Source organism: Bacillus multifaciens (assembly GCF_030756675.1).
Taxonomy (GTDB): domain Bacteria; phylum Bacillota; class Bacilli; order Bacillales; family Bacillaceae_G; genus Bacillus_A; species Bacillus_A multifaciens.
This window is the reverse complement of sequence record NZ_JAVBXD010000002.1, coordinates 1-57,671: the sequence shown is the minus strand read 5'-3', so window position 1 is coordinate 57,671 and position 57,671 is coordinate 1. Positions and strand designations below refer to the sequence as shown.

60 protein-coding genes, 1 pseudogene and 2 other annotated features (1 of these 63 running past the window's edge) are annotated in these 57,671 nt (G+C 37.4%); of the genes and pseudogenes, 17 read left to right on the top strand and 44 right to left on the bottom strand.

Annotated elements, in window-relative coordinates; genetic code table 11:
- The 6 genes from Q9306_RS02000 to ytxC all read right to left on the bottom strand — a co-directional run.
- A protein-coding gene (locus tag Q9306_RS02000) for a dUTP diphosphatase (RefSeq protein ID WP_306194758.1) crosses the window boundary here: on the bottom strand, positions 1–130 show its 5' portion. 362 nt of this gene lie to the left of the window's left edge; the window shows 130 of its 492 coding nt (coding positions 1–130); its start codon is at positions 128–130; its stop codon lies off the left edge, out of view.
- Between the two features lie 569 nt (positions 131–699).
- A complete protein-coding gene (gene rplT, locus Q9306_RS01995; protein WP_306194756.1) occupies positions 700–1,059 on the bottom strand; it encodes a 50S ribosomal protein L20 in 360 nt (119 codons plus the stop codon).
- A gap of 40 nt (positions 1,060–1,099) precedes the next feature.
- Entirely contained in the window at positions 1,100–1,297 is a 198-nt protein-coding gene (gene rpmI, locus Q9306_RS01990; RefSeq protein ID WP_020060080.1) for a 50S ribosomal protein L35, read from the bottom strand.
- Between the two features lie 21 nt (positions 1,298–1,318).
- Positions 1,319–1,822, bottom strand: a complete 504-nt coding sequence (infC, locus tag Q9306_RS01985) for a translation initiation factor IF-3 (RefSeq protein WP_020060081.1) — start codon at positions 1,820–1,822, stop codon at positions 1,319–1,321.
- A gap of 62 nt (positions 1,823–1,884) precedes the next feature.
- Positions 1,885–2,003: a sequence feature (ribosomal protein L20 leader region), on the bottom strand.
- A 200-nt stretch (positions 2,004–2,203) separates the two neighbouring features.
- Positions 2,204–4,135 carry a threonine--tRNA ligase gene (gene thrS / locus Q9306_RS01980; protein WP_306194751.1) on the bottom strand — a complete coding sequence of 644 codons (1,932 nt, stop codon included), beginning with the start codon at positions 4,133–4,135 and terminating at the stop codon, positions 2,204–2,206.
- A 50-nt stretch (positions 4,136–4,185) separates the two neighbouring features.
- Positions 4,186–4,412: a binding site (T-box leader), on the bottom strand.
- A gap of 32 nt (positions 4,413–4,444) precedes the next feature.
- Positions 4,445–5,326, bottom strand: a complete 882-nt coding sequence (gene ytxC / locus Q9306_RS01975; protein ID WP_306194749.1) for a putative sporulation protein YtxC — start codon at positions 5,324–5,326, stop codon at positions 4,445–4,447.
- A gap of 149 nt (positions 5,327–5,475) precedes the next feature.
- Here ytxC and Q9306_RS01970 point away from each other — a divergent pair, with 149 nt between their 5' ends.
- Positions 5,476–5,673 carry a DUF4177 domain-containing protein gene (locus tag Q9306_RS01970; RefSeq protein WP_251225917.1) on the top strand — a complete coding sequence of 66 codons (198 nt, stop codon included), beginning with the start codon at positions 5,476–5,478 and terminating at the stop codon, positions 5,671–5,673.
- A 27-nt stretch (positions 5,674–5,700) separates the two neighbouring features.
- Here Q9306_RS01970 and dnaI read toward each other — a convergent pair whose 3' ends face one another.
- From dnaI to Q9306_RS01915, 11 genes are all read right to left on the bottom strand, one after another.
- Positions 5,701–6,639, bottom strand: coding sequence for a primosomal protein DnaI (gene dnaI / locus Q9306_RS01965; protein WP_306194745.1), 939 nt, complete (start codon positions 6,637–6,639; stop codon positions 5,701–5,703).
- 29 nt (positions 6,640–6,668) lie between these two features.
- A complete protein-coding gene (locus Q9306_RS01960) occupies positions 6,669–8,057 on the bottom strand; it encodes a replication initiation and membrane attachment family protein (protein WP_306194743.1) in 1,389 nt (462 codons plus the stop codon).
- Positions 8,058–8,316: 259 nt separating this feature from the next.
- Positions 8,317–8,778, bottom strand: a complete 462-nt coding sequence (gene nrdR / locus Q9306_RS01955; RefSeq protein WP_020062436.1) for a transcriptional regulator NrdR — start codon at positions 8,776–8,778, stop codon at positions 8,317–8,319.
- A gap of 197 nt (positions 8,779–8,975) precedes the next feature.
- Positions 8,976–9,359 (bottom strand): adenosylmethionine decarboxylase, encoded by a 384-nt coding sequence (gene speD, locus Q9306_RS01950; protein WP_170857660.1) that lies wholly within the window; start codon positions 9,357–9,359, stop codon positions 8,976–8,978.
- A gap of 378 nt (positions 9,360–9,737) precedes the next feature.
- Positions 9,738–10,766 carry a glyceraldehyde-3-phosphate dehydrogenase gene (locus Q9306_RS01945; protein ID WP_306194740.1) on the bottom strand — a complete coding sequence of 343 codons (1,029 nt, stop codon included), beginning with the start codon at positions 10,764–10,766 and terminating at the stop codon, positions 9,738–9,740.
- 109 nt (positions 10,767–10,875) lie between these two features.
- The gene (gene coaE, locus Q9306_RS01940; RefSeq protein WP_306194738.1) at positions 10,876–11,478 is read right to left on the bottom strand and encodes a dephospho-CoA kinase; all 603 of its coding nucleotides are present in this window, start codon (positions 11,476–11,478) and stop codon (positions 10,876–10,878) included.
- A 48-nt stretch (positions 11,479–11,526) separates the two neighbouring features.
- On the bottom strand, positions 11,527–12,159 hold the full coding sequence (gene ytaF / locus Q9306_RS01935) for a sporulation membrane protein YtaF (protein ID WP_306194736.1): 633 nt from the start codon (positions 12,157–12,159) through the stop codon (positions 11,527–11,529).
- A 255-nt stretch (positions 12,160–12,414) separates the two neighbouring features.
- Entirely contained in the window at positions 12,415–13,245 is an 831-nt protein-coding gene (gene mutM / locus Q9306_RS01930) for a DNA-formamidopyrimidine glycosylase (protein ID WP_306194734.1), read from the bottom strand.
- A 12-nt stretch (positions 13,246–13,257) separates the two neighbouring features.
- On the bottom strand, positions 13,258–15,891 hold the full coding sequence (gene polA, locus Q9306_RS01925; protein WP_306194733.1) for a DNA polymerase I: 2,634 nt from the start codon (positions 15,889–15,891) through the stop codon (positions 13,258–13,260).
- Positions 15,892–16,186: 295 nt separating this feature from the next.
- Positions 16,187–17,947: a two-component system histidine kinase PnpS gene (pnpS, locus tag Q9306_RS01920; RefSeq protein WP_306194731.1), complete on the bottom strand. Its 1,761-nt coding sequence runs from the start codon at positions 17,945–17,947 to the stop codon at positions 16,187–16,189.
- A complete protein-coding gene (locus Q9306_RS01915) occupies positions 17,940–18,656 on the bottom strand; it encodes a response regulator transcription factor (protein ID WP_306194729.1) in 717 nt (238 codons plus the stop codon). Before Q9306_RS01915 ends, pnpS begins: the two co-directional genes overlap by 8 nt.
- Positions 18,657–19,097: 441 nt before the next feature.
- Here Q9306_RS01915 and Q9306_RS01910 point away from each other — a divergent pair, with 441 nt between their 5' ends.
- Entirely contained in the window at positions 19,098–19,421 is a 324-nt protein-coding gene (locus Q9306_RS01910) for a YnfA family protein (protein ID WP_306194727.1), read from the top strand.
- 49 nt (positions 19,422–19,470) lie between these two features.
- On the opposite strand, the gene Q9306_RS01905 is transcribed toward Q9306_RS01910, so the two are convergent.
- From Q9306_RS01905 to Q9306_RS01885, 5 genes are all read right to left on the bottom strand, one after another.
- Positions 19,471–19,944 carry a MaoC family dehydratase gene (locus Q9306_RS01905; protein WP_306194726.1) on the bottom strand — a complete coding sequence of 158 codons (474 nt, stop codon included), beginning with the start codon at positions 19,942–19,944 and terminating at the stop codon, positions 19,471–19,473.
- Between the two features lie 208 nt (positions 19,945–20,152).
- Positions 20,153–21,091, bottom strand: a complete 939-nt coding sequence (gene mdh, locus Q9306_RS01900) for a malate dehydrogenase (RefSeq protein WP_306194723.1) — start codon at positions 21,089–21,091, stop codon at positions 20,153–20,155.
- Between the two features lie 20 nt (positions 21,092–21,111).
- The gene (gene icd, locus Q9306_RS01895) at positions 21,112–22,404 is read right to left on the bottom strand and encodes an NADP-dependent isocitrate dehydrogenase (protein ID WP_306194721.1); all 1,293 of its coding nucleotides are present in this window, start codon (positions 22,402–22,404) and stop codon (positions 21,112–21,114) included.
- 132 nt (positions 22,405–22,536) lie between these two features.
- On the bottom strand, positions 22,537–23,655 hold the full coding sequence (citZ, locus tag Q9306_RS01890; protein WP_306194719.1) for a citrate synthase: 1,119 nt from the start codon (positions 23,653–23,655) through the stop codon (positions 22,537–22,539).
- Positions 23,656–24,100: 445 nt separating this feature from the next.
- Positions 24,101–24,562 carry a DUF441 domain-containing protein gene (locus tag Q9306_RS01885; protein WP_306194717.1) on the bottom strand — a complete coding sequence of 154 codons (462 nt, stop codon included), beginning with the start codon at positions 24,560–24,562 and terminating at the stop codon, positions 24,101–24,103.
- A gap of 293 nt (positions 24,563–24,855) precedes the next feature.
- On the opposite strand from Q9306_RS01885, the gene ytvI reads away from it, so the two are divergent.
- Positions 24,856–25,962, top strand: coding sequence for a sporulation integral membrane protein YtvI (gene ytvI / locus Q9306_RS01880; protein ID WP_306194715.1), 1,107 nt, complete (start codon positions 24,856–24,858; stop codon positions 25,960–25,962).
- A 160-nt stretch (positions 25,963–26,122) separates the two neighbouring features.
- Here ytvI and Q9306_RS01875 read toward each other — a convergent pair whose 3' ends face one another.
- From Q9306_RS01875 to dnaE, 8 genes are all read right to left on the bottom strand, one after another.
- Positions 26,123–26,512 carry an FxsA family protein gene (locus Q9306_RS01875; RefSeq protein WP_306194713.1) on the bottom strand — a complete coding sequence of 130 codons (390 nt, stop codon included), beginning with the start codon at positions 26,510–26,512 and terminating at the stop codon, positions 26,123–26,125.
- A gap of 87 nt (positions 26,513–26,599) precedes the next feature.
- On the bottom strand, positions 26,600–28,357 hold the full coding sequence (gene pyk, locus Q9306_RS01870; protein ID WP_306194712.1) for a pyruvate kinase: 1,758 nt from the start codon (positions 28,355–28,357) through the stop codon (positions 26,600–26,602).
- A 54-nt stretch (positions 28,358–28,411) separates the two neighbouring features.
- On the bottom strand, positions 28,412–29,371 hold the full coding sequence (gene pfkA, locus Q9306_RS01865; RefSeq protein ID WP_306194710.1) for a 6-phosphofructokinase: 960 nt from the start codon (positions 29,369–29,371) through the stop codon (positions 28,412–28,414).
- A 130-nt stretch (positions 29,372–29,501) separates the two neighbouring features.
- Complete coding sequence (gene accA / locus Q9306_RS01860) at positions 29,502–30,476, bottom strand: acetyl-CoA carboxylase carboxyl transferase subunit alpha (RefSeq protein WP_306194707.1); 975 nt, start codon at positions 30,474–30,476, stop codon at positions 29,502–29,504.
- On the bottom strand, positions 30,464–31,333 hold the full coding sequence (accD, locus tag Q9306_RS01855; protein ID WP_306194705.1) for an acetyl-CoA carboxylase, carboxyltransferase subunit beta: 870 nt from the start codon (positions 31,331–31,333) through the stop codon (positions 30,464–30,466). Before accD ends, accA begins: the two co-directional genes overlap by 13 nt.
- Before the next feature lie 242 nt (positions 31,334–31,575).
- A complete protein-coding gene (locus Q9306_RS01850; RefSeq protein ID WP_306194703.1) occupies positions 31,576–32,211 on the bottom strand; it encodes a FadR/GntR family transcriptional regulator in 636 nt (211 codons plus the stop codon).
- 14 nt (positions 32,212–32,225) lie between these two features.
- Positions 32,226–33,482, bottom strand: a complete 1,257-nt coding sequence (gene ystJ / locus Q9306_RS01845) for an NADP-dependent malic enzyme (protein ID WP_306195154.1) — start codon at positions 33,480–33,482, stop codon at positions 32,226–32,228.
- Positions 33,483–33,573: 91 nt separating this feature from the next.
- On the bottom strand, positions 33,574–36,903 hold the full coding sequence (dnaE, locus tag Q9306_RS01840; RefSeq protein WP_306194701.1) for a DNA polymerase III subunit alpha: 3,330 nt from the start codon (positions 36,901–36,903) through the stop codon (positions 33,574–33,576).
- 463 nt (positions 36,904–37,366) lie between these two features.
- Here dnaE and ytrH point away from each other — a divergent pair, with 463 nt between their 5' ends.
- Positions 37,367–37,708 carry a sporulation membrane protein YtrH gene (gene ytrH / locus Q9306_RS01835; RefSeq protein WP_306194699.1) on the top strand — a complete coding sequence of 114 codons (342 nt, stop codon included), beginning with the start codon at positions 37,367–37,369 and terminating at the stop codon, positions 37,706–37,708.
- On the top strand, positions 37,705–38,205 hold the full coding sequence (gene ytrI / locus Q9306_RS01830) for a sporulation membrane protein YtrI (RefSeq protein ID WP_306194697.1): 501 nt from the start codon (positions 37,705–37,707) through the stop codon (positions 38,203–38,205). Before ytrH ends, ytrI begins: the two co-directional genes overlap by 4 nt.
- A gap of 20 nt (positions 38,206–38,225) precedes the next feature.
- Here the strand turns inward: ytrI and Q9306_RS01825 are convergent, their stop codons facing one another.
- Positions 38,226–39,158, bottom strand: coding sequence for a DHH family phosphoesterase (locus Q9306_RS01825; RefSeq protein WP_306194695.1), 933 nt, complete (start codon positions 39,156–39,158; stop codon positions 38,226–38,228).
- A gap of 116 nt (positions 39,159–39,274) precedes the next feature.
- Here Q9306_RS01825 and Q9306_RS01820 point away from each other — a divergent pair, with 116 nt between their 5' ends.
- Positions 39,275–39,577, top strand: coding sequence for a YtpI family protein (locus tag Q9306_RS01820; RefSeq protein WP_306194693.1), 303 nt, complete (start codon positions 39,275–39,277; stop codon positions 39,575–39,577).
- Positions 39,578–39,591: 14 nt separating this feature from the next.
- Positions 39,592–39,741: a hypothetical protein gene (locus tag Q9306_RS01815; protein WP_306194691.1), complete on the top strand. Its 150-nt coding sequence runs from the start codon at positions 39,592–39,594 to the stop codon at positions 39,739–39,741.
- A 316-nt stretch (positions 39,742–40,057) separates the two neighbouring features.
- Here Q9306_RS01815 and Q9306_RS01810 read toward each other — a convergent pair whose 3' ends face one another.
- Together Q9306_RS01810 and Q9306_RS01805 are read right to left on the bottom strand one after the other, a co-directional pair.
- Positions 40,058–40,294, bottom strand: coding sequence for a DUF3949 domain-containing protein (locus Q9306_RS01810; RefSeq protein ID WP_306194689.1), 237 nt, complete (start codon positions 40,292–40,294; stop codon positions 40,058–40,060).
- A 91-nt stretch (positions 40,295–40,385) separates the two neighbouring features.
- A complete protein-coding gene (locus tag Q9306_RS01805; protein ID WP_306194688.1) occupies positions 40,386–41,699 on the bottom strand; it encodes a DRTGG domain-containing protein in 1,314 nt (437 codons plus the stop codon).
- Positions 41,700–41,931: 232 nt separating this feature from the next.
- Here Q9306_RS01805 and Q9306_RS01800 point away from each other — a divergent pair, with 232 nt between their 5' ends.
- Positions 41,932–42,096 (top strand): hypothetical protein, encoded by a 165-nt coding sequence (locus Q9306_RS01800; RefSeq protein ID WP_306194686.1) that lies wholly within the window; start codon positions 41,932–41,934, stop codon positions 42,094–42,096.
- A gap of 39 nt (positions 42,097–42,135) precedes the next feature.
- Here the strand turns inward: Q9306_RS01800 and Q9306_RS01795 are convergent, their stop codons facing one another.
- Positions 42,136–42,819: a metal-dependent hydrolase gene (locus Q9306_RS01795; protein WP_306194684.1), complete on the bottom strand. Its 684-nt coding sequence runs from the start codon at positions 42,817–42,819 to the stop codon at positions 42,136–42,138.
- 147 nt (positions 42,820–42,966) lie between these two features.
- Between Q9306_RS01795 and pepQ the strand changes: the two genes are divergently transcribed.
- A complete protein-coding gene (gene pepQ, locus Q9306_RS01790; RefSeq protein WP_306194682.1) occupies positions 42,967–44,064 on the top strand; it encodes a Xaa-Pro dipeptidase in 1,098 nt (365 codons plus the stop codon).
- A gap of 24 nt (positions 44,065–44,088) precedes the next feature.
- Here pepQ and Q9306_RS01785 read toward each other — a convergent pair whose 3' ends face one another.
- The 4 genes and pseudogenes from Q9306_RS01785 to Q9306_RS01770 all read right to left on the bottom strand — a co-directional run bounded on the left by Q9306_RS01785 (position 44,089) and on the right by Q9306_RS01770 (position 45,682).
- The gene (locus tag Q9306_RS01785; RefSeq protein WP_306194680.1) at positions 44,089–44,289 is read right to left on the bottom strand and encodes a hypothetical protein; all 201 of its coding nucleotides are present in this window, start codon (positions 44,287–44,289) and stop codon (positions 44,089–44,091) included.
- A gap of 34 nt (positions 44,290–44,323) precedes the next feature.
- Positions 44,324–44,533, bottom strand: a pseudogene (locus Q9306_RS01780) (DUF6176 family protein).
- Positions 44,534–44,561: 28 nt separating this feature from the next.
- Positions 44,562–44,945 carry a hypothetical protein gene (locus Q9306_RS01775; RefSeq protein WP_306194678.1) on the bottom strand — a complete coding sequence of 128 codons (384 nt, stop codon included), beginning with the start codon at positions 44,943–44,945 and terminating at the stop codon, positions 44,562–44,564.
- 380 nt (positions 44,946–45,325) lie between these two features.
- Entirely contained in the window at positions 45,326–45,682 is a 357-nt protein-coding gene (locus Q9306_RS01770) for a cupin domain-containing protein (RefSeq protein ID WP_306194676.1), read from the bottom strand.
- Between the two features lie 176 nt (positions 45,683–45,858).
- Here Q9306_RS01770 and Q9306_RS01765 point away from each other — a divergent pair, with 176 nt between their 5' ends.
- Both Q9306_RS01765 and Q9306_RS01760 read left to right on the top strand, forming a co-directional pair.
- Positions 45,859–46,494 (top strand): TetR/AcrR family transcriptional regulator, encoded by a 636-nt coding sequence (locus Q9306_RS01765; RefSeq protein ID WP_306194674.1) that lies wholly within the window; start codon positions 45,859–45,861, stop codon positions 46,492–46,494.
- 14 nt (positions 46,495–46,508) lie between these two features.
- Complete coding sequence (locus tag Q9306_RS01760) at positions 46,509–46,976, top strand: DUF4188 domain-containing protein (RefSeq protein ID WP_306194672.1); 468 nt, start codon at positions 46,509–46,511, stop codon at positions 46,974–46,976.
- Between the two features lie 43 nt (positions 46,977–47,019).
- Here Q9306_RS01760 and ald read toward each other — a convergent pair whose 3' ends face one another.
- Complete coding sequence (gene ald, locus Q9306_RS01755; protein WP_306194670.1) at positions 47,020–48,153, bottom strand: alanine dehydrogenase; 1,134 nt, start codon at positions 48,151–48,153, stop codon at positions 47,020–47,022.
- 303 nt (positions 48,154–48,456) lie between these two features.
- Positions 48,457–49,221, bottom strand: a complete 765-nt coding sequence (locus tag Q9306_RS01750; RefSeq protein ID WP_371932291.1) for an SDR family oxidoreductase — start codon at positions 49,219–49,221, stop codon at positions 48,457–48,459.
- A gap of 186 nt (positions 49,222–49,407) precedes the next feature.
- On the opposite strand from Q9306_RS01750, the gene Q9306_RS01745 reads away from it, so the two are divergent.
- From Q9306_RS01745 to Q9306_RS01735, 3 genes are all read left to right on the top strand, one after another.
- Positions 49,408–49,866 (top strand): universal stress protein, encoded by a 459-nt coding sequence (locus Q9306_RS01745; RefSeq protein WP_020060158.1) that lies wholly within the window; start codon positions 49,408–49,410, stop codon positions 49,864–49,866.
- A gap of 116 nt (positions 49,867–49,982) precedes the next feature.
- Positions 49,983–50,162 (top strand): ProA domain protein, encoded by a 180-nt coding sequence (locus tag Q9306_RS01740; protein WP_098914351.1) that lies wholly within the window; start codon positions 49,983–49,985, stop codon positions 50,160–50,162.
- Between the two features lie 94 nt (positions 50,163–50,256).
- The gene (locus tag Q9306_RS01735) at positions 50,257–50,874 is read left to right on the top strand and encodes a M48 family metalloprotease (protein WP_306194665.1); all 618 of its coding nucleotides are present in this window, start codon (positions 50,257–50,259) and stop codon (positions 50,872–50,874) included.
- Positions 50,875–50,899: 25 nt separating this feature from the next.
- Here Q9306_RS01735 and argH read toward each other — a convergent pair whose 3' ends face one another.
- Positions 50,900–52,288 carry an argininosuccinate lyase gene (argH, locus tag Q9306_RS01730; RefSeq protein WP_306194662.1) on the bottom strand — a complete coding sequence of 463 codons (1,389 nt, stop codon included), beginning with the start codon at positions 52,286–52,288 and terminating at the stop codon, positions 50,900–50,902.
- A complete protein-coding gene (locus Q9306_RS01725) occupies positions 52,285–53,490 on the bottom strand; it encodes an argininosuccinate synthase (RefSeq protein WP_306194660.1) in 1,206 nt (401 codons plus the stop codon). The genes argH and Q9306_RS01725 overlap by 4 nt, the downstream gene beginning before the upstream one ends.
- Positions 53,491–53,659: 169 nt before the next feature.
- Here Q9306_RS01725 and Q9306_RS01720 point away from each other — a divergent pair, with 169 nt between their 5' ends.
- Complete coding sequence (locus Q9306_RS01720) at positions 53,660–53,977, top strand: radical SAM protein (protein ID WP_306194658.1); 318 nt, start codon at positions 53,660–53,662, stop codon at positions 53,975–53,977.
- Positions 53,978–54,363: 386 nt separating this feature from the next.
- Here Q9306_RS01720 and Q9306_RS01715 read toward each other — a convergent pair whose 3' ends face one another.
- Positions 54,364–54,579 carry an aspartyl-phosphate phosphatase Spo0E family protein gene (locus Q9306_RS01715; protein ID WP_306194657.1) on the bottom strand — a complete coding sequence of 72 codons (216 nt, stop codon included), beginning with the start codon at positions 54,577–54,579 and terminating at the stop codon, positions 54,364–54,366.
- A 906-nt stretch (positions 54,580–55,485) separates the two neighbouring features.
- Between Q9306_RS01715 and Q9306_RS01710 the strand changes: the two genes are divergently transcribed.
- Complete coding sequence (locus tag Q9306_RS01710; protein ID WP_306194654.1) at positions 55,486–56,136, top strand: YitT family protein; 651 nt, start codon at positions 55,486–55,488, stop codon at positions 56,134–56,136.
- A gap of 27 nt (positions 56,137–56,163) precedes the next feature.
- On the opposite strand, the gene Q9306_RS01705 is transcribed toward Q9306_RS01710, so the two are convergent.
- A complete protein-coding gene (locus Q9306_RS01705) occupies positions 56,164–56,991 on the bottom strand; it encodes an EcsC family protein (RefSeq protein WP_306194652.1) in 828 nt (275 codons plus the stop codon).
- 124 nt (positions 56,992–57,115) lie between these two features.
- On the opposite strand from Q9306_RS01705, the gene Q9306_RS01700 reads away from it, so the two are divergent.
- A complete protein-coding gene (locus Q9306_RS01700) occupies positions 57,116–57,547 on the top strand; it encodes an NUDIX hydrolase (RefSeq protein WP_306194650.1) in 432 nt (143 codons plus the stop codon).
- The last annotated feature ends 124 nt before the right edge of the window (positions 57,548–57,671 follow it).

Here is a 57,671-nt window from a genome sequence, read left to right as displayed (position 1 = left end):
CAAGTTCACCAATTTCTACAAGAAGCGCTAGCATTTTTTCTTTTAATAATTTTTTCGGTTCTAAATTATGTTCTTTCGCAATGCGATCATCTAATTCTTTTTGTAATTTAAATAGTTGTAGTAAATCCAAAGCGTAATCCTCCTTCAACATCGAATAAACTTACTCGACATTGCTCCATTCTAATGGTAAATATGAACAAATAACCAAGTTATATTCTTACATTATAACAGCGTCAGTTTCTTGTGGAAAGACAAGAATGTCTAAAGTCAAGGTCTCTTTTCACAACACATTTCATCCATATCCATTTTAATTTTTCTACATAATAAATCGCTGCTATGCAGAATACAGCATGACCACTACTTGCTTTCTCCTATTGTTTTAAACCTTGCACGTGGTAGGAAAAGGACTTGACCGCTTCTAGGCATGGCCAGTTGCTCTCGTTCCCCCTAAAAAAGAGGTTTTTTCTTACTTTTAACTTGTATATATAAATAAACATAAAAAGCCAGAGAACCTCTCCGACTTTTTATGTTTATTCTTCTATATTATAGTATCTTTTATTCTCACTTTGTCATATCTAACACAACACGTCCATTAATCTTTCCTTCTTCCATTTCAGCAAAAACATCATTAATTTCATGAAGGTGACGCGTTTCAATAAAAAAATCCTTAGGAACAATGTCCTAAGGATTTTTGATCAATTACTTGTTTAAAGCAGTTTTAGCAGCTGTTGCTAATTCAGCGAAAGCTTTTTCGTCATGAACAGCTAAGTCAGCAAGCATTTTGCGGTTTACTTCGATACCAGCAAGCTTAAGACCGTTCATTAAACGGCTGTAAGAAAGACCGTTCATACGTGCAGCTGCGTTAATACGAGTAATCCATAATTTACGGAAGTCACGTTTCTTTTGACGACGGTCACGGAATGCATACATTAAAGATTTCATTACTTGTTGGTTAGCAACTTTGTATAATGTATGTTTAGAACCGTAGTAACCTTTTGCTAATTTAATAATTTTTTTACGACGTTGACGAGTAACCGTACCACCTTTTACTCTTGGCATATTATTTCCCTCCTAGATATCTATCTGAACAAAATATGAATTACATGTTGTCAAGCATTTGACGAATACGTTTGAAGTCACCAGCGCTTACTACACCAGCTTTACGTAATTTACGTTTAGCTTTTGTAGATTTGTTAGCGAATAAGTGGCTTGTGTAAGCGTGAGAACGCTTTAGTTTACCAGATCCTGTTTTTTTGAAACGCTTTGCAGCGCCGCGGTGAGTTTTCTGTTTAGGCATAGTGATTTCCTCCTCTATTTATTACTTATCATTTTTCGGTGCTAAAACTAAGAACATACTGCGTCCTTCCATTTTTGGCTTAGATTCAATTGTACTAACTTCAGCACAAGCTTCAGAGAAGCGATCTAAAACACGTTGACCGATTTCTTTATGAGTAATAGCACGACCTTTAAAGCGAATAGACGCTTTAACTTTGTCGCCTTTCTCCAAGAATTTAATAGCATTGCGAAGTTTTGTGTTAAAGTCATGTTCATCAATTGTTGGACTTAAACGAACTTCTTTCATACTAATGATTTTTTGATTTTTACGCTGCTCTTTTTCTTTCTTTTGTTGCTCAAAGCGGAATTTTCCGTAGTCCATAATACGGCATACTGGTGGTTTCGCATTTGGAGCAACTAATACTAGATCAAGATTTACGTTTGCAGCCATATCTAATGCTTCTTGACGAGACTTAATTCCAAGTTGATCACCATTTGCACCAACTAAACGTACTTCACGTGCACGAATTTGCTCGTTAATCATCATGTCCTTGCTAATAGTAAGCCACCTCCAAGGTTTTATGGGAATACGTTTTGGGAAAGAAGAACCCAAACAAAAAAGTGCGGGCATATGACACCCACACTTATAATATCTCTAGTAAGAAATACTTACCTGCCAACTGCTTTCGCGTCAATCAGGTGAGAAGCGGGTGCTTCTACTTGTTCCACAAATCCGTATTCTATTATCCTTGATGATTTTATCATAGGACATGATGCGTGTCAAGAAGCCAAACTTCTTAAGTAGCAACAAAAAATATTGTAACAAACAAAATGAATACATGCAACAGTTTTTTATATAAAGCAAACTTTAGTTCTTATTACCAATTCAAAGTGCACAAAAAAGTCGCGGACAAGCCGCGACTTTTTCTTATCGTTTTCCTTCAACTTTAATTAGGTCAACGAAAGCATCTAATGAGATTGTTTCTGATTTTTGTTCACCGTATTTACGGACGTTTACACCAGTTTCAGCAACTTCATTGTCACCCACTACAAGCATATACGGAATCTTTTGCATTTGTGCCTCGCGGATTTTGTAACCAATTTTCTCGTCACGAGTATCCACTTCAACACGAATGCCAGCACGTTGTAATTCTTCTTGTACTTTCTTCGCGTAGTCTAAATGTACTTGCGGAGAAACTGGAATTACTTGTACTTGAACCGGCGCTAACCATGTTGGGAATGCACCTTTGTACTCTTCAATTAAGAAGGCAACAAAGCGTTCCATAGTTGATACAACACCGCGGTGAATAACAACTGGGCGATGATGCTTACCATCTTCACCGATGTAAGTTAACTCAAAGCGTTCTGGAAGTAAGAAGTCTAGTTGTATAGTTGAAAGTGTTTCGTCTTTTCCAAGCGCAGTACGAACTTGCACGTCAAGTTTCGGACCGTAGAATGCCGCTTCACCTTCTGCTTCATAGTACTCAAGACCCATTTCATCCATAGCTTCTTTTAACATTGATTGTGCTTTTCCCCACATTTCATCGTCATCATAGTACTTTTCAGTATCTGCTGGATCACGATAAGATAAACGGAATGAATAATCTTCTAAATCGAAGTCTTTGTATACCTCTAAAGTTAAATTTACAACTCGTTTGAATTCTTCTTTAATTTGGTCTGGGCGTACGAAAATGTGCGCATCATTTAAAGTCATCCCGCGGACACGCTGCAGGCCAGATAGAGCACCAGACATTTCATAACGGTGCATTGTTCCAAGCTCCGCAATACGGATTGGTAACTCACGGTAGCTGTGGATATCATTTCTATACACCATCATATGGTGAGGGCAGTTCATCGGACGAAGTACTAATTCTTCATTATCCATTTCCATTGATGGGAACATGCCATCTCGGTAGTGATTCCAGTGACCAGAAGTTTCATAAAGCTCTCGGCTTCCTAATACTGGAGTATATACATGGTCATATCCTAAGCTTACTTCTTTATCAACAATGTAACGCTCGATAATACGGCGAATTGTTGCACCTTTTGGTAACCAAAGCGGTAAGCCTTGTCCCACTTTTTGGCTATTTGTAAATAGTTTTAACTCTTTACCTAATTTACGATGGTCACGCTCTTTCGCTTCTTCAAGCATACGTAAGTGCTCATCTAATTCTGCTTTTTTCACGAATGCAGTACCGTAAATACGTTGTAACATTTTGTTGTTGCTATCGCCGCGCCAGTAAGCACCTGCCACGCTTAACAATTTAAATACTTTAATTTTCCCTGTAGAAGGAAGGTGAATACCGCGGCAAAGGTCGAAGAATTCGCCTTGTTCATAAATAGAAATAACCGCATCTTCTGGAAGATCGTTAATTAGTTCTAATTTTAGTTCATCGCCAATTTCTTCATAACGACGAAGTGCTTCTGCACGCGGTACTTCATGACGAACGATTTCTAAGTTCTCGTTCACAATCTTTTGCATTTCTTTTTCGATTTTTGGGAAATCTTCAACTGTAATTGCTTCTTCCATATCGATATCATAGTAGAAGCCGTTTTCAATTACAGGCCCAATTCCAAGCTTCACATCTTTATATAAACGCTTTAATGCTTGCGCTAATAAGTGAGCTGTTGAGTGGCGTAAAATGTATAGCCCATCTTCAGAATCTAATGTAATGATAGAAATTGCACCATCTTGCTCAATCGGTGTAAGTAAGTCTACCATTTCCTCATTTAATTTCCCTGCAATCGCTTTTTTCTTTAAGCCAGGGCTAATAGAAGCAGCAATGTCTTCAGTTGTTGTTCCTTTTGGAAATTCCTTCACAGCTCCGTCTGGAAATGTAATTTTTACTACATCTGCCATCTTTCGTCACTCCTTTTTCATAGTCAAAATAAAAAACACCCATCCCTATAAAAAGGGACGAGTGTTGAATTCGCGGTTCCACCCTTGTTCCAGCTAACACATTGTTAACTGCTCAAGTTCAAGATAACGGCACTTGCCGTCAGCAATTACTAGACATTCGTTCACTGCTGAAGTTCAGAGGTGGTAAGTAATAATCTCGTATTAAGAAGCTCACAGCCTAAGGCTTCTCTCTCTGAGAATCGTAGATAACTACTCATGTCCTCATCGTAACATTTTGATGTATTTTCGTGTATGTACGTAATTATATGCTCAAAAATTTAGAAAATCAAGAGCGTTCCCTCTATTTTTAAATTTTGTCACATTCTTTTCAAATTCATGAAGCGCGTATAACTGCACCCTCTCTTGAAATACATTTTGAATCGTTACAATCATATTATGATCTTGTTCTTTCGCATACAGATGAATTTTTTTAGGCGCGATTGACAGAAGCGGTGCCATAACATTCGGATCAATGTATAAATCTTTTTGAGAGAGTAATTCTTCTTCTATATATTGAACAAGTTTTTCTTGTTTTAAACGTCGCCCCTTTTCATCATAAAAGATACAACTATCATTAAACACGAGATGCAAGCAAGATAAACGTGATTTTCGAATACTTACTTGTTGGCGAAGTGTTTCGACGAACATTTGATACTCTTGTTCTAACTTATATTCATCGATCGCCATCTCCGCCGTTCGATATAAAAATTCATTGTACTTTCTCAAACGAAAACGAATATATGCTCCAAACGAAAAAGACATTGTATCATGCATCCAGCCTTGCAAAGAAGAAAGCACCAATTCTTTCCCTCTTTCCTTCGAAGGTGCATCTATTAATCCTTTTCGTTTCCCTTTTAAAATAGAATGAGCCATATGTAAAATTTGGTTTCGTTCTTCTCGCTCTTCATAATAAAATTTATCTTTTAAAATCGCGCTTATCCATTCATCTTGTTTTGCATTGATAATATATTGCATAAATACAGGAATAACCACTTTATCAATATATCGCGACTCTTGTATCGGTATATGAATAATTACCATTTGTTCGTACAAGTAAATACTTATTTCTTCATATATATGATCTGTCCTTTTTTTAAGCTCTTTATATATAACAATAGCATCATTTTTTTCTTCGAAGCAGATTTCAATCAATTGTATCCCCCCTTTTATAATTCTTGCTATTTCCATATATATTAGGGGGATGTATAAAAAATGATACAAGCCAATATGAATTTTTTATATTCATAAGCTATTTTTATTGTATAATTTTACTATAAAGATTTAAAAAGGAGCAATACAATATGTACGAGTATAAATTTGTAAAAATCGAATTAAAATCCGGTCTAATGGCATCTAAACCAAAAGAAGATTATCAAACAATCATTACAGAACACGCTAAAGAAGGTTGGCGTTTCGTACAAATTTTCGCTCCTAGTACGGTAGGGTATGGATCATCTGCGTATTTTGAACTTATTTTTGAACGAAAACAAACGATATAAAAAAAGAGCAAGCTCACTGCTTGCTCTTTACGTATGACGGCGGTTTTTTCCCCCAATCGGAATCGGTTTTGCTAAATATTTAATACGCTCCATAATGCGAGCTGCTTTCATTTCTTCTTCTTCTCCGCGCTGTGTATACGTTAAATGATGCTCCAATTGTTTAAAATCAAAGTTAGATGTGAAAAACGTCGGTAAGTTCTCCAACATACGGAATTGTAAAATCGCTCCAAGTACATCATCGCGCACAAAGCTCGACATCGCTTCCGCTCCAATATCATCTAACATAAGTACTGGAACACGCTTTACCGCATCAATTTTTTCGCTAATTGTATTATTTTGCAATGAACTTTTAATTTCACGCAAAAATTCTGGCAAGTAAACAATCATAGAACTAATTTTGCGCAGTGCTAGTTCATTGGCAATTGCCCCTAAAAGATATGTTTTCCCTACCCCAAACGATCCATAGAAATAGAGCGCCTGCACTTTTTTCCCTACCTCATATTCACTTAAAAATTCATTTGCAGCACGAATCGCGTGAATGCGCGGTTCTAAATCGGATAGATCTAAACTTTCCATTGAAGCTTGCAAAATATCGCTTGGCATATATACACTTTGAACAAGTTTTTCATGCTTTTTCCGTTCATCATAAGCTACTTTTCTTACGCAGCGATCATATTGAATGTCAATCATCTTCCCTTGAATGATCAGCTTCGGTTCGTATCCTTGAATCATATTTTTACATGATTCTAAGTTCGAACAATCTTCACATCCAACGCTTTGTCCAATATACTCATATAGCTTTACAAGGCTGCGTTCAACCATCGACATTGTTACTTCACCTTGATGTTCTTCTATAAATGATTTCACACGCGGATGCGCCATTACTTCTTCTTTTAATACTTCATATCTATTCTTAAAATTTTCATTTTGCATTAATTTCGCAAATGTATTTTGAATTGGTTCCATTTCTTCACCTCAAAAGGAGCTCGCCTTTGTTAGTTTCGCTTATATTTTTTCAGCTCTTCCTCTAACTTTTTACGCTCTTCTTCTAATTTTCCCTGCTCTTCACTACGATGTGATGGCTCAATATCTTCTGTTTGTTCCTTTAACCAGTCTGGTACAAGTTCTTTACGAACCGTTTTCTTCGTTGTCTTTCCTTTTTTCTTTGTTTCTGCCCATTCTTGATATTGACGATTTTCCTCTTTTGCAAGACCCATCGCTTCCGTTACGGTTGTAATTTTTTTACGGGCCCAGTGTCCAGCAATTTTCTCTACATACGATTTCGCTAACTTCATATCCGAACGAAGCATGACATAATAAATAAGCACATTGACAACACCTGGCGTTAACTTTTGATTCAACATCACATCTTCAATAATTTGCAAATCAGCCTTCGTCGGCTCAGCTCCGCCCGAAATTTCTTTTAATAATTCTCTTGGTGAAATTTCCTCTAACTGTTTAATAAGCATTTCTTCTTGTGTTGTCGGTTCTTTCTCCTTCATCGTCCGCGCATGCAATGGCTGCGTCCGCTCACTAAACGTAGGAAGTGCTTGTCCATTCTCAAATTGGTACCAGTCACGCGCACCTTTTCGCAATCGTTCCATATCAATTGTATTATGCTCCGTAACGGCACCAAGAACAATATTCTGCATAGATAACGAATCAATGCCGTATACGTAAGCTAAAATGATCACACATTCACGCAGTTGATCTGTGATTGCTTTGCGCGGCACAAGCGCTGATAACCCTTCTACAAACAATGAAAAGTCAAAGAAATCATTCCAAACCTGAGGTACATTCCCCTCTGCTCTGCTTGGCATTATCGCTGCGCTTGGCATAAGTAATTCTTCCTTGGCATGCTCAACTTGTCCTGGATTAAAAGAACCAAACATATCATTAAAGGATCGTGTTACATTTTCATAAGAAGCAAAGTCAAATTCTTCTTCTAAGAAATATTGCTTCACTTGATTATATTTCGCCTTGCTTAAGCGGTTATATAAAAAAATACTTAATACAATATCATCAAAAAATTGCTTTGGCATAAGCGGTGGCTGTAACTCATAAATAAACATGCGAATATCTTTTTCCTTTTTCACATACACATTTAAAAGTCCTATCGCCTCTAGTTTTAGACGTTCTTCATAAATATCCGGGAGCTGCATTTGCATTGTTACCATAATAGAATGGTGTGTATTTTCTTTTCCAAATAAACGGTCCTGCTCTAACTCACCCCACAATGTCATATATAAGCTAAAAGCTTTACTGCCGATTAGCGGTTGATATAACATTGTCAGCACTTTACGATCATAGTTGCTAAGCAGCCCTCTTGCACTTACTTTATAACGGTCAATTGGCAACAGTTCCATCCACGACTGTCTTTCCATCCTTGCAAATCCTTTCTGTCATCCATTCTCATGGTTAGTTCCACTTATCTTCCTCGTTTCTCTTTGGATCTCAAGGTGGAGATCTAACTGCCCGCGAATAGCGGGATAAATCCATTTTAATTTTTCAACATATAAGTCGCTTCTATGCACGACCAGATGCTCTCGTCCTCCTCTAAAAGACAGAGGTTTTATGCCGTTTTTTCAATTTGTATTTATATATTAGTGAAAAAAGAGCTAATAGCTTACGCTTCTAGCTCTTTTATTTTCGTTCTTTTTGAAGAATATCTTTCAACTCTTCAATAAATACGTTCAAATCTTTAAATTGTCGGTAAACAGATGCAAAACGCACATATGCAACATCATCAATATCACGAAGCGCTTCCATGACCATTTCACCAATCATATCGCTTTTCACTTCTGACATTCCTAAGTTACGCAATTCCCGTTCTACATGTTGCGTGATTTCTTCTAATTGTTTTAACGTTACAGGGCGCTTTTCACACGCTTTAATTAAACCACGCAAAATTTTCTCTTTGTTAAATTCTTCTCGCGTCCCTTCTTTCTTTACAACAATAAGCGGCGGCTCTTCGACGCGTTCAAATGTTGTAAAGCGATTGAAACAGCTTTCGCACTCTCTTCTTCTGCGAATTGATCGTCCTTCGTCAACCGGACGCGAATCCAATACTCTCGTACCATTGTGAAAACAGGATGGACAACGCAATCCATTCACTCCTTTACAATTTAATTTTATCTTAACAAAACTAAAACATTATAAACAAGAATTTTCTCTTCTATATTATAAACCCTTAATCAAATATACTTATGTATCAACAAATTTCTTCTTATATATAGATATGAAAAAACTAAAAAGAGGTGTATTATACACCTCTTTACATTTTAAATCAATTATCTTCTTTTTTAAAGAGCTTTTGTCTCTCTTTGCTTAATTTCGAAGCTACCTGTACCACGAGGAAGTTCAATGCTCTCTCTCGTTTTTGCTCCTAAACCTTCAGCGATGTACTCTGCAGCAACATTTGGATCAATGCGGTCACCACAAGTATATACATCAATACTTGCATAACCATGCTCCGGAAAGCTGTGAATCGTTAAGTGAGATTCAGAAATAATTACAACTCCACTTACACCTTGTGGTGCAAATTTATGGAAAGCAACCTCACGTACTTCAGCGCCTGCTCGAAGTGCTGCATCCACAAATAATTTTTCGATATAAGGCATATCATTAAGCTTGTCGAAATCGCAATCCCAAAGTTCCGCGATTACGTGACGACCCATAGTATCCATAGTATCCATAGTATCCATTCTACAGTTCCCCCTTGTTAATTTAATTTAACTGTTCGAATTGAAAACTAATTTGCAATTTGGCTTGCTCCACTACCACGGGGGAAAGTTAGTCCAGAGAGGTCCTAACCCTTTAAGTAGTGACTACCACCTCAGCTCTTAAGTTTACGAATGTTAGTATACTTTGTTTATTTTCATTTTGCAACAACAGTTTTTTATTTTTTTGATGACACTTTTCCTTTTATTTTTCTAAAAAAAGAGAAAGGATTCAAAACCGCAGTAATCATAGCTGTTCTAGGTGATTTACACAAAAAAAATATGTAATATTTTTCTACTATAATAAGAAAAAAGACAGGCTAACGCCTGCCCTTTTCTCATCTATTAAATATGTTGTACGTTTTCTTGTTTCGCAAATTGATCTACAACAAGCTTTACAAGGTCTACAACACGACGAGAATAGCCCCATTCGTTATCGTACCAAGCAAGTACTTTTACTTTTCGATCACCCATTACCATTGTAGATAAACCATCAATAATTGCCGAATGCGTATTTGTATTAAAATCGATAGATACAAGAGGCTCATCGCTAAATGCAACAATTCCTTTTAATGCACCTTTCGCAACATTCATAAACGCTTCATTAATCTCTTCTACTGTTACGTCGCGTTTTACATCTACAACTAAGTCAACAAGAGATACATTTGGCGTCGGAACGCGAAGTGCCATACCATGAAGTTTTCCATTTAAATGCGGAAGAACTTTCGCTAACGCTTTCGCAGCACCTGTCGTTGTTGGAATGATAGACTGTCCGCAAGCGCGTGCTCTACGTAAGTCTTTATGTGGATTATCAATATTTTTTTGGTCATTTGTATATGCATGAACTGTTGTCATTAAACCGTTTTCAATTCCAAACTGCTCATCTAACACCTTTACAACAGGTGCTAAACAGTTTGTTGTACAAGATGCATTTGAAATAACGGTATGTTTTGTAATATCAAGTTGTTCGTCGTTTACACCAACAACAATTGTTACGTCTTCATTTTTTCCTGGTGCAGTTAAAATAACGTTTTTCGCACCAGCTTCTACGTGAAGACTTGCTTTTTCTTTAGAATTGAACTTACCTGTTGCTTCAATTACAATGTCTACCCCTAGTTCTTTCCAAGGCAATTCCTTTGGATCGCGGTTGTTTAAAAGGCGAATCATTTTACCATCTACTAATAAATGATCTTCAAACGCTTCTACTGTACCATCAAATTTGCCGTGAACTGTATCATATTTAATTAAATGTGCTAACGTTTCAGATGGGTAGCTCGCATTAATCGCTACAATTTCGAATGCGCTTTCTTTTACTGCCTGACGAAACACCATTCTCCCAATACGTCCAAATCCATTAATTGCCACACGAATCATAATATGTTATCCCCCTTGATTGCGTTATACTATTTATCTCAAATCCCAATAATAGTATAACACAAAAAGAAGATATGTCACTAAACAATTTCATCATTTTCAAATTTTTTTATTTATTAATGTTCCATTCCTTTAAAATACTACTTAATTGTGCTTTCGTCTCTTCTATTGTGCCATTATTATTAATCACTTTGTCTGCTAATGCTATTTTCTCTTCTAGCGGCATTTGCGAAGCAATTCGTGCCTTTGCCTCTTCTTCTGTAAAATGATTGCGTTCCATTAACCTTGTCATTTGCGTTTCACCGTCCACATAAACGAGTAAAATTTGATCGACAAGGCTTATTAATTTACTCTCAAATAAGAGTGGAATATCGAGCACAACCGCTTGCGCATTTCCTCTTATGTATCTATCCTTTTGTGCATTCATTTCCTTTCGGACAGCTGGGTGCACAATACCATTTAACAGCAACCGTTTGTCTTCATTATGGAATACAATGCTGCCAAGTTTCGGGCGATTTAACTCTCCATTTTCCTCAAGCACTTCTTTTCCAAATGCTTTTACAATTTCGTTATATGCTTCCTTACCAGGCTCCACTACTTCCCTTGCAATAATATCTGCATCAATGACCGGAATGTGAAAACCTTGAAACATTTTTGATACCGTACTTTTTCCACTAGCAATGCCGCCTGTTAATCCAATTACAACTGTCATCATAATCCTCCTTATAATAAAAGACGTGAAACAATCGTTTCACGTCTCTTACATTTTCCAAATTCCAATAATAATAAGTAATACACCCGGTAAAAACGTGAATTTTTGTAACCATCGCATATTTGATAATACGGTCCCTACTTTCATTCCGCTGAACAAAAATAACGAGCTCATTACTGCAACTAATCCTGCCATCATGAACGGGGAATATCCAAGTAAAGATGCACCAATCCCAGCTCCAAATGAATCTAATGAAAGTGCCATTCCAAGGAGAAGCGCTTCTATTCCAGAAATGATCCCAGACTTATCAAAATCAGCAACAGTCGGTTTTCGTAAAATTTGAATAACAAGACCGAGAGAAGCAATTTCTAAGTTCCATACTTTTTCTTCTTGCAGCGTATCCTCTTTTTTATCACTTTGAAAAAATTGATACAAAACCCACGCACCAATTGCTACAAGAACGAACCCTCCAATTCTTTTTGCCAGCACCGGTGAAAAAATTTGAGCAATCATATGTCCGATTCCCATTGAAAGTATCATCACAACAGCTGAACAAATCCCAATTACAATAATTGATTTCAGTGGAATACGAACATTCCGGAGCCCGTACGTCAGCCCTACACTACAGCTATCTAAACTTAACGTAAAAGCCAATAAAATAAGAGAGAAATAATGATACATCAATAAGCTCCTTCCCTATATATAGCTTTGCTTATATATATGACAAGAGCCTATCCGATGTTATTGTGAAAAATAAATTGAAACTTCCATCAGTAGTTTTTTTCATCCATCACTGATGGAAAGCCCGCCCAATCGGGCTTTTATGGACAGTTAGCCCCCACCTATCTTCTTTAGAAAAGCGGAAGCGGCTCGCTCAGAATAGCGGGATAAAGTGATATTGCTGTCAATAACTCTTTTTACCGCTGTTTCATTTGTTTAACTTTTCGGCTGACAAGCCGGACAATAATGTGTACCACGCCCGCCGACAACTGTTTTTTCAAGCAAAGTGCCGCATGTTACACATGGCTCACCTTTTCTTCCGTATACATAAAGACGCTCTTGAAATGAACCAATCTTTCCTTGTGAATTTACATACGTACGAATCGTACTTCCACCGCGTTCTACCGCTTCCGATAATGTTGCAACAATCTCTTTATACAACGTTTCAAATTCTTCATTTGTTAAAGAAGACGCTTCTCGCTCTGGGTGAATACGTGAACGAAATAAAACTTCATCTACATATATATTACCAAGGCCCACTAAAATACGTTGATCCAGTAAGGCAACCTTTACTTTCCGAGCAGTTTTTTGCAATTTTTCTTGTAAATACATAGATGTTAGCTCAGTTGAAAAAGGCTCCGGCCCTAAATCCGCAAGTGGCATAACTGTAAACTCTGTACCCTTTTTAAATAGGTGCATCGTACCAAATTTCCGTACATCTTTGTAACGAAGTTCTGTACCGTCTGTAAAACGAAAACGAACGTGCGTGTGCTTATCAACCGGATCATCACTTTCGCTTTGCATATACTTCCCTTCCATTCGCAAATGGGACACAATGACGTAACGGGTTACATATATAAGAAGAAACTTGCCGCGGCGTCTAATCTCTTCAATCGTTTCGCCGCGCAGCATTTCTTTAAAAAGTTCGGCGTCATCTGGCTCTTTCACCAAGTTGGGGTATGTGACAATCACTTCTTCGATTGTCTTTCCTTTGACGAGCCCTTCTAACGTTCGCCTTACATTTTCTACCTCTGGTAATTCTGGCATACTATCACTTCCTTACTTTGCGTCATACCACGTTGGACCGTATGAATAATCAACCTTTAATGGAACGGAAAGCTCAATCGCATGCTCCATAACTTCCGGTACAAGCTTTTCTAACTTCTCTACCTCTTCTTGCGGCACTTCAAAAATAAGTTCATCGTGCACTTGCAGAAGAAGACGTGCTTGTAATCCTTCTTCTTCTAATCGATCCGCCATAATAATCATTGCTTTTTTAATAATATCAGCAGCACTTCCTTGAATCGGTGTATTCATCGCAGTCCGTTCTGCAAAGCCGCGCACATTAAAATTACGGCTCGTAATTTCTGGAATGTAACGACGACGATTGAGCAATGTAGTTACATAGCCTTTTTGTTTCGCCTCTTGCACAATATCACTCATATATTCTTTTACTCCCGGAAAACTCTCTAAATACTTTTGAATGAAATCAGCTGCTGCTTTTCGCGTAATACCTAGGTTTTGTGATAAACCGTAGTCACTAATTCCATATACAATTCCGAAGTTTACCGCTTTCGCTTGACGTCTCATATTAGAGGTTACATCATCCTTTTCAACACCAAACACATCCATCGCCGTTTTTGTATGAATATCCATATCATGTTGGAATGCTTCAATTAAACCGTTATCTTTCGAAATATGGGCTAATACACGTAATTCGATTTGAGAATAATCTGCAGCAAACATGACCCAATCTTTTTCTGACGGAATAAACGCTTGACGTATTTTTCTACCTTCTTCTAAACGAATCGGGATGTTTTGTAAGTTAGGTTCCGTTGAGCTTAAACGCCCTGTTTGCGTTAACACTTGGTTAAAACGCGTATGAATTTTAGATGAGTCTGTATACACAACTTTTAATAATCCTTCGATGTACGTAGAATTTAATTTCCCTAACTGGCGATAATGCAAGATTTTCGGAATAATTTCATGGTGCTCCATTAATTTTTCTAACACATCAGCCGATGTAGAATAACCTGTTTTTGTCTTCTTAATAGCCGGTAAGTTTAACGTTTCAAATAAGATGACACCAAGCTGCTTCGGCGAGTTAATATTGAATTCTGTTCCTGCCAGCTCATAAATTTCTTTTTCCATTTCCTTAAGCTGTGTAGCCAATTCATCCCCCATCGCGCGGAGACGATTCGTATCAACTGCAACGCCCTTACATTCCATATCTGCTAATACGCGACAAAGCGGCATTTCCAGCTCAGTAAATAATTCGTACTGCTCATTATTTTTCAATTCTTCAGCAAACGATTGCTGTACATCATATAACACATGTACTTTTCGTGCTACGTGTTCCGCGACAACTTCCTGCTCTGGTACAGCACGTTTTGCACCTTTTCCGTACACTTCTTCATCTGATTGCACAGCATGCATATCTTTCATTTTCGCAACAGCACGGAAATCTTTATCTGTCTCTGCTGGGTCAAGTAAATATGCTGCAATTAATAAATCAAAATCAATTCCCTTTATTTCATAGCCTTTCCACTTTAACGAAACAATTGCACGCTTTGCGTCAAATGTATACTTCTTCATTTCCGGATCCGCTAACCAGTCCGTAAACGCTTGTGATGAAAGCGCAATATCAGCCTTGACAAAGTAACATCCATTTTCGTTTTGAATACCAAACCCTTGAATATCCGCTTCGTGATAGTTATCTTCTTGTACTTCTACAATGATTGCGCTATCCTGCTGCAGCATTTCCTCAGTTACTTCTTCTACAATTTCAAATGAAATATCATCTAGCTCAGCGGCAGGTGTTTCTACAACTGGTGCGCCTAACTTCGTTAAAAGAGAATGGAACCCTAAGTTCTCGAACATCGGGATTACATCGCTATTTTCATATCCGCTATAAGCAATATCTTCTATATGAATTGTAACTGGTGCGTCGGTAATAATTGTTGCTAACTCTTTACTCATCAATGCTTGTTCTTTATTCTCTTCAAGCTTCTCTTTTAATTTCTTGCCGCTCACTTTGTCTAAGTTTTCATATACAGCCTCTACTGTTTCAAATTGTGTTAACAATTTAATAGCTGTCTTCTCGCCAACACCAGGGACACCTGGGATATTATCTGATTGATCTCCCATTAACCCTTTCATATCAATAATTTGCTTTGGCGATAAGCTGTATTTTTCAAATAACGTTTCTTTCGTATACTCATCTACTTCTGTAATTCCTTTACGCGGAATACAAACGCGCGTATTATCTGAAACGAGTTGAAGCAAATCTTTATCTCCTGAAATCACTTTTACTTCAATACCTTGCTCACTCGCTTCTTTCGCCACTGTTCCCATAATGTCATCCGCTTCGTAGTTCTCTAATTCGTAGCGAGGCACATGAAATGCATCTAACAATTCACGAATGAATGGAAACTGCTCTGATAATTCTGGTGGCGTTTTTTGGCGGCCGCCTTTATACTCACTAAATGTTTTATGACGAAACGTTGTTTTCCCCGCATCAAACGCAACGAGCATATGCGTTGGTTTTTCTTCTTCTAAAATTCTCATTAGCATCATCGTGAAACCATAAATGGCATTTGTATGTATACCTTTATCGTTATTTAAAAGCGGCAACGCAAAGAACGCGCGATACGCAATGTTATTTCCATCAACTAAAACAACTTTCTTTTCCAAATGAAACAACCTCCCCATAAAAAATTTAAACGATTTCTCAATGCAATAGAAAAACCGTTCCTTTTCTTCTCTCTATATTACCACGACTCAAAGAGAGAAGAAAAACAACGGCTTTCTTTATAACTATATTCAATACAATAAGCGGAAACTGTTTTGTCATTTAAAAGGGAAGTGACGAGAATAAGCTTCCTTATCCTCGTCCAAAACTACTCCTTGGATGAAGGGGTTTTCATGTATTATAGTAACAGAGCTTTATTAATATAAAATGAAGCTATTGTTAATATAATGTAAATGTCTATTTATTGTACTTTTGAAGAGTAACAATAAATGTCGTTCCAACCCCAATCTTACTTTCTACAGTAATCATCCCATGGTGCGCTTCAACTAAATGTTTCACAATAGATAATCCAAGTCCTGTGCCACCCGTATTACGACTGCGTGCTTTATCAACGCGGTAAAAACGTTCAAAAATACGAGGAATCTCTTCTTTTTCTATTCCAATACCTGTATCTGACACTTTTATATATACGTTTTCGCTATCATGAGAAAACTGAACAGAAACAGTTCCCCCAGTTGGTGTATATAAAATTGCGTTATTCATTAAATTAATAAAAACTTGTTTTAACCGCACTGCATCTCCTATGACAGATACATGTTCATTTGCATCAACATGCAAACAAACGTCTTTATCGGCAGCTTTATTATTTAATATCATCCCAACCTCTTCTAGTAGCTCTTTTAAGTCGACAACGCCTATATTTAATTGAAACCCTTGTTGCTCAATTTTCGATAAATCAAGTAAGTCTTCAATTAACGCTTGCATTCGGTCGCTTTCTTTCAAGATAATATGTAAGAAGTGCTCACGAAACTGCTGGTTTTCCATCGCTCCGTCAAGTAATGTTTCTGAAAATCCTTTAATAGAAGTAATTGGTGTTTTCAGTTCATGCGAAACATTCGCCAAGAAATCTTTACGCATTTGCTCAAGCTTCTTAAGCTCGGTAATATCATGAAAAACAAGGACAATTCCTTTCCATTCATGGTTCGTTCCAATAATAGGAGCACCGTACACTTCAAAGTGTTTTCTTTCAATTTCAAGAGGCAATAACATTTGTTTTCGTACTTTAACTTCTGTCATAAAAATTTCTTCCACGAGTTCAACAATTTCTTTATGTATAAACGCTTGATAATATAAACGCTGCAAATACTCTTCATCTGTTACATGAAAAATCTCTTTATAAGAGCGGTTAACAAGACTAATATAACCACGGCTATCAATTAAAATCATACCGCTTCCCATATTTTCAATAAGCGTATGCAACCGATCTTGCTGCATTTCTTGCTCTAATGTCATCTCTTGTAAATTGCGCGCTAAAACATTCATTGCTTTACTAAGCATTCCCGTCTCATCTGAATGATTTTCATAAGCACGCGCTTTATAGTTCCCTTTCGCCAATTCAATCGCTACTTTTGTAACAGACTCAATCGGCCGAATGTAATGTGCCGTAATTTTCATCCCAAGAAATATAACAACGAGACAAGAACTAATAAAGCCAACAATTAACAAGCCCCACATTTTCGGATGTACAGTTTTCAAAGATTCTATAGAAGCGTTAATAATGAGATACCCTTTCTTCCCCTGTGCATCTTGAATAAAAGTCACATAATAATAAGGATATTTATCCTTTGTTTCCTTCATCACAACTGTATGCGTTTGTTTTTTTGCTTCAGGAAGAAGTTCTCCCATCACTTCTTTCTGTAACACCGTCTGCTCTTTTAGAGTATTATATTGAAATTGTTTTTGTTCATCTAGAAACGTTACGTATAAACCGAAATGCTCTTCTAATTTCGAAAATACATTTGGGTTCTTTAGAACATGATCAATTCCTTCCGCCTCAACGATAGAAGCAATATACATTGTTTCTTTCTCAATTCTCTCATGGACATGATCGACATAAAATCCTTCAAATACTTTTTCAATCAATATCCCTGTTCCAACAACAATAAGTACAATGAGAGAAATAAACGTAAGGAGAAGCCTTGAGCGAAATTTATTCATCCCCCTTTGGCTCCTCCAATTTATAACCTAATCCGCGGATTGTTTTAATATAAGTTGGTTTTTTTGTGTTTTTTTCGATTTTATCTCGCAAGTGACTAATATGAACATCAACAATACGTGTATCACCAGCAAAATCATAATTCCACACTGCACTTAATAGCTGATCACGCGTTAACACACGGCCTTTATGTTTCGCTAAATATACAAGTAATTCAAATTCTTTTGGTGTAAGTTCTAACTTGTCCCCTTTAAAATACGCTTCATAAAATTCTGGTAAAATTCTTAATTCAGCAATGATAATGCGATTTTCATCTTCTACTTCCTGAGCTTGTTCATCATTAATTTTCGTACGGCGCAAAATCGCTTTTACACGCGCAACTACTTCTCTTGGACTAAACGGCTTTGTCATGTAATCATCCGCCCCAAGCTCAAGACCTAATACTTTATCAAATTCATCGTCTTTTGCAGTTAACATTAAAATAGGGGTCATTATACGCCCTAGACGCAATTCTTTACAAACCTCCATACCATCCATCTTTGGAAGCATTAAATCTAATATAATGAGATCTGGGCGTTCTGTCTGCGCCTTATGCAGCGCTGTTTCCCCATCCATCGCTGTTATGACCTCAAACCCTGCTTGCTGCAGATTAAATTCAATTAAAGTTAAAATAAACTCCTCATCGTCTACGACCAAAATTCGATTGCTCATTCTATTCCTCCAAGTTATAGGCTCTAAACCTTCCTCATCCTACTATCCTTCCCCGATATTTCCATCATACTAGAAAACAAATCCCCTCTCAATACAATTGTGCTGTGAAAAACGTGACTTTCCCCCGCATTTTATAAGCTGTCTCCTACTGACCGCTGTTTCACTTTATGTTACCCTTATACAAGAAAACATGAACATACATTTTATATATACAAGTTTAAAAATCGATATAAAAACCACTGTTCTTTTCAAAAATAGAGAGCATCTAGCGGAGTAATCATAATCCTTTTTCTGACAAAAAGGAAAAGGCACTGACCGTTTCTATACATAGCCAGTCCCTCTCGACCACTTAAAAAAATGCTTTTCTATCGGTTTTTCATAGAGTGACTGAGTAGTTACGTTTTTTAAATTTGGATTTATATAGAATAGAAAGGAGCTTTTATGTTCAAAGCATTTATTATCTTTTTTCTTGCAGGCTTAGCTGAAATTAGCGGCGGTTACCTCATTTGGAAATGGCTGCGCGAAGGCAGTTCTATTGGAATTGGAATCATTGGTGGAGTTATTTTATTTTTATATGGCGTTATCGCTACGTTCCAAGTATTCTCAAGCTTCGGAAGAGTGTATGCAGCTTACGGCGGCGTGTTTATTGTCATGAGTTTACTGTGGGGCTTGTGGGTTGATAAGAAAACTCCTGACTTATTCGACTGGGCTGGAGCTTCCGTTTGTATCATTGGCGTATTTATTATGTTATGGCCGCGTGGATAAAAAAACGAAAGCTGTCCCAAAAGCACTACTTTTAGGACAGCTTCTTTCATTAAAAATTATCAAGCGATCTTTCAAATATCGTCGTTAAATGATGCGGCGGCGCTACTGTTAATAACCCTTTTATAACTTCTTCTTCCTGCTCATTGTACGCAGCCATTTGCATTTCAATTAAATGATCTTCTGGGGAAACGGAAACAACTTCAAAATGAATTTGCAGCGTTGCGTAGTGATATACAGGCTTTTTAAATTCGATTTCTTGTCTTACGACGTGACTTCCTGGGCCAGGTAAGTATTTTGTAATCGCAGTTGTAACGATCCCCGTTAACATAATCGTTGGTACAATTGGTTTCTCATACGGAGTTTGGGATGCGTAATCATGCTGAATATATAACGGATTCGAATCATTCGTTAATCCTAAATATAATAACAAATCTTTGTCTTCTATTTTCTCTGTAACGGATAATTTTTCCCCTACTGTAATTTCATCCATTTTACGACCTAATTTGCTTCTTTTCTTTAACATGATACAATCCCTCCGATCGATATTTTCATTATCCTACTCGAAGTGGTATATTATACGAATCTTTATAAAGATGAGAGAACATTCGCTACAAGTCTATGTTTTATAGTGTAGGATACCCCTTTGTTAACGCTTTCAAATTATTTTACAAAAATATCCTTCTAATAGTGGAAAAAGATTCGGGAGCCCCCGAATCTTTTTCTTTCTTTTTTTATGCAAGAACTTTCATTACACTGCGTATAGATTCTACAGAACGATCTAATCCTTCTTTTTCTTCTGGAAGAAGATCTAATTCAATAATCTTTTCAATTCCGTTACCACCAAGGATAACTGGAACACCTAAGTAAAGATCGCTATAGCCATATTCACCTTCAAGGTATGCAATAGCTGGTAATACACGGCGTTGGTCTTTTAAGATTGCCTCAGCCATTTCTACTAAAGAAGCAGCTGGTGCATAGTATGCACTACCATTTCCTAATAGATTTACAATTTCACCGCCGCCTTTACGAGTGCGTTCAACAATCGCATCTAGGCGTTCTTTCGGAATTAATGTTTCAAGTGGAATACCACCTGCATAAGAATAACGAACAAGCGGCACCATCTCATCACCGTGTCCACCAAGAACAAATCCTGTAATATCTTTCACAGATAGATTTAATTCTTGTGCAACAAATGTACGGAAACGAGCTGTATCTAATACACCAGATTGACCGATAACGCGCTCTTTCGGGAATCCAGCTTCTTTAAATACAGAATATGTCATTGCATCAACTGGATTTGTTAATACAATAATAATTGTATTCGGAGAATATTTCGCAATTTCCTGCGTTACACTTTTCATAATTTTAGAGTTTGTTGCTACTAAATCATCACGGCTCATACCTGGCTTACGAGCGATACCTGCCGTAATAATTACAACGTCAGAATTAGCTGTATCTGCGTAATCAGATGTGCCGATAATGTTAGCATCGAAACCTTGTATAGGGCTTGCTTCTAACATATCTAACGCTTTCCCTTTTGTTGGATTTTCAAGTTGTGGAATGTCCACTAATACAACGTCTGCTAATTCTTTTTGCGCCAATAAGAATGCTGCTGTTGCCCCTGTAAATCCCGCACCGATGACTGAAACTTTTTTGCGTTTGATCGTCATAATTTCTCCCCCACTTTAAATTATGCGTTCTTAATAACCGCTGCGTCCATATTGTTAATAAGGGCGTCAGCAAATTCGGAACATTTCACTTCAGTTGCACCTTCCATTAGACGCGCGAAGTCATATGTTACCACTTTTGAAGCAATTGTTTTCTCTACAGAATTAGTAACTAATTTCGCTGCTTCATTCCATCCTAAATGTTCTAACATCAATACCCCTGAAAGAAGAACTGAAGAAGGATTTACTTTATCTAAACCTGCATATTTTGGAGCTGTACCATGTGTCGCTTCAAAAATAGCATGTCCCGTAACATAGTTAATGTTAGCGCCAGGTGCAATACCGATGCCGCCAACTTGTGCTGCAAGTGCATCAGAAATATAATCGCCATTTAAGTTCATTGTTGCTACAACGTCGAACTCGCGTGGACGTGTTAAGATTTGTTGTAAGAAAATATCTGCTATTGAATCTTTTACAATGATTTTTCCAGCAGCTTCTGCGTCTGCCATCGCTTTATTCGCAGCGTCTTTTCCTTCTTTCTCAACAATGCGATCATATTCAGCCCAAGTAAATACTTTGTCGCCAAATTCTTGTTCTGCTACTTCATAACCCCAGTTTTTGAAAGCACCTTCTGTAAATTTCATAATGTTACCTTTATGAACTAATGTAACAGAAGAACGTTTTTCATTAATTGCATATTGAATCGCAGCGCGAACAAGACGCTTTGTACCTTCTTCAGAAATTGGTTTAATACCAAGTCCAGAAGTTTCTGGGAACCGGATTTTCTTCACACCCATTTCATTTTGTAAAAATGCAAGAAGCTTTTGAACTTCTTCAGAACCTTGCGCATATTCAATACCAGCGTAGATATCCTCCGTATTTTCACGGAAAATCACCATATCAGTATCTTCTGGACGCTTAATAGGAGAAGGAACCCCATCAAAATAGCGAACAGGACGTAAACATACGTATAAGTCTAATTCTTGACGAAGTGCTACGTTTAAAGAACGAATTCCGCCGCCAACAGGAGTTGTTAACGGTCCTTTAATTGCGATTAAATATTCGCGAATCAATTCTAATGTTTCTTCTGGTAACCACTCACCTGTTTGATTAAATGCTTTTTCCCCTGCAAGCACTTCTTTCCAAACAATTTTCTTTTCACCATTATATGCTTTTTCAACAGCTGCCTCTAACACGCGAGATGCTGCTGCCCAAATATCTGGTCCAATTCCATCTCCTTCAATAAAAGGAATGATTGGATTGTTAGGTACATTCATAACACCATTTGTTACGGTAATTTTTTCTCCTGTAGTCAATGTGATTACCCCCATGTTTGAAATTTCATATATATGAAACTGAGGGATAAATCCCTCAGTTCAAACCACAAATTAAGTTTAAATATTTCAATCATTATCTCTTTACGAAAAAGTCAGATTTATGAAAGCGCATTACACTCTTTGTCCGATTGGTACATAGCGTTGGTTAATCGGACCAGTATAATCTGCGCGCGGACGGATTAGGCGGTTATTTTCATATTGTTCTAGAATATGAGCTAACCAACCAGACATACGGCTGACTGCAAAGATTGGTGTAAATAAATCATGATCAATTCCTAAGCAATGATACACAGATGCAGAATAAAAATCTACATTTGGTGGAAGCTGTTTTGCTGAAGTTACAAGCTCTTCAATTTTAATAGACATATTATACCACTTCCCTTGTCCACTTAGCACGCATAATCGCTTAGACATTTCACGTAAATGTTTTGCACGTGGATCACCATTGCGGTATACACGATGACCAAAGCCCATAATTTTCACTTTATTGTCAAGTGCATTATGAATATATGATTCTACATTTTCTTCTTCGCCAATTTCCATTAGCATCTTCATTACGTTTTCATTTGCTCCGCCATGAAGTGGTCCTTTCAAAGCACCAATTGCTGCTGTAATACCGGAATATACATCAGAAAGTGTAGCCACACAAACACGTGCTGTGAAAGTAGATGCATTTAATTCATGATCCGCATGAAGGACAAGCGCTTTATCAAACGCTTCAATTTCAACTTCATTTGGCTCACGATCATTTAACATATATAAAAAGTTTGCAGCTAATGATAAATCTTTACGAGGCTCGATAACAGGTAACCCCTTGCGAATTCTCGCATATGCTGCAACAAGAGTTGCAACTTGCGCCTGTAATTTAACCGCTTTCAAATAATTGGACGCTCCATCCATTAATTCAGCACTCTCATCATACAATGATAGCATGGAAATTGCTGTACGTAAAACTGACATTGGATGCGCAACTGTTAAGTTTGTGTGTTTTAAATATTCCAAAATATCTTTTGGCACTGCCGCATGCTCGGCTAACTGTGTTTTTAATTCCTCTAATTCTACTTCATTTGGAAGCTTGCGATGCCATAATAAATATACAACTTCTTCAAATGTAGCATTTTCAGCTAAATCATCGATATTATATCCCACATAAGTTAATGTATCATCAATAATAGAACTTACAGATGATGTTGTTGCTACTACCCCTTCTAAACCTCGAATAACAGTCATTATAATCTCTCCTTTTCCGCGAAATTTCTCCCCTACCTAATACTTTTTTCTCAATTAAATGTGTTCCACTGTTCAAGAAAGTGAATGAGCACCCGTTCACCTCTTAAACACGCGAAATACACAATGGCACAATCATTACCATTTTTACATCTATCTATCGTCCCACACTTTGTAGCATGGGCGTGAGCTTCTCCCCGAACCCCCACGCCAAAAACGACACATAGTGAGGAAATATAATTTCGGAGAGCTTTCTTATAAAAACAGCATAAAACAATATTAACAAAATTAACGAAATTAACAAAATTATTTCATGTTATTTTTATTTTATCTGGTGTAGGTCTATGCTGTTATGTAACTCGAAGAAGTGCCTTAAGTACATTATAAACAATTATCTGACTTTTGTGAATGGAAAGAATTCAAAAAATTTATATTAAAATAAATTTTTTTATTTAAACAGCTGTATAATGTTCATTACAGCATAGGCAATTCCTGCTCCAATTAACGGTCCTACCGCAACTCCATTAAACAGTGCTACTGCAAGAATTGTTCCAAATACAAGAGCGGTCGTTATGTGCGGATCATGTGCTAAAAGTTGTACACCGCCTTTTGCAAGAAGCGCCACTGCAATACCTGAAGCAAGAGCAATCCAAGCATAATAAGATTTTGTCGCCTCTACAAGCTGCTTAAATCCAATTTCTCCTGTTGCAATCGGAACAAGGACCGCAATTGTTATAACTGTAACCCCGAGGTTAATTCCTTTCGTTTGCAAATAAGGGAAAATCTTATCTCCTAAAAACGTCCACTTCAGCAAAAATAAAACACCAACCGCTACTGTTAAAGATTGATTTTTCACGATAAGTCCAACAAGAAGAAGTATGAATAAAAATAAAGTTGACTGACTAATCATGATGTCACATCCTTTCTGAAAATAATGAAGAGCTCTCAAATATGTCCCTTTTCTAAAATAAAAAAGGAATTCACCCTTCAAATAGAGAATCGTTTCCACTTACACCAAAAGTGATCACTTTCCTTTTCTTTCTTATAAGAACAAGGTAAAATAAGAAAGAAATAATCTATATTACATCATACCATTTACAAAAGAGGCATGAAAGCACCTCATCATTTGATGTATACTTTCAAGTGAATAATTACACAAGCTTCGCTCATACGTGACATTTTTATAGAGGAGGGAAAACACCTTTGAATCGAAATTCACTCTACATTGCACTTCGACTTCTCTTTGTTATTGCAGCAACTATATTAGGAATATGCGCGCTTCTGTATATAGCAGGTCTTGTCTATCCATTTATTATCGCTTTTGCAATTGCATATTTGATTAATCCAGTTGTAAACTTTCTCGATCGAAAACTGCGATTTCCTCGTGCTTTGTCTGTCCTAATTAGCCTCATTCTTGTGTTTGGCGCTATCGTTGGGCTCGTTACGTATCTTGTAACAGAAGCTATTTCCGCAGCAACCTATTTGTTACAAATCGTACCAGAAAAATTCCCGTCTCTCGTTCAATACTTACAGGAATTTGCACTTACCAATATTATGCCACTCTACAACGATTTAATTGCTAAATTTAACCATCTCGGTGCAACACAACAAAGTACGATTACAACAAACATTCAAAACCTTGGTGCAGAAGCAACGCAACAAATGAAATCCATTTTGACAGCCATTATTAGCGGATTAACAAACTTCATTAGCGCTCTTCCGACCACCTTAACTGTTCTTGTATTCATCTTGTTAGCTACTTTCTTTATTAGCTATGACTGGCACCGCCTTGCTCGTAAAATAGAGAAGTTATTACCTAATCGATTACACGGTTATGGAAAAACAATTTTTGTTGATTTACGAAAAGCTTTGTTTGGATTCGTGAAAGCACAATTTACTCTCATATCTATGACGACCATTATCGTTCTAATTGGCCTATTAATTTTGCGTGTACCGTACGCAATTACAATTGCCCTTATTACAGGAGTTGTAGATTTACTTCCATACTTAGGAACAGGCACTGTTTTCGTTCCATGGATCCTTTATGTATTCTTTACAGGAAATACTGCCCTCGCGCTTGGTTTACTTATTTTATATATCGTTGTCATTGTGCAGCGTCAATTAATGGAACCAAAGGTATTATCATCTAACATTGGACTTGATCCACTGCCAACGTTATTTTCTTTATTTATCGGATTTAAACTATTTGGTTTTTTAGGGTTAATTATCGGTCCTGTCACACTCGTTTTATTAAACACATTGCATAAAGCAAATGTATTTAAAGACCTTTGGAAGTTTATAAAAGGGTAATAGCTAAATCACCTAAAACAAGGAGAATCCCCTCCTTGTTTTTTTATTTATAAAAATGAATAAAAATACTATAATTTTCTTCTTTTTTCTACAAGTGAATAAATATCCATCTGTTTTTCCGACAAAAAATAACGCTTGAAGAGTTTTTCTCTCTCAAGCGCTATTTTTGCACAATAATTGTATTGTTTCGATTTATTTTTCGTTCCATCCATTTGATGATTATATATTTCACTGGCTTCCTCGCTACCGGAATCAGTAAAACCATTCCTACACAATCCGTTATATAGCCAGGAATCATTAAAAGTATACCGCCAGCAAAAATACAAATTGCATCCAATACCGCATCGCCTGGAATCTCACCTCTACCGAGTCGAAACTGAATATCTCTCCATACAGCTAACCCTTGTCGCTTTGCTATATATGCTCCAATTATACTCGTTAGCATAATGACACAAAATGTTGGCCATAACCCAACCCACTGACTCGATCCGATTAGCACCGTAATTTCTAACGCTGGAATTAAAATAAACAAAAAGAGAAACACCTTCATTCCTCTCACCTCTTTTTCTAAATCATTATATTTTCAAATTTTGTAAAAAAAAGAGAAGGATTTGCATCCTTCCCCACATCTTATTACTTATAGCACTTCCGCATGTCCATTATATACAATTCCACGCGCTGCATCAACTGTTACTTCTTGGCCGCTTTTTAACGTAGCAGTTGCAGTTGTTACACCAACGATAACTGGAATACCGATTGATACACCAACAACCGCTGCATGGCTTGTTAATCCGCCTTCTTCTACAACAAGTGCTGCTGCTTTTTCAATCGCAGGAATCATATCTTTATCAGTGCTTACTGTAACAAGAATAGAACCTTCTGTTACGTTCGCTAATGCTTCCTCAGCTGTTTTTGCTACAACAACTTTACCTTTTGCTGTTTTACGACCAATCCCTTGCCCTTTAGCAATTTGTTCGCCAACAACATGAATTTTCATTAAGTTTGTTGTGCCAGTTTCAGCAAGCGGTACACCAGCAGTGATTACAACTGTATCACCAAGACCAATCATTTCTGCATCCATAGCTGTTTGAATCGCTGTTTCTAACATTTCATCTGTAGATTTTGCTTTTTCTTCTGCCATAAACGCTTGTACACCCCAAGATAGCGCAAGACGACGACATACTTGTTCATTAGATGTTACAGCTACAATTGGAGATTTCGGACGATACTTAGAAATCATTTTTGCAGTATATCCACTTTCTGTAGGAGCTACGATTGCCGCTACATCAAGTGCAAGCGCTGTATGTGCAACAGATTGACTAATTGCATCTGTGATTGAGTAAGATTGCTCTTTCAGGCGTTTTTGGAACATATCTTCGTATTGTAGTGATTTTTCAACACGAAGTGAAATATTTGCCATCATTTTTACTGCTTCAACTGGGTATAAGCCTGCTGCTGTTTCACCAGAAAGCATGATTGCATCTGTACCGTCGAAAATAGCGTTCGCTACGTCACTTGCTTCTGCGCGTGTCGGACGAGGGTTACGTTGCATAGAATCTAACATTTGCGTTGCAGTGATAACTGGCTTTCCTAGTACGTTACATTTTTTAATTAGACGCTTTTGCACTAACGGTACTTCTTCTGGTGGAATTTCTACACCCATGTCACCGCGCGCTACCATTAAACCGTCAGAAACTTCTAGGATAGAGTCGATATTATCGATACCTTCTTGGTTCTCGATTTTTGGAATAATTTGAATGTATCCTGCGCCGTGTGCTTCTAATAGCTCACGAATTTCTAATACGTCAGATGCTTTACGTACGAAAGATGCCGCAATAAAGTCAACACCTTGCTCAATACCGAAGACGATATCTTGAATATCTTTTTCTGTAATACCAGGAAGCTTAATGCTTACGTTTGGTACGTTTACACCTTTTTTATTTTTTACCATACCGCTGTTTAATACTTTTGTGCGGATATCGCCGTTTGCTTTTTCAATTACTTCTAACTCAATAAGACCGTCATCAATTAGAATGCGAGAACCTGGGTCTACATCGTCATAAAGTCCTGCGTAAGTTACAGAAAACTTTTCAGCAGTTCCTAGCACTTGCTCTGTAGAAATAACAACTTCTGCACCTGTTTTTAATTCAGCTTGTCCGTCTACAAAGTCATGTGTACGAATTTCCGGGCCTTTTGTATCAAGTAAGATTGCTACAGTTTTACCTGTTTTCTTTGCAGCCTCACGAATCGTTTGAATACGTAATCCATGCTCTTCATGACTACCGTGAGAGAAGTTTAAACGACAAACGTTCATACCTGCTCCGATTAATTGTTCTAATTTCTCAATACTTTCACTAGCGGGACCAATTGTACATACAATTTTAGTTTTGCGCATACCGCACCTCCAAAGATTTATGAAAACGTTACCAATAACTTTATATTACACCAATTAGATGGATAATTCTTTTGACAACTGATACATTTCCGCATCAATTTCATGTTTTTTCGCTAATGCTTCAATAATATCATGATCAACAAGTTGGTTATTTTGAATACCTACGCAGCGGCCACCTTGTCCTTCTAATAAAAGCTCAACTGCTCTTGCACCAAGACGACTCGCTAATACACGGTCCATTGCACTTGGAGATCCGCCGCGTTGTACGTGGCCTAATACTGTAACGCGTGTATCAAAACTAGTTGCTTCTTCAATTTGTTTACCGATTTCAATCGCGCTGCCAACACCTTCAGCTACAACGATAATACTATGTTTCTTTCCGCGTTCACTACCGCGTTTTAGACGAGCGATTACATCTTCCATATCATAATCTTCTTCTGGAATTAAAATCGTTTCTGCACCGTCTGCTAAACCAGCCCATAATGCGATGTCACCTGCATGGCGACCCATTACTTCAATTACATATGTACGTTCATGGGATGTAGCTGTATCACGAATTTTATCAATTGCATCGATAACAGTATTTAAAGCTGTATCAAAACCAATTGTGAAATCTGTACCAGGAATATCATTATCGATTGTACCAGGTACACCAACACATGGGAACCCATGCTCTGTTAATTTTTTCGCACCTTGGTAAGAACCATCCCCACCAATAACTACAAGTCCTTCAATACCAAATTTCTTTAATTGTTCAATCCCTTTTAATTGTCCTTCTAGTTCTTTAAACTCAGGACATCTTGCTGTATATAATTTTGTTCCACCGCGATGAATAATATCGCCTACAGAACCTAATTCTAATTTCTCAATATGACCAGAAATTAATCCTGCGTATCCGTGATAGATACCATATACCTCTAAATCGTGATATATCGCTTTACGAACAACCGCACGAATAGCAGCGTTCATTCCAGGTGAATCTCCACCACTTGTTAAAACACCAATACGTTTCATTTGTACTCACCTCATAAAGATTATTTGCCCTATAATAAAATAACATGAAAAAATATAAAATGACAATGGAGAAGATGTGTCTTTTTTCATAAGAAAAACGTGCATTCGCGAGATGGAACGCACGCTTTTACTATTTTACCCCAATGGAAGCGTTTGAAAACGAAACTTGCCCAATTTTCATAAATTTTTCGTAGCGATTTTCGACTAGCTGCTCTTTCGAAACGCCTTCTAATTGTTGGAATGTTTTCTGCAACGTACGATTCATATATTCCGCTTGCTTCACTACGTTGCGATGCGCACCGCCGCGAGCTTCTGGAATAATTTCATCAATGACACCTAATTCTTTCAAATTAGCTGCTGTAATTTTCATCGTTTCTGCAGCTTCTTTTGATTTCGTAGCATCTTTCCAAAGAATTGTCGCTGCTCCTTCAGGCGAAATAACGGAATATGTGGAGTTTTCTAGCATGTGTACATAGTTACCTACACCAAGGCCTAACGCACCGCCACTTCCTCCTTCACCAATTACGATACAAATAACAGGTACAGTCAGTCCAGCCATTTCAAATAAATTGCGTGCAATTGCTTCACTTTGTCCACGCTCTTCAGCTGCCTTTCCTGGATATGCACCTTTTGTATCAACAAAACAGATGATTGGGCGATTAAATTTTTCAGCTTGCTTCATAAGACGCAACGCTTTACGATATCCTTCTGGATGAGGCATTCCGAAATTACGGCGAATATTTTCTTTCGTATCTTTCCCGCGTTGATGACCGATTACTGTAACAGGCATCCCGTTATATTTCGCAATCCCGCCAACAATTGCTGCATCATCACCAAATAATCGATCTCCGTGACATTCAAAAAAATCAGTGAATAGGTGTTCAATATAATCTAGTGTTGTCGGTCTTTCTGCATGACGAGCAATTTGAACACGGTCCCACACTTTCAAGTTACCGTATATTTCTTCTTCTAAGTGCTCTAATTTTCCTTCCAAGATATGAATCTCTTCACTGAAGTCCATCTGGCTGTTTTTCGTATACTCTTTTAACTCGCTAATTTTATTTCTTAGCTCAACAACTGGTTTTTCAAATTCTAATTCTGCCATGACGCCACTTCCTCCCCTTGATGAACTTCTAAAATCTTACGGAGCGTGTCTCTCATATCATCGCGATGCACAACAGCATCTAATTGTCCATGGTCCAATAAGAATTCTGCCGTTTGGAAATCCTCCGGCAATTTTTCACGAACCGTCTGTTCAATTACACGACGACCAGCAAATCCAATTAATGCACCAGGTTCCGCTAAATTATAATCACCAAGTGAAGCAAAACTCGCAGAAACCCCGCCCGTCGTTGGATGCGTCATAATTGAAATGAATAAACCACCTGCATTGCTATGTTTTTTCAAAGCTATACTTGTCTTCGCCATTTGCATTAAGCTTAAAATACCCTCTTGCATACGAGCTCCGCCTGATGCAGTAAAAATAAGAAACGGCACTTTCATTTCATATGCTTTTTCAACAGCACGCGCAATTTTTTCACCTACAACAGAGCCCATGCTTCCCATTCGAAACCTTGAATCCATAACCGCAACAACAACCAGCATATTTTCGATTGTTCCTTCTCCTGTCACAACCGCTTCATTTAATCCAGTTTTTTTACGATCACTCTCGAGTTTCTCCTCATAGCCAGGGAATTGAAGCGGGTTTGCCGAAATCATTTCTTTGTCATATTCACGAAATGAGTTTTCATCTAACAAACTTTCAAGACGCTCCCATGCATTCATCGGGTGATGATAGCCACAGTTTACACATACTTTTAAATTTTTCAGAAGTTCTTTCGTATACATGATTTTTTTGCATTTCGGACATTTTGTCATGACACCGTCCGGTACATCTTTTCGTACCTGCTCTGAAGGAATTGCAGCATACTTTTTCTTCTTTAGGAATAAATCTCGTAGCAAAGTTTGACCCTCCTTTAGGTGATAAAAGAGCTAAGGTTAACGAGTAAGAAAATGGGGCTAACACCTAAATCAATTGGTGTTAGCCTTATTTTCTCAATTTGCCTTATAACCCGTCTCTTTACGTTTAACTTTAAACGCTATCTTGCAGAATTTGTGTCAGAACGTGTCATGGTTATTTCGACAAATTTTGTATAAAGTAAACATTTACCTTGCCTATTCATACATGTATAAGCAAGATAAACTCACAAATGAAACTGTATATTTCCCATTATTGCATCGTACAACTCTAATGCTGTTAGTTCTTGTTTATTCTGTAATGCTATATATAGCTTTTCATGTAACTCTCGCGCGTTTAAATGAACATCACAAGAAAGCGTCGAAGCGTAGTCACGTACAATCATCCAAACACGATACATTAAATAATTATCAACTTGTTCTACAAGCGTTTTTAGAAAAGTTTGATGAAATACTGCGATAGATGATTGTTCATCAGAAAAAATGTTACGAAGTGCCTTTAAGCTGTTTTCTTCCTGTGTTTGACATAAGACACGAATCGCGTCTTTCTCAAGCAATTCTTTCATTTGTAACAAATCCCGCCGTGTCTTTTCATCTTGCAATACGAACGGTGCAATTAATTGAACCAGGCCGTTTTCATAAAAGTTTCGAATGAACGTCCCTTCACCGCGCCGTGTTTCAATTAGACCTACTAGTTCTAATGATCTGAGCGCTTCACGAACAGATGAGCGTCCGACATTTAAACGTGCACTTAGCTCACGTTCAGATGGAAGGCGGTCGCCCGCCTTCAGTCCGTCCTCTTGTATGATCAAACGGATTTTTTTCACTATTTCTAGATATACTTTTGTTTGTGATGATGTCAATGAACATTCCTCGCTTATTCTTTGCCGATAATCGCTAGATTTCTCGTTCTTTCAGCTATTTCCTGCGGATCAACTTGACGGCGAGCAACACCTGTTTCCATCGCAGCCTTTGCAACATACGCTGCTACTTGCGGTGCTACGCGTGCATCGAATGGAGCTGGAATAATATAATTAGCATTTAACTCTTCTTCTGATACAAGTTCAGCAATAGCTTGTACTGCTGCCACTTTCATTTCTTCATTAATTTGCGTTGCATGTACATCAAGAGCACCGCGGAAAATACCAGGGAAAGCTAACACGTTGTTTACTTGGTTTGGGAAATCCGAACGCCCCGTACCTACAACTGCCGCTCCAGCTGCTTTTGCCATGTCTGGCATAATTTCTGGATTTGGATTCGCCATCGCAAAGATAATTGCATCATTGTTCATAGAACGAACCATTTCTTCTGTTAATGCACCTTCTGCAGATACACCGATGAACACATCTGCACCTTGAATCACTTCTGCTAATGAACCTTCTACACGATTTTTATTCGTGTATTTTGCTACTTCATTTTTCACAGGATTCATACCGACAGGGCGTCCTTCAAAAATCGCACCTTTCGTATCGCACATAACAATGTCGCGTACACCGTAGCGATATAAAAGCTTAATAATTGCAATACCCGCTGCGCCAGCACCGTTTGCAACAACTTTAATATCAGACATTTTCTTTCCAACTAGCTTTAATGCATTCACAAGACCCGCTACTGTTACAATTGCTGTTCCGTGCTGGTCATCGTGGAATACAGGAATGTTTGTTTCTTTTTTCAAACGCTCTTCAATAATAAAGCAGTTTGGTGCTGCAATATCTTCTAAGTTTACGCCGCCAAAAGTTGGCTCCATTAATTTTACAGTTTCAACAATTTTATCTACATCATTTGTATTTAACGCAATTGGAAATGCATCTACACCAGCAAAGCTCTTGAATAATACAGCTTTACCCTCCATAACAGGAAGTGATGCTTCCGGTCCAATATTTCCAAGACCTAATACAGCCGTTCCATCTGTTACAACTGCTACCATATTGCCCTTCATTGTATATTCGTATACCTTGCTCTTATCGTCATAAATAACTTTACATGGTTCTGCAACCCCTGGAGAATACGCAAGACTTAAATCTTTTGCATTTTCTACCTTTACTTTTGATACTGTTTCTAGTTTTCCTTGATGCACTCTATGCATGTGAAGTGCTTCCTCACGTAGTGTTGACAAATGATCCACTCTCCTCATATTTTCTTGCTGCATTACATTATTCATTCTCCAAAGTGGTCTGACCACAAATGCTATTACTACTATAATCGAAATGATAGGAAATTGTCCATTATATTTTTACAACGACATTTTCCTTGCCGACTATCTCATAAAGCGCTTGTAAACATTCTTCACTTGGATGAATGGATAAGTTACGAGATAATTGTACCATCTTATGCTCTTTTTCATAATAAATTAGTACTTTCGCAAAACCTGAATAGTTAAACAATATTTTGGTGACATTGCTTAACAGCCTTTTTTCATACTGTGATGGTATTTTCACGTAAATAGAAGCATCTTTCATTTCCTCGTAAGTATCCATCTCCTCTAACGGATACAAACCATTTACAATCCATTGGAGCTTATTGTTTCGCTTTTCAATTGTTCCTTCTATTAAAACAATTTCTCCTTCTTGTAATCGCTCCGCAAAATGGATATACGTTTCAGGAAATACAACCCCTTCCATTTCATGATTTTGATCACAGAACGTGATAAACGCCATCTTTTGTAATTTTTTCGTCCGAATTACTTTTATATTTGTCAAATATACAATGACCCGCTGTACTTTTCTTTGCTGCTTCATCGCCCCTGCAAGTGTTGGGATTTCCAATTCCTTAACAAGCTTTGTGTACTGTGCAGTTGGATAACTTGTTAAATAAAACCCTAGTGTTTCTTTTTCCTTATTTAACTGCTCTATAAAAGTTAGCTCTGCCTCCCCGGCATACTCTGACTTCGGCACAAGCTCCTCACCAATTTCCTTTGCTAAACTCGCGTATTCTAACGCACCTTTAATACTGTTAAATAAGGCGGGACGCGAAACGTTAAAATCATCAAAACAACCGGCCCAAATCATCGTATCTAAATTGCGATCTGTCACAAATTTTGCCGGCATGCGCAAACAAAACTCAAATAAATCTTGAAATGGTTTTTTATTTCTTTCTTCAATTACAGCATTTACCGTCGCCATCCCTACATTACGAATTGCAAGTAAACTATACCGAATTGCATTTCCTTCCACTTGGAACTCATAACTGCTCTTATGAAGAGACGGCGGTAAAACGTGGAACCCTTTCCGCTTCGTTTCCCTGACATATTGTACAATCTTCTCTTCATTTCCAATTGCGCTTGATAATAACGCTGTCATAAACTGAAGCGGATAATTTGCTTTTAAATAAGCGAGCTGATATCCAATCATACTATAAGCAACTGCATGACTTCGGTTAAATCCATAATTGGCAAACCGAACAATTAAATCATAAATTTGCTGGGCAGTCTCTTCATCATATCCATTTTGCAAGCACCCTTTCACAAAGTGCGCGCGCTCTTCATCTAAAATATCACGATTTTTCTTACTTACGGCGCGGCGTAATAAGTCAGCCTCACCAAGAGAAAATCCCGCTAAACGAGAGGCAATTTGCATAATTTGCTCTTGATAAACGATAACACCATACGTATTTTCTAAAATTGGTTTCAAATCAGGATGTAAATAATGAATGGCACGTTTCCCATGTTTCGAATCAATAAAAACTGGTATTTGCTCCATCGGTCCTGGGCGATATAATGCGTTAACCGCAACAATATCTTCAAACTCATTCGGTTTTAGCGAACGCAGAACATTCCGCATTCCACTTGATTCGAGTTGAAAAATTCCTGTCGTATCCCCTCGTCCAAGGAGTGCAAATGTATTTGCATCTTGAAGAGGCAATTTCCGTATATCTAAACTTGTCCCTGTTGTCTTCGCAATAAACATGCGAATATTTTCAAGCAATGTTAAATTACGCAGACCAAGAAAATCCATTTTTAACAGACCAAGTTCTTCTAATACTTCTGCTGGATATTGCGTGACGTATACATCATCGTGGCCTGATTGAATGGCAACACTATTTGTAAGCGGCTCTTCACTCATAATCACTCCGGCGGCATGAATAGACGTATGACGCGGCAATCCTTCTACACGCTTTGCAATATCAAATACCCTTTGAAAAATTAGGTTACTTTGTAGATAACTTTGTAATGATGGCGATTCTGCGTAAGCTTCTTCCAATGTAATCCCAACTTTAGACGGAATATGTTTTGAAAAAATATCAATTTCATTTGGCGGCAGTCCCATTACTCTTGCAATATCACGAATTGCCGCTTTTGCTGCAAGTGTTCCAAACGTTACAATTTGAGCCACGCGCAGTTCTCCGTACTTATTTTTCACATAACGAATCATTTCATCGCGGCGAATATCTGGAAAATCAATATCGATATCAGGAAGTGTAACGCGCTCTGGATTTAAGAAACGTTCAAATAGTAAATTGTATTGAATCGGGTCGATGTCTGTAATTTCCAGCACGTAAGATACAAGTGACCCAGCTGCCGAACCACGGCCTGGCCCTGTTAAAATACGCTGCTCGTGAGCGTATTTCATAAAGTCCCATACGATAAGAAAATAATCACTAAATCCCATCCGAGAAATGGTATGTAGCTCATGATTTAAACGCACTTTATGCACATCGGTCACAGTTTCATAACGCGTATTCAATCCTTCTTCACAAAGGCGGCGTAAAAATTGATCAGATGATTCATTTGTTGGTACTGGAAACTTCGGCAATTGATTTGTATGAAACAGTATTTCTACACGGCAGCACTCCGCAATACGTAATGTGTTTTGAATCGCTTCTGGCATTGAGGCAAATAACGCCTCCATTTCAGATGCTGATTTCATATAGTATTGATCAGTCTGCAGGCGTGGTCTGTCCGAATCAGTCATTTTTGTCCCATTATGAACAGATAATAAACACTCCTGCACAATTGCATCATTTTGTTTTACATAACGAATATCATTTGTTGCTACAAGCGGAATCTCAAGTTGCTGCGCAAATGGTAGAAGCTCTTCTTGAAGCAACACTTCCTCTTGAACGGCATGGTGCTGCACACTTATATAAAAGCTGGCAAATATATTTTTATACATATTTGCTACTTCCGCAGCAGCCTCATATTTTCCTTGCAATAAAAGCTTTTCAATTTCCCCATCTTTTCCTGGAGAAATCGCAATTAATCCCCCTGCATAACGCGTAAGCCATTTCTTTGGAATACCCTCTTTTGACTTTGTCATAATGCTGCTAGAAATTTTAAGTAAATTCCGATACCCAGTTTCATTTTCAGCCAGTAAAACAAGCGGATAAGACTGCTCCTCTTCTTCATTCCATATGGAAGCTGTTAAACCGATAATCGGCTGAATCCCCGCTTTTTTACAAGCTTTATAAAACGGTATCACACCATACATCGTATTTTCATCTGTAATTGCTAATGCTGAAAATCCAAGTTCTTTCGCTTGATGAACAAGCTCATCTATTTTACAAGCACTTTTCAATAAACTATAAACGGTTTGACATTGTAAATGCACAAACTTCACTTTTATACCCTCTCTTTACCTATTTGACTACTTCCTATTATACGTGAAATCAAAACATACTTCCCCTTCTTTGTCCATATACATACAGTGAAACTTTAATCAGCCCTCACCAATCGGGCTTTTACGGGCAGTTTATCTCCCACCTAACTTCTTAAGAAAAGCAGAAGTGGCTCGTCCAGAATGTGAAGGGGATGGAGCTTCTGACGTAGAGGTGCTTTTTACCTCGTAGGAAGAACCGAAGCCACCGAACATTCTAGCCACTGGAACTGGACAACAAAGAAATGTGGAAGTGGCTCGTCCAGAATGGGAGGGGGATGGAGCTTCTGACGCAGAGGTGTTTTTTACCTCGTAGGACGAAGCGAAGCCACCGAACATTCTAGCCACTGGAACTGGACATTGCTTTCGCTGAATTTTGAGGTGGGAGTATTACTGCCCGCGAATAGCGGGATGAAAAGAAAGGAGAATGATGATGGAAGTGAACCAAAGCTTTTTCTCTCTTCTCATTACAAGTTATTTTATCGCTCTTGGTGTTATGATTGGCGGATCATTAATTGGCGGAATCGGTGCTTTTTTAGTAGGAAAACCACCGCTCACAATGATTACACAATTTGCAGAGAACTTGCGAATTTGGGCTCTCGTCGCTGCCATTGGCGGAACTTTCGATACATTTTATAGCTTTGAACGCAGCTTTTTTGGAGGAGATACAAAAGATATTGTGAAACAAATTCTCCTTATTTTCTTCGCTACAGGCGGTATGCAAACGGGTCTTACAATTATTAAATGGATTACACAGGAGCACATATGAAAGTCCCCAGCTCTGTCTCTAATAGATGGAAACTCTTTTTAGGCGGTGCTGCTGTGGGCGGGATTTTGAGCTGGATTATTTTTTTGTACATATATGGCGTATTTCAAGAAGAGCAAACAAAAACACTCGAAAAACAACAAACGATAATTAAAAAACTAACAGATGATTTACACGTACTGATTGAAGATCAAAAAAAAGAAAATGAAAAAAACAAAAAATTGTTAACCATTCAAGAAATTGAAATTGAGATTGTAAATAACGAAAAATACAATTTAGACACGCTAACAGTGGAAACATTACAAACTTCTATTCGCGATGATCTCCGCCACTTGCTTACCCAAAACATTCAAAGCGTCGCAAACAATAAAGAACTACTAAAGAAGGTTATTGAGAATAAAGTATATAAATATTACGACCGTGTCTATCGATTTGAAATCGAAACTGTTTCATTTGATACCATACTGGAAATTAGCGTCAAAATAAAACAAGAAAGGTAGAGCTCCCTCTACCTTTCTTCTTATTTACATAATTCACGTAAGTCTGCAAAAATACGGTCCGCTTCTTCCCAAGAAAAAGCTTTTGCTCCGGACGCCATCGGATGCCCGCCGCCGTTATATCGCATTGCTAACGTATTAATAACTGGTCCTTTTGAACGAAGGCGAACACGAATCACATCTTCTTCCTCTAAGAATAACACCCACGCTTTTAATCCTTCAATATTTCCAAGCGCTCCAACAACGCCTGAAGCCTGATTCGGAAGCACATCAAATTGCTTTAATACTTCTTTTGTTAACTTAACGTATGCTGCGCCTTCTTCAGTCATCGTAAAGTTTTGTAAGATATGACCATTTAAGCGTGCAATACGCTCATTCGTTTTATACATTTCATCATATAATGCTGGGAATTCAACGCCCATTCCCACAAGCTCAGATGCATAACGAAGTGTTTTAGCAGATGTGCTTGGGAATAAGAAACGTCCTGTATCACCAACGATACCAGCTAAAATAAGACGTGCCGCTTCTTTTGATAACGTTAACCCTTTATCCTTACCATATAAGTAAAATTCATAAATCAGTTCACTTGTAGAACTAGATGTTGTATCTACCCAAACAATATCACCGTACGGATCTTCATTCGGATGATGGTCAATTTTAATTAACTGCTTTCCTTTTGTATAACGCTGATCGCAAACACGCTCTTGGTTTGCTGTATCACAAACAATGACAAGTGCCTCTTCATACGTAGCATCATCAATTTCATCCATTACGCGTAAGTACGCTAAAGACGGTTCGTTGTATCCTACCATATAAATCTTCTTCTCTGGAAACGACTCTTGCAGCATCGTACCAAGGCCACACTGCGAACCTAATGCATCTGGATCTGGACGAACGTGGCGATGGATAATAATTGTATCAAATTGCTTAATTGCTCCTAAAATTTTCTCATGCATATGTAACATCTCCCTTTCGGCCAATTTATTCCTATTATAGCTCAAAACACTTCATACAGGGACAGAATTGAATTACAATAAAGAAATAACATGCTAATAGATGGGGGATTGAGGTCATGCCAGTATTAGTCTTTTGTATTATCGTTACATTTATGTTGTATCTCTTCTACAAAACAAAATATTTTCGTACAAACCGTTCTATGGAGAAAGGATGGCTTGCAGGAAAATCAGCCATTGCACTCGGGTTATTTGTTGCCTTATTTGGCGTAAATCAATTTTTCCTAGAAATTTCAACGGCGCGTATTATCGTTGGCGTTTTATTTGTAATCGTTGGGGGCGCTAGCATCTACAACGGCATTCGCCAATATAAACATTTCTTACCGCTTGCGATTGAGGAAGCTGAGCAGTTACAAAAATAATGAGGTGAGAGGAAATGAACACCTTTCTAAACGATTTTTTCAACCGGATTCAATATGAAAAACAAGATGTAACTTTTGAAGATATTTGTACGTTACAATCTCAATTTGCGAAGCATATACCATTTGAAAATATGAGCATTATCCAAAACGAAAACGTCCATTGATATGCAAACTTTTCACGTTCTTACTTTGCGTGAGTTTGGCATTACTATTCAATAAAAAAGGAGTTGACTAAAAAGTCCATTTTTTAGTCAACTCCTTTCACTTTTCGGTATGATTCAGCTCAGCGGATCGACTACTTGTATGTCGAATATCACCGAATGGTCTTTATATCGTGTCGAAGCGCCGATATATTCTAAGGAGCGGTCGATATATCGTGAAAAGCGCCGATATATTGCAAAGAACGGTCGATAACGGAAAGAAGGACTGACTCAAAAGGCACTTATGTGTCTTTTGAGTCAGCTCCTTCTTCTTTTTATATTACCGATGACGCAATTTATATATATAACTCGCAACAAGAGCCGACGGTAAGTTAAACAAGTTTCCTTGTAAATTGAAATGCGCCTGTTCTTCTTCAAATGACATCTTTTCATATAACTCATTTTGCGTAAGGCCTGTTCTTTTCATTCGTTCTTTCAAACCAGATATATAGGAGTATTGAATTGGAATCATAATGAGAAAGTAACAAAGTGCAATACTAGCAAATAACATACACATCAATCCCTTTTTCTTCCATTATAACACACAACAGAAAATTCAGATATTTATTTATACAAGAAAAGCCGCTCTTACTGGCAGCTTTCCCCACTTAACGATCAATCAACTGAACCATCAGTAATGCTTTTCCAACAACACTACTTTCATGATGTACTTCTACTTCAACCTTACCAAATTTCCGGCCAATTTCTAATACTTTCGGATGGACGGATACAATGTTGTCAATTTGAACCGGTTTTACAAAGTAAATCGTTAAGTTTTCAACAATTATGTCACCTTTTTTCAGCGCGCGCAGGACACGATTGGTCGCTTCTGTCACAATTGTTGTAAATACGCCGTACGACAAAGTTCCAATCGAATTTGTCATTTGCGGAGTAACAGAAAAATGATAGGCGTGATCTTGTTTTGCTTCTTTCTGATTCACAAATTGATTTGTTACAATATCATCAATCGTTTCCCCTACTTGCGGCTGACGCTGAATCATTTGCAGTGCTTGGAGCACATCTTGACGACTAATAATCCCTTGCAATGTATTGCTATCGTCAACAACAGGAAGAAGTTCAATCCCTTCCCACACCATCATACGTGCCGCTGCTGCAACAGACATTTTTCCATTTACAGTAATCGGCTGTTTTGTCATTACTTTTTCAATTGGTGTATCTTTTGCTACACCAATCATATCTTTAGACGTTACAATGCCCAGCACTTTATTTGTTTCATCTACAATCGGATAACGGCCATGCATCGTTTCTTCATTATACTTATGCCATCTTTCGGCTGTATCATTCGGCTGTAAACATATCGTCTCTTCAATTGGTGTTAAAATATCTTCAACAAGAACAATTTCTTTTTTTATAAGCTGATCATAAATAGCACGGTTAATAAGCGTGGCTACTGTAAATGTATCATAGCTGCTCGAAATAATCGGGAGCTTTAACTCATCTGCTAATTTCTTCACATGTTCTTCCGTATCGAATCCACCTGTAATAAGTACAGCTGCACCCTCTTCAAGTGCTAATTGATGTGCTTGTGTACGGTTTCCGATAATAAGTAAATTTCCGGCTTCTGTATAGCGCATCATCGCTTCTAGTTTCATTGCCCCAATTACAAATTTATTTAACGTTTTATGTAAACCTTCTCTTCCGCCAAGTACTTGACCATCAACAATGTTAACAACTTCCGCAAATGTTAGCTTTTCAATATTTTCTTTCTTTTTTTGTTCAATGCGAATTGTCCCAACCCGTTCAATTGTACTTACATATCCTTTATTTTCCGCATCTTTAATTGCACGATACGCCGTTCCCTCACTCACGCTCAACTCTTTTGCAATTTGGCGCACAGAAATTTTATGCCCAATTGGCAAACTGTTGATATACTCCAAAATTTGGTTGTGTTTCGTAGCCAACTAATTTCACCATACTTTCTTTTCCCTAAATTCTTCATGTGTTGTATTTTTAGTATACTATATTTCCAAAACTGTTACACTTCATGTTTCTATATCTGTACTATTTTTTTTATAACAAATCTATACAAGTTTCTTACAATAATGTAATTTCCTTGTCACTTCATTCGATGGTTCGTTTCATTTCCTTATCGTACAATGAAAACAAGAAATAAGAGAAAAGGAGCGATATGATATGAAAAAAATTTTAAACATCATCGGTGCGGTATTGTTAGCGTTTGTGGACGGAAAGAAAGTAGCGCTAGCATTAAACGAAACAGCAGAAATAGAAACAGATACATCACAATATAACAATGATATAACAAACACAACATTTACATTATACCCTTCTCACATTTAAAAACCTTCACTTTGCTGTGCAAAATGAAGGTTTCCTTTTTTACAATTCAATGCCTTCCCCAGGTTCTAATACTTTTCCTACACCGCTCGTTAGTTTCTCGGCAAATTGATGCGGATCTTGTTCGATCACTGGGAATGTATTATAGTGCATCGGCACAACAACTTTTGCCCCGATCCATTCAGCTGCGAGCGCGGCATCTTCTGGTCCCATAGTAAAGTTATCTCCAATTGGTAAAAATGCCACATCAATCGCATGACGAGAGCCAATTAATTTCATATCAGAAAACAACGCTGTATCTCCGGCATGATAAATTGTTTTCCCTTCTGCCGTAAATATAATTCCAGCTGGCATTCCTGTATATGTAATGGTTTGATTCTCTTCATCCACATAGCTAGAACCATGAAATGCCTGTGTAAACTTCACTGTTCCAAAATCAAATGTATGAGAACCACCGATATGCATTGGATGTGTTTGAACACCTTTCCAACCTAAAAATGTCGCAAGTTCAAACGGCGCAATGACAACTGCATTATGTTTCTTCGCTAGTTCAACTGTATCTCCAACATGATCACCATGACCATGAGATAGGATAATCGCATCTACTGTTACATCTTCAACTTTTAAATCTGTTTTCGGATTGCCGGTAAGAAATGGATCAATTAAAATAATCTTTCCATTTGTTTCAATCTTTACAAAGGAATGACCGTGATACGATACTTTCATTTATTTACTCCTCCTTTGTTTATATTCCTCCTCTTATTCTACACGATTTCACAATTTCCTGTCTTTTCAAACATCGATTCGCTTGTCAGAATACTTTCACTCGATGTAAAGTTATACATGTAATGAAAATTTCGGAGGTGCGAATCTATGAATACTAGATTAGAAAAATTAATGCAATGGCTGCAAGAACAAAATACAGAAGCTGCATTCTTAACTTCTACACCGAGCGTCTTCTATATGACAAATTTCCACTGTGAACCGCATGAAAGACTACTTGGCCTATTTGTATTCCAAGAAAAAGAACCGATGTTAATTTGCCCAAAAATGGAAGAGGGCCATGCGAGAGGCGCTGGTTGGACTCATGAAATTATTGGGTATACAGATACAGACAACCCATGGGATATGATCGCAAAAGCAATTGAAGCACGCGGCATTGATGCAGGTGCAGTAGCAATTGAAAAAGAACATTTAAATGTCGAACGTTACGAGCTCTTATCACAATTATTCCCAAAAGCAACGTTCAGATCTGCTGAAGAAAAAGTACGCGAACTTCGCTTAATTAAAGACGAAAAAGAGCTTGCGATTTTACGCGAAGCTGCTGCGATGGCTGATTATGCAGTTGAAATTGGGGTAAATGCCATTCAAGAGAATCGCACTGAACTTGAAGTGCTTGCAACAATCGAGCATGAATTAAAGAAAAAAGGCATACATAAAATGTCCTTTGACACAATGGTACTAACTGGTGCAAACTCTGCACTTCCACACGGCGTTCCTGGTGCAAATAAAATGCAACGCGGTGATTTCGTTCTATTTGACCTAGGTGTCATTATTGACGGCTATTGCTCTGATATTACACGTACAGTTGCATTTGGCGAAATTTCCGACGAACAAAAGCACATTTATGAAACTGTATTGAAAGGTCAATTAAACGCTGTTGAATCATGTAAACCAGGCGCAACATTTAGTGAAATCGACCGTGCTGCTCGTTCTGTAATCGCAGATGCTGGCTTCGGTGACTTCTTCCCACACCGCCTTGGTCATGGACTTGGCATTAGTGTTCACGAATTTCCAGACGTAAAAGAAGGTAACAACTCTCCATTGCGTGAAGGAATGGTCTTCACAATCGAACCAGGTATTTACGTACCAAACGTAGGCGGCGTTCGTATTGAAGATGATGTTTACATTACAAAAGATGGCGTAGAAATTTTAACGAAGTTCCCGAAAGAGTTGCAGTTTGTGAAATAATTATCGTGCAAAAAAGAAGGTACCTTAAAAAGTACCTTCTTTTCTTTCCCTAATTTTTAATTGAAGTAGTACGAGAATGATTGATATGACATGTATACCAATCGCTACCGACATACAAAATCCGCTTATAAACTCACTTATGGCTCCTTCATAGTACCGCTCTACATAGCAAGATACTCCAATTAAGAATATGATTATATAAATAATTACGTATATTCCTTTCATGGTAACTCCTTTATAAAAAATACATTCTACTCTCTTATTTCATAGTAGCTCGGACATTATCCAGAATCATTACAACTTCTGTCCTCATATCAACAGAAGGCTCCACTTCCCCTTGAACGGAGTATCAATATAAGTATTCTTCTCCGTCACGTATTTCCCGGAAAATTGTCTCTACGTACATTTTTCCGTCGTTTCATGTCAACAAAACTTCCTTCATATGAGACCCATTAAGTAGCTCATCCACTCAACTTTCATTCGTTCCCTCGCCTTTTTTATGCACTTTTCTTATATGTACATCGTTTATTTACATCGCTAAAAATCACTTCTAAATCATTCCCATCTCTTTTCATTTGCTGTTTTGAGATGAAGGAATCTCCGTAATCAAGAATATATGAACCTCCTTTATTCTCTTGTTTATATGCCCCTTTATATTTATCTTCTTTTTTCTGGTCATTTGTATACATCTCTACCAAATGATAAATAATATCCTTTTTCTTTTCCTTTTTTGTAACCGTTTCAAATTTATAGTATACCGGACATTGATTTTGTTTCTCTTGAGACAGTTCCCATGTCCCGTCTATTCCATCATTTCCACACGCACTTAACATAGCTGTACATGCAGCAGTAAATGCAAATCTAAAAAACGTCCTACCCATTCTTTTTTCCCTCATTTTATGTGTCATCCTTAATTATGAATTATATATAGATCTATTTTAATTTTTCAACATCAAAGTTGCTGTTATGTAAAACAAAAAGTTACCTGCACTCGTTTGCTCGTTTTGTTTTAACATTGCCTGTGGCAGAAAAGGGCCCTGACCGCTCCAAGTATGACCAGCCGCCCTCGCCCATCTAAAAAAAGTGGTTTTTATGTTAGTTTTTCAAATCGTATTTATATATATTGAAATTAGTAGCGCTAAATCCATATTATACCACGTAATTTTCTTCCTCGATTAACAATTCCCCTAAAATTTTCTCTAAATTAGTATTTATATTTTTCAATCACTTCATTGCATATCAATTATCCGGAGGTTGAGATTTATTCCACGATAACTGTATCAGCCTCTAAATCTTCAAAACAAAGGTTTACAGTACGTTTTAATGCTCTTGTCCGGTGAATCGTTCCCGCTGGAATTCGCAACGTATCATTTGGCTTCAAAGTAATCGTTTCGCGGTCTTGAAAATCAATCAAGAGCTCTCCTTCTAATACTATAAATAGTTCATCAGAATTTGAATGGAAGTGCCAGTCATATTCTCCTGTAAAAACAGCAATGCGTAAACAGTGATTATTTACATTGGAAACAACGAAATTTTTATGATTGTCTGTGATATGTTTTGTAATCTCTAATAAATTAATTTTTTCTAGATTCATTTCTTTTGTCAGTTCATTCTTCATATTTATCACTCCATTATCCAAATGATATATTACAATTTCTTCTAATTTCATCATATCAAATCTTCTTCTAGTTTAGCGAAAAAAATTCCGAAAAATCAAACTAATGAATTGACCTAAAAATTAACTCGTGTTAATTTATTAATACGAGTTAATTTTTTAAGAACAAGGAGTAGAGTATGAACGAGAAAATTCCACTACGAGAAATCAAAAAAGCCCGAACAAAAATCAAGCTATTTCACACGGCATTAGACATCATCGGAGAGAAATCCTTTCGAGAAGTATACGTAGAAGAATTATGCGACCAAGTAGAAATTTCGAAGGTAACATTTTTTAAAATGTTCTCTCGAAAAGAAGACATTCTTATTTATTTTATGAGGTTATGGTTAACAGATCGTATGTTGGAACTACAAGAAACAAACAAAAAAGGAATGGCTGCACTTCGCCATATTTTTGAAGCAGTTTCAAAGTATGCAAAAGAAAAACCTGGACTGATGCTGAGCTTAATTGCTTTCCTCGCTGAAGAAAAAATGCATCCTTGTCTGCCTCATTTAACCGATGCAGAAATTCACCTATTATATCCCGAAAAAGAAGAACAAGTACGAAAGCTCATTCCAAATTTGAATGAAGTATTTGCAAACTGCGTAGAAGAAGGAAAAGCCGCAGGTGAAATTACGCTTAAGATGGACACTTCACAGATTGCAAAACTATTACACTCTATTTTTTACGGCGCCTATTTAACATCTCATGTCTTTCAAACCCAACATGTAATGGACATGTACGACCTTCATTTACGTATATTAAATCCAAAATAAAAGAGGGATGAATGATGAAACCTGTAATGCATGGACGTTATACCGCGCAGATGGCCGATTCCTTTGTAGTATTTGTAATTGGTATGCGCATTAATAAACTGTTTGCTGTTTCGAAGTGGTTACCAATAGCCCGAGCAATGGGTGGAATGCTGAAAGAGTTATATGAAAATAAAGAACTAGGTTTTCTCGGTACAGAGTCTTTCTTCAACGGCCGCACCATCTTACAAATTCAATATTGGAAGTCCTTTGAAGCCCTTGAACATTATGCACGTCATGCCTCCTTACATGTAGAGGCATGGAAAAGTTTCAATCTAAAAGCCTCAAAAACGAAAACAGTTGGTATTTTTCATGAAACATATGTGATTGAGAAAGGCCAATATGAAAGTGTATATGTAAACATGCCGCGTTTTGGATTAGCTAAGGCAGGGGAATTGGTTCCTGTAAATAAGAAAAACGAAACGGCTCGAGCACGTATGAAATAATAATAAAAGCGACTATCAGCCGATAGTCGCTTTACAGTCTTTCTTATGATAAAGCGGGTGCTTTTTCAAGAAGCTCTTTTGCATCTGCATATTGTAAATCATGCGCTTCTGCAACTGCTTCAAATGTTACGTAGCCATCTAATGTATTAATACCTTTTAATAAGGCAGTGTTATCTAAGCAAGCTTTTTTATAACCTTTGTTTGCGATTTGTACTGCGTATGGTACTGTTACGTTTGTTAACGCAATTGTTGATGTACGTGGAACCGCACCTGGCATATTTGCAACTGCGTAATGAACAACGCCATGTTTTTCGTAAGTTGGGTTGTCATGTGTTGTAATGCGGTCAGTTGTTTCAAAAATACCACCTTGGTCAATTGCGATGTCAACTACAACAGAACCTGGTTCCATAGATTGAATCATTTCTTCTGTTACAAGTTTTGGCGCTTTTGCACCTGGAATTAATACGGCACCGATCACAAGGTCAGATTCTTTTACAGCTTCTGCAATGTTATATGGGTTAGACATTAATGTTGTTACTTGGTTGCCGAAGATATCATCTAATTGACGAAGACGATCTGGGCTTAAGTCAATGATTGTTACATCCGCGCCTAGACCAACAGCAATTTTCGCTGCGTTCGTACCAGCTTGACCACCGCCGATAATTGTTACTTTGCCGCGTTTTACTCCCGGAACGCCAGCAAGTAAAATACCTTTACCGCCTTTATTTTTTTCAAGGAACTGCGCACCAATTTGCGCAGACATGCGGCCTGCTACTTCGCTCATAGGTGCAAGTAATGGTAAAGAATGGTTGTCTAATTGAACTGTTTCATAAGCGATACCAACTACTTTGTTGTCAATTAATGCTTTTGTTAATTCTGGTTCTGGAGCTAAGTGTAAGTATGTGAATAAAATTAAACCTTCGCGGAAATAGCCGTATTCACTTGGAATTGGCTCTTTTACTTTCATAACCATCTCTTGATTCCAAGCTTCTTGTGCTGTTTCTACAATTGTTGCGCCTGCTTCAACATACGCTTCATTTGTAAATCCAGATCCTAAACCAGCACCTTTTTGAACAAAAACTTCATGACCATTGTGAACTAAATGAACAACACCCGCTGGCGTCATTGCTACACGATTTTCGTTGTTTTTAATTTCTGTTGGTACACCGATACGCATTGGAAATTCCCCCTTGAAATGATAAAGTGAAACTTTAATCAATGGGGGGGTTCTTCATCCCCCATTGATTATTAGTTGAACCAATCGGGCTTTTACGGGCAGTTTATCTCCCACCTAACTTCTTTGCCTTTGCTGAATTTTGAAGTGGGAGTATTACTTACTGCCCGTTAAAGCGAGATAAAAATTACCCCTGACTAATTTTATAGCATCTATACTCTTAGAAAACGCTTTCTATACCTTTATATTTTATCATACATCTTCATTTTTTGACAAAAAGAATACAAGTTGTCCGATAAAATTTGTCTAATTTTGACGATAGCGATGAATGACATCAACTGCTCCTGTTACTTCTATAACGGTCCCCGTAATCATATCTGAATCTTCCTCACATAAAAAAGAAATTGTACGAGCGATATCTTCCCCTGTACCAGAACGCCCAATCGGTGTACGAGAATCAGGTAGTGTACGTGCCGTCGCAATTGTCGCTTCTTTCATATCACCAATAATATCACCGGGACATATCATATTTGATGTAATTCCATATTCAGCTTCTTCATAAGCAATTGTTTTCGTGAGCGAAACTAGTCCGACTTTTGCAGCTGCAAAAGCAGAGCGATATACCCATCCCGGCGCACTATCTGCTCCTTGAAATCCATAATTCACAATACGACCAAATTTTTGCTGGCGCATAATCGGAATAACAAGCTTTAGCAAGTGAAATACGGCCGTTAAATTACCATGAATCATTTCATTCCATTCATCATCTTTATATTCAACTAACTTTTTACGCTCGAATACGTAAGGACCTGCATTATTAATAAGAAAGTCAATACGGCCAAAACGTTCCATCGCTTTTGTTACTACTGTATGTAAATCTTCTTGTTTCGTTACATCCGCTTGCACAAATTGCATGCGATGCGCAAGATTTTTATATTGCTGCTTTAATGTTTCCATCGCTTGTACATCGCTGCGATATGTCACTGTTACCGAGTATCCTTTATGTAATAAACTCTCTGTTACTTTCTTCCCTAAACCTTTTGTACCGGCTGTAATGAGCGCATGTCTCACAAACATAAGCCTCCTTTTTTCTTGCTATACTTCATATGTAACAACTTCTTTATACAATTACAACTAATATGTTTGAAACAGAGTTTTCGAAATTCTGTAACGTTTCTGTCAAACACTTTTCCATAATTTACTTTATAATAAAGATGTAAAGAGTTATAACGCTTATAAATCGGGGAGGAATCGTTCATGAATACTACATATACAAATATTTTAATCGCAGTTGATGGTTCTAAGGAAGCTGAAAAAGCATTTAAAAAAGCAATTCAAGTTGCAAAACGTAACGATGCTACATTAACAATCGCTCATATCGTTGACGTCAAGGCTTATTCTGCAGTAGAAGCATATAGCCGTGCAATCGCAGAGCGCGCAAATTTATTTGCTGAAGATTTGTTAGAAGACTACAAAAAGGTTGCACTAGATGCAGGACTTACAAAAGTAGAAACTGTATTAGAATTCGGTAATCCAAAATCAAAAATCTCAAAAGATATTGCACCAAAAAACAAAGTTGATTTAATTATTTGCGGTGCAACTGGTTTAAATGCAGTAGAACGTTTCTTAATCGGTAGCGTTTCTGAACATATTATTCGCTATGCGAAATGCGATGTCCTTGTTGTTCGCGGCGAAGAAGAACAAGGCGAAATTTAATAACTATAATAAATCAGCACCAAGCCTCTATGTAATGGCTTGGTGTTTTTTTCATTCATTTGAAATAAATTTGTCTTCTGCGGTTATGATAAGAAAAAAAGAATGGGGGAAATAACATGGAAAGTTCTGAGCGTATTATCCTTGACCTAAATGGCCAAGAAATCGACATGGTAGAAACAATTTGTGCTCACTTTAAAGAAAAACACGGTGTAGAATTAAGTCATGGCGCCCTTTTTCGCGACTTAATGGACATCGAATATATTCGCATTACAGAAGGAAAACACAAATACGACTGAAAAATATAGACGCTAGGTTGCTTAGAATATACAAGCAACCTTTTCCTTTATGCATACACTATATATATGTCCAAGCATAAAGGTGTGATTATTTTTGAATAACGAAAAGGAACAAAACAGCGAAACTTCAGTCAAAAGCAAACGCACTACTCCCTTTATAAACTTATGTATCTTTACTCTTCCCGGCTGTAATGTAACAGAAAAACAAATTAAGCAGCAAGTTGAGTTAGCAACAAAAATATGGAATATACAATTTGTTATTACTAACATCACAACGCTGAAAGATTTTTCAGTTCGAACGAATGATACTTCATTTCGAAAAAAACAAAGTAAAAACATAAAGCACTTATTTAATGAAAGAAAATACCTCTTTCCAAACCCAAGCAGCATTTCAATCTTTTATACAAACGCAAGACACCTCTCAAGTAATACAACAGGACGATCATTCCCTTCCCTTATGACACAAAGCCGGTTTAATCATATTATTCTCACAAAATCTGCATTAGAAAATACACTTGCGCATGAACTCGGACATATTTTATTCTACGCTCATCGAAAACTACAAGGAAAAAATCCTGATACAAACTCTTATCGAACACATAGTCTAGATTCTAAAAATATTATGTTTGGAACTGCCACAACCCGTAAACGGCAAACAACATCTCTGCAAAGAATGAAAGCATTAGAAAGTACATTAATTAAATATATGTAACAATCATAAAAACCCCCGTGAAATATTATATGTTCACGGGGGGTTCTACTCGCTCTTTCGCTTTTTGAAGTGCTTGCCCAATTTGTTCGAATCCTGTACCACCTGCACTATTTCTTCTTTTTACTGCAGCATACGGCGAAAGGACTTCGTATAAATCCTCCTCAAATAATGGACTCATCTCTTGATAAGTTGTTAACGGTAGATCAAGTAAATATACACCTTTATTAATGCAAAGAAGGACAAGCTTTCCTACAATTTCATGCGCCTGACGAAATGGTAATCCTTTACTCGCTAAATAATCTGCGATTTCGGTCGCATTTGAAAAGTCTTGCGTAACAGCTTTCGCCATATTATCTTTTTTCACTGTCATCGTCTCAAGCATACCGGCCATTACATGTAAACAGCCTTTTACTGTACGGACTGTATCAAACATGCCTTCTTTATCTTCTTGCAAATCTTTATTGTAAGCAAGAGGCAATCCTTTCATAACTGTTAATAAACTAAACAAGTTGCCGTATACCCTTCCTGTTTTCCCGCGAATGAGCTCTGCCATATCCGGATTTTTCTTTTGCGGCATAATGCTACTGCCTGTTGCATAACGATCGCTCATTTCAATAAACTGAAATTCCTGGCTGCTCCATAAAATCAATTCTTCACAAAAACGCGATAAATGCATCATTAATATAGAAGCATTACTTAAAAATTCAAGAATGAAATCACGGTCGCTTACTGCGTCTAAACTATTCTCATATATTCCATCAAATCCGAGCAGCTGTGCACTATATTCACGATCAATCGGGAATGTTGTCCCAGCAAGTGCCCCGGCTCCGAGCGGAGAAATATTAATACGCCCTAGTGAATCTGTAAAACGATTCGCATCACGTTCTAACATCCAAAAATACGCAAGAAGATGATGCGCAAAAGAAATTGGCTGTGCACGCTGTAAATGCGTATATCCTGGCATAATTGTTTCAATATGTTTTTCTGCTTGCACTGTAAGTACAGTCTGCACTTGCTTCACTGCCTCGATAATAAGCTGCACTTCATTTCGCAAATACAAATGCATGTCGGTTGCTACTTGATCATTACGGCTTCTTCCTGTATGCAGCTTACCGCCAACTTCACCAATATGCTGAATTAACATTTTTTCAATGTTCAAATGAATATCTTCTGCTTCAACAGAAAACGCAAGTTCCTGCTTCTTCGCCTTTTCCAGTAAATGCTGAAGGCCATTTTTAATTTTTTCTCCTTCTTCCGTTGTCACGATGCCGCATTTCACAAGCATCGTCACATGCGCGATACTTCCTTCTATATCTTCTATTGCTAATTGCTGGTCAAAGGAGATGGAAGCTCCAAACTCCTCGACCCACTGTTCAGCCTGCTCTGTAAAGCGACCGCCCCAAAGTTTACTCATGCCTCCACCTTCTTTTGACTCACTTGACTATATACTTTTGTTGGTAAACCAAATAATGAAATAAATCCAATTGCTGCATCGTGATTAAATTCATCTTCTACTGTATATGTTGCTAATTTTTCATCGTATAGAGAATAATCCGATTTACGTCCTTCTACAATTGCATGTCCTTTAAATAGTTTGACACGTACTGTACCTGTCACATGTTTTTGCGTTTCTTGTAAAAAGGCAGCAAGGGCATCTTTTAAAGGCGAGAACCATAAACCGTTATAAATGAGCTCTGTTAATTTTTGTTCAATCATCGGTTTGAAGTGCGCTACTTCTTTTACAAGCGTTAAATCTTCTAATTCTTTATGTGCAGTAAGTAACGTCATTGCTGCTGGGCATTCATACACTTCACGTGACTTAATACCGACAAGACGATTTTCTACGTGATCAATGCGGCCAACCCCATGCTTACCAGCAAGAGAATTTAACGTTTTAATTAACTCCGCCAAAGAATACGATACACCATCTAATGTCGTTGGCACTCCTGCTTCAAACCCAATTTCTACAAACTCAGGTGTGTTTGGTGTATTCTCCAGTGCTGCCGTCATTTCATATGCTTCTTCTGGCGGCGCTGCCCATGGGTCTTCTAAAATCCCGCATTCATTGCTTCGTCCCCATAAGTTTTGATCAATGGAGAACGGGCTGTCTAAGTTAATCGGAATTGGCACATCGTTTTCTTTTGCATACGCAATTTCCTCTTCACGTGACCATTTCCATTCACGCACTGGTGCAATTACTTCTAAATACGGATTTAACGCTTGAATCGAAACTTCAAAACGCACTTGGTCGTTTCCTTTTCCAGTACATCCATGCGCAACTGCACTTGCTCCTTCCGTCTTCGCGATTTCTACCAACTTCTTCGCAATTAACGGACGAGACAATGCAGATACAAGTGGATATTTCCCTTCGTATAACGTATGAGCTTGCAGTGCTTTCAATGCATATTCATTCGCAAACTCTTCTTGCACGTCAATCATATATGATTTAATCGCTCCAACAGATAATGCTTTTTCTTTCACAAATTCTAAATCTTTTCCTTCCCCTAAATCTAAACAAAGTGCAATCACATCGTATCCTTTTTCTTGTAACCACTTAATCGCAACGGAAGTATCAAGGCCTCCGGAATATGCTAATACCACTTTCTTGTTCTCCATTTTACATCCCCCCGAAAAGAATATTTATTCATTTTTATTAATATTAATTCATAATTTATCATCTTTTTAAAAATGGCGCAAGGGATATTTGCAAATATTTTTTAAACAATTCCATCGAAGTTCATTCCCTTTTTCGATACAATAGAAACAGAAAATGGAGGGAAGATGCATGAAACAATATTTCACATATAATAAGCATCTAGGCATTGAAACACCTGATTTACAAGAAGAATGGGAAGAGATTCCTACCGCTGTGCAGCATGCTATTTTATTAAAGTGGGAACAAATTCGCGGAAAAATACCTGACCGAATTCAAGAGCTTGAACAGATCATTAATACGAAACAACATAAATTAAATAACGAAGAAAATTTTGAGCTTTCCTGTAAATTGAATACAGAAATTGCTGATCTCGCCTCCATCATTAACGACCTTTGGCTTTGGTATCGCCTCACGCAAAATGTTTCTGAAGGGAAGGCGCATCAATAATACTTATTGGGAGTTTACACACTTTATTCTGAAATACAATTTCTTTCATAGGAGATTTTAATATACTTTGGAATGTAAGGTCTGCCAGTAAAAGTAGAAGGATCTATGGAGGCAAAGAATGATTTCCTGTTTTCATACACGTTCTTCATAATTGCTTAATTCGTTTCTGCTGGCAGATTTATATAATCTTATTACTTCATTGTTTTTAAATTTTTAACACTTCTCTAGACACATTTCCCACCAATCAAACTATTACGGACTTCTTTTTTCTACTACATTCTCCGCAAACGCTTTCAAAGATAGTTAAATAAAAAAAGAAAGCTTCTTCAAATACGATGCACTTAAATAAAAAAGTGTATGAAATATTATAATGATGTTGTTTCCAGCTAAGGTGAATGTATATTGTCATTCGTATTTTTCTTTACAGAAATAGAATGCATACTTTCTTGGTAAGTAGCTCTTTCCATCAAACGATAGACTAAATCATCTAATTCTTGGCTGCATACAACTACCTTTTCATGATTAAATCCGTACATTCTTACAAGAATAGTTAGTTCCTCTCTTTTTTTCTCTATGCTTGCTTGTATACCTATTATTTTCATACGAATCTCTCCAGTCATCCCTTATATGACTCGAATTATAGGAAATATTCATTTTAAAATGAATATTATGTAATTAATTAAAGTAAATTTCTATATAAATTCACTTTAAAAAACGACATAAAACCATCTTTTTTTAAGTTGGCGAGAGCATCTGACCATGCATAGAAACGGTCAGGGCCTTTTTCTGCCACATGCGAAGTTTAAACAAAGGGAGAAAGCGAGTGGAAGCTCCTTTTTTTCTGCATAGCAGCAATCTATATGTCGAAAAATCAAAATGGATTTAAATTGTTACAGTGCACAAAATTTCATTTTTCATCACAAAAAACTTCGACAGCAAATATTAGTTTATTACACCTTATCCTCTCATATTTACGAAGTATGTAGGTTTTTCTTTGCCCATTTGCAGTTTCCAACAACATACATTTTTCAAAAGTATGATATAATAGTATAAAATCTTTTACAGAAAGGATTTAGATATCATGATCGCTCGAAGGAGCATGTGGCATCGAAAAGACGAATCTTACACGTAGCGTATTTTTTTGCCTAGATACTTTGTCTAGCGAAAAAAATACGAAAGTGGGGAAATTATGATTGCCCGAAGGATAATTTGGCAGCGAAAAGACTCTTCTTATACGTAGCGTTTTGTTTAGGTTGTTTGACACTTACTAAACAAAACCTAGAAGAGAATAGGATTGCTAAATAAAAAATCCTACTCTAAGTTTTGTTTAGTCTAATTTAGGCCTAAACTAAAACGAAAGTAGGGAGAATTGATGGACGAGAGGATTATTCGTTATTTCTTCAGTGATATATAGCGGAGTTAGACGTACGTAAACTAACTGCTGCTATATAGGCGTAGTTAATTTATGAACAGTAGAAAACTACTAACTACGGAGAGAAGGAATAACGATGGAGAACATCCAAAGTCGACAAATTATTAAAGAAATTTTTATGGTTTTACTTGGTTCATTTATTTTAGCTACCGTGCTATATCACATTCATTTTCAAAACCACTTAACTGAAGGTGGCTTTGTCGGAATGGCGCTGTTTCTACAAAACTTTTTTGATATTTCACCGTCCATTTCAACGGTTTTAATGGATATTCCAGTCATTTTACTATGCGCTACATTTTTAGGTAAAAAAATGGTCGGCTATTCATTTATCGGTTCAATTTCATTCGGAGTGTTTTATTCTTTAATGGAAAATTATTCTCCGTTTACGGTTGATTTATCTAATTATTTATTTGTAGCTGCAGTAATAGGCGGAGCTTTAGCTGGGGTTGGACTTGGTTTTATTTTACGATTCGGCGGTGCAACAGGCGGAGATGAAATTTTAACAATTGTATTGAGTAAAAAAACACGCTTTACAGTTGGGCAAATTTTCTTCGCTTTTGACGTAATTGTCATTGCACTTTCACTATACTATTTAACATGGACTCAGATTGCCTTTACGATTCTTTCCTTTGCTGTTCAGGCAAAAGTACTAGATTTAATTTATTATCCAGCAAAGGAAAAGAAAACAGTGGCAATTCCGTTACCAAAACAACATGCAACAAATTAGAAGCGAAAGGCAGCTGCCTTTCGCTTTTTATTTTTGGCGTAAATAACGCATTTGATAAAATCGATTCGCAAATTCTGTCACGCTCCGCGTTAACCGGTAATTCGCCGCCGATCCAACCGCAATTCCAAGAACTGGCACACCTTGAAACAACTTACGGCGCAGTGAATAAATAATGAACGTTTTCAAAATTTGTTTTAGCAGTACTTGGACAGACGCTGGATTTAATACTTCCTCTTCTCCCTCATAAAAGAATGGAGCTGATTCTTCTTGCTTTAACTCTTGCTGTAAATTGTACCAAGCATACTGCTGCAAATGCGCTGGCAATATAGCCGCATGAAACACTTTTAACGCTAACATCATTTCATACGGTTTATTCACATCATGGCCAAATGATGTGGCGATAAGCTGCACAGCTTTCACATTTAAAGCAATCAATACAGGAAAATCTGCACTTAATAATAAAAAGCCGCCAATGCCTGTTACTCCTCCTTGCACGAAAGAATATAAACGATGACGAGCTGTTTGTTGTTCTGCTATGTATGTTAATTGATAAATGGAGAGTTCTCTCATTTCTTCAATATGTTCAATGGAATCATTAAACACACGTGCCGCTCCTAAAATGCGCCCACGTGCATCAAGCTGAGACTGCGAGCTTTGCATGAACGCATGTAAATGAAAGAGCCATCCATCTGCTTTTGAAAAAAATTCATTTCGTTTCTTCTCTGACAACTTCGAAAATGTACGATTTAACCATTTATCAAACATTTGCTGAAAATCCGTTGATTCGTGTTGCACCAGTTGCTGCTCCCAGCTTTTTAGCTCATGTAAAATTCGTTCCTCGCCCTTTGACAGCATACAAACATCCCCTTGAATTATTTTTCTACATTGTAATATATTTGCTGCGAGAGGCCGTACGCCCTGTTTTTTTCTGAAAAATATGTTATTTTTAAATAAGTCGTAATGAAAAGGGAGGCATGTTATGTATCCGCGTGCAAAAGCATTAGGCATTATTAAACACAATGATTGCATCCTCGTTGAAGAATACAATGGAGAACATGAAACTGGTGAGGGATATTATTATCGACCACTTGGAGGAACAATTGAACTTGGGGAATACGGGGCGCAAACTGTTATCCGAGAATTTGAAGAAGAACTTGGCGTCACTGTAAAAATTGATACATACTTAGGCTGTCTAGAAAACATCTTTCAAACAGGCAATACAATTGGTCATGAACTAGTCCAATTATATTCTGCCCACTTTTCAAACAAAGAACTTTATAAACAGAATCGATTCACAATAACAGAAGGAGATAACATCTCTTATGGTGTATGGGTCCCGACTGAAACATTTTTACAAGGTGAAAAAACATTATACCCAAACGGATTAACCGAACTACTTTCAAAAAAATAACAGAAAAAAGACGGGAATCATCCCGTCTTTTTCAGGCTGTGGAGAAAGCCTTCTCCACAGCCTGTTTTTGTGTCTGAACATCTTTTTATCTGTCAACACTGATAAAAAAGATGCAAAGGAGCGA

Excerpts from the sequence above, each read along its gene's own strand:
- rplT (WP_306194756.1), bottom strand. The coding sequence starts at position 1,059 with ATGCCAAGAGTAAAAGGTGGTACGGTTACTCGTCAACGTCGTAAAAAA.
- rpmI (WP_020060080.1), bottom strand. The coding sequence starts at position 1,297 with ATGCCTAAACAGAAAACTCACCGCGGCGCTGCAAAGCGTTTCAAAAAA.
- infC (WP_020060081.1), bottom strand. The coding sequence starts at position 1,822 with ATGATGATTAACGAGCAAATTCGTGCACGTGAAGTACGTTTAGTTGGT.
- thrS (WP_306194751.1), bottom strand. The coding sequence starts at position 4,135 with ATGGCAGATGTAGTAAAAATTACATTTCCAGACGGAGCTGTGAAGGAA.
- Q9306_RS01970 (WP_251225917.1), top strand. The coding sequence starts at position 5,476 with ATGTACGAGTATAAATTTGTAAAAATCGAATTAAAATCCGGTCTAATG.
- dnaI (WP_306194745.1), bottom strand. The coding sequence starts at position 6,639 with ATGGAACCAATTCAAAATACATTTGCGAAATTAATGCAAAATGAAAAT.
- Q9306_RS01960 (WP_306194743.1), bottom strand. The coding sequence starts at position 8,057 with ATGGAAAGACAGTCGTGGATGGAACTGTTGCCAATTGACCGTTATAAA.
- speD (WP_170857660.1), bottom strand. The coding sequence starts at position 9,359 with ATGGATACTATGGGTCGTCACGTAATCGCGGAACTTTGGGATTGCGAT.
- Q9306_RS01945 (WP_306194740.1), bottom strand. The coding sequence starts at position 10,766 with ATGATTCGTGTGGCAATTAATGGATTTGGACGTATTGGGAGAATGGTG.
- coaE (WP_306194738.1), bottom strand. The coding sequence starts at position 11,478 with ATGACAGTTGTAATTGGATTAACAGGCGGCATTGCTAGTGGAAAAAGT.
- ytaF (WP_306194736.1), bottom strand. The coding sequence starts at position 12,159 with ATGTATCATTATTTCTCTCTTATTTTATTGGCTTTTACGTTAAGTTTA.
- mutM (WP_306194734.1), bottom strand. The coding sequence starts at position 13,245 with ATGCCAGAATTACCAGAGGTAGAAAATGTAAGGCGAACGTTAGAAGGG.
- pnpS (WP_306194731.1), bottom strand. The coding sequence starts at position 17,947 with ATGAATAAATTTCGCTCAAGGCTTCTCCTTACGTTTATTTCTCTCATT.
- Q9306_RS01915 (WP_306194729.1), bottom strand. The coding sequence starts at position 18,656 with ATGAGCAATCGAATTTTGGTCGTAGACGATGAGGAGTTTATTTTAACT.
- Q9306_RS01910 (WP_306194727.1), top strand. The coding sequence starts at position 19,098 with ATGTTCAAAGCATTTATTATCTTTTTTCTTGCAGGCTTAGCTGAAATT.
- Q9306_RS01905 (WP_306194726.1), bottom strand. The coding sequence starts at position 19,944 with ATGTTAAAGAAAAGAAGCAAATTAGGTCGTAAAATGGATGAAATTACA.
- mdh (WP_306194723.1), bottom strand. The coding sequence starts at position 21,091 with ATGACGATCAAACGCAAAAAAGTTTCAGTCATCGGTGCGGGATTTACA.
- citZ (WP_306194719.1), bottom strand. The coding sequence starts at position 23,655 with ATGACTGTTATTCGAGGTTTAGAAGGGGTAGTAGCAACAACATCATCT.
- Q9306_RS01885 (WP_306194717.1), bottom strand. The coding sequence starts at position 24,562 with ATGATTAGTCAGTCAACTTTATTTTTATTCATACTTCTTCTTGTTGGA.
- Q9306_RS01875 (WP_306194713.1), bottom strand. The coding sequence starts at position 26,512 with ATGAAGGTGTTTCTCTTTTTGTTTATTTTAATTCCAGCGTTAGAAATT.
- pyk (WP_306194712.1), bottom strand. The coding sequence starts at position 28,357 with ATGCGCAAAACTAAAATTGTATGTACAATTGGTCCCGCTAGTGAAAGT.
- pfkA (WP_306194710.1), bottom strand. The coding sequence starts at position 29,371 with ATGAAACGTATTGGTGTTTTAACAAGTGGTGGAGATTCACCTGGAATG.
- accA (WP_306194707.1), bottom strand. The coding sequence starts at position 30,476 with ATGGCAGAATTAGAATTTGAAAAACCAGTTGTTGAGCTAAGAAATAAA.
- ystJ (WP_306195154.1), bottom strand. The coding sequence starts at position 33,482 with ATGAGGAGAGTGGATCATTTGTCAACACTACGTGAGGAAGCACTTCAC.
- ytrH (WP_306194699.1), top strand. The coding sequence starts at position 37,367 with ATGATGATGGAAGTGAACCAAAGCTTTTTCTCTCTTCTCATTACAAGT.
- ytrI (WP_306194697.1), top strand. The coding sequence starts at position 37,705 with ATGAAAGTCCCCAGCTCTGTCTCTAATAGATGGAAACTCTTTTTAGGC.
- Q9306_RS01825 (WP_306194695.1), bottom strand. The coding sequence starts at position 39,158 with ATGCATGAGAAAATTTTAGGAGCAATTAAGCAATTTGATACAATTATT.
- Q9306_RS01820 (WP_306194693.1), top strand. The coding sequence starts at position 39,275 with ATGCCAGTATTAGTCTTTTGTATTATCGTTACATTTATGTTGTATCTC.
- Q9306_RS01815 (WP_306194691.1), top strand. The coding sequence starts at position 39,592 with ATGAACACCTTTCTAAACGATTTTTTCAACCGGATTCAATATGAAAAA.
- Q9306_RS01810 (WP_306194689.1), bottom strand. The coding sequence starts at position 40,294 with ATGTGTATGTTATTTGCTAGTATTGCACTTTGTTACTTTCTCATTATG.
- Q9306_RS01800 (WP_306194686.1), top strand. The coding sequence starts at position 41,932 with ATGAAAAAAATTTTAAACATCATCGGTGCGGTATTGTTAGCGTTTGTG.
- Q9306_RS01795 (WP_306194684.1), bottom strand. The coding sequence starts at position 42,819 with ATGAAAGTATCGTATCACGGTCATTCCTTTGTAAAGATTGAAACAAAT.
- pepQ (WP_306194682.1), top strand. The coding sequence starts at position 42,967 with ATGAATACTAGATTAGAAAAATTAATGCAATGGCTGCAAGAACAAAAT.
- Q9306_RS01785 (WP_306194680.1), bottom strand. The coding sequence starts at position 44,289 with ATGAAAGGAATATACGTAATTATTTATATAATCATATTCTTAATTGGA.
- Q9306_RS01775 (WP_306194678.1), bottom strand. The coding sequence starts at position 44,945 with ATGGGTAGGACGTTTTTTAGATTTGCATTTACTGCTGCATGTACAGCT.
- Q9306_RS01770 (WP_306194676.1), bottom strand. The coding sequence starts at position 45,682 with ATGAAGAATGAACTGACAAAAGAAATGAATCTAGAAAAAATTAATTTA.
- Q9306_RS01765 (WP_306194674.1), top strand. The coding sequence starts at position 45,859 with ATGAACGAGAAAATTCCACTACGAGAAATCAAAAAAGCCCGAACAAAA.
- Q9306_RS01760 (WP_306194672.1), top strand. The coding sequence starts at position 46,509 with ATGAAACCTGTAATGCATGGACGTTATACCGCGCAGATGGCCGATTCC.
- ald (WP_306194670.1), bottom strand. The coding sequence starts at position 48,153 with ATGCGTATCGGTGTACCAACAGAAATTAAAAACAACGAAAATCGTGTA.
- Q9306_RS01745 (WP_020060158.1), top strand. The coding sequence starts at position 49,408 with ATGAATACTACATATACAAATATTTTAATCGCAGTTGATGGTTCTAAG.
- Q9306_RS01740 (WP_098914351.1), top strand. The coding sequence starts at position 49,983 with ATGGAAAGTTCTGAGCGTATTATCCTTGACCTAAATGGCCAAGAAATC.
- argH (WP_306194662.1), bottom strand. The coding sequence starts at position 52,288 with ATGAGTAAACTTTGGGGCGGTCGCTTTACAGAGCAGGCTGAACAGTGG.
- Q9306_RS01725 (WP_306194660.1), bottom strand. The coding sequence starts at position 53,490 with ATGGAGAACAAGAAAGTGGTATTAGCATATTCCGGAGGCCTTGATACT.
- Q9306_RS01720 (WP_306194658.1), top strand. The coding sequence starts at position 53,660 with ATGAAACAATATTTCACATATAATAAGCATCTAGGCATTGAAACACCT.
- Q9306_RS01715 (WP_306194657.1), bottom strand. The coding sequence starts at position 54,579 with ATGAAAATAATAGGTATACAAGCAAGCATAGAGAAAAAAAGAGAGGAA.
- Q9306_RS01710 (WP_306194654.1), top strand. The coding sequence starts at position 55,486 with ATGGAGAACATCCAAAGTCGACAAATTATTAAAGAAATTTTTATGGTT.
- Q9306_RS01705 (WP_306194652.1), bottom strand. The coding sequence starts at position 56,991 with ATGCTGTCAAAGGGCGAGGAACGAATTTTACATGAGCTAAAAAGCTGG.
- Q9306_RS01700 (WP_306194650.1), top strand. The coding sequence starts at position 57,116 with ATGTATCCGCGTGCAAAAGCATTAGGCATTATTAAACACAATGATTGC.